Below are 56949 nucleotides of genomic sequence, written 5' to 3'. Positions count from 1 at the left end.
CTGGAACCGGGCCCTGTATTCCTCGTAGGTCGGCCCCATTATCGCGACATCGCCGTCAAACAGGAACGGCAGCAACTGGATCACGCTTTGCGTTCCGGCGACGGGCAGTGGCCGGATCCCGTCCGCGGCGCCGTAAAAGGCCGCCGCCGCGTCACTGGCCCTTTCGAACAGGTCCTCATCGGGCAGCCGCGACCAGACCTTTGCCGGCAGGTCCGGCAACGGCGCCGGGTTTGGGTTGATGCCGGTGGAAAGGTCGATCCAGTCGGCGGGTTCCCCGCCATATTCGGCGACGGCCCGCGCCAGGGCGCCGCCGTGTTCGACCGCGGCCGCCATCAGCCCCTCTCCCCGAGGTCGATGACATGCAGGAACGAACCGGCCACCGATCCGCGCCGCAACCCGGCATGGCCGAGGTCGTTGCCGCCGGCGTCGCGAACCGCGAACAGCGGGTCGGCCTCGCCCTCCTCGACGATCGTGGCGTAGTGGAATTCGTGCGCCGTCAGCGGCCTATCCCAGATGAACGGCCGCACCGGTTCGACGCGCCGATAGCCAAGATGCAGCTTTCTCTCAGCAAAGCTCGTGGTGAGCGGCAAAAGGCCGAGCATGGTGTGGCTTTCGCCGTCACCGTCAACCAGCGCATCGCCGAGCACCATATAGCCGCCGCACTCGCCGTAGATCGCCGTGCCGCGTTCCGCCGCCAATGTCATTGCCTTGCGGAAGTTTCCGGCGGCGGCGAGCCTGCCTGCGTGCAGCTCCGGGTAGCCGCCCGGCAGGAAAACCGCGTCGCAGTCGGCATCGGGCGCCGCGTCGGCGAGCGGAGAAAAAAAGGATATTTCAGCACCCCGCCGCCGCCAGCCATCGAGCATGTGCTCATAGGCGAAGGCGAAGGCGACATCGCGCGCCACGGCGACGCGCTGACCGGGCGGCGTCAGCCGTTCGATGTTCGAAACGGTATCGGCGGCGCCGAGGGCCGTCGACGCCGCAACGATGGCGTCGAGATCGCATCCCGTTTCGACGCAAGCGGCTGCCTTCTCGATGAAGGCCTCGAGCGCAGAATGTTCCCCCGCCTGCACGAGACCGAGATGCCGCTCTGGCAGCGAAAGGGCATCGTTGCGGCGAACGACACCGAAGACGTCCATCCCGATGCCGTCGAGTGCCGCGCGCAGCATGGCCTCATGCCGGTCGCTCGCGACATTGTTGAGGATGACGCCGGCGATCATCACGTTCGGCCTGAAGCGGCTGTAACCCTGCACGAGTGCTGCGACCGAGTGGGACATTTTCGCGCAATTGACGACGAAGACAACCGGCAGTTTCAGCAGTTCGGCCAGATCCGCCGCGGCGCCGGTTCCGTCGGATGCGCCGTCGAAGAGCCCCATCATCGCCTCGACGACCAGCAGCCGGCCGCCGCCCGCGGCAAGGCCCGCATTGGCGATCAAAAGGTCCCGCCGCATGGCCCAGGGATCGAAATTCAGGCATGCGCTGCCGCTTGCCGCAGCATGGAAAGCCGGATCGATATAGTCGGGGCCGGCCTTTCCGGGTGCTATCTCGACGCCGCGGCGGCGGAGTGCGCGCAATAGTCCGAGCGTGATTGTCGTCTTGCCGGAACCCGACATGGGCGAAGCGATCAGAAGCCCGCTCATTGTTCGCCGCCCCGTTGGAGCCAGTCGAGCGTCCGGCGCATCGGCACCACGCCGCCCACGACGACGACGGCCGGCGGTGAAAGCCCGGCCACCACCAGATCCTGCTCGGCGTTTTCAAGCGTCGTCTCGAGTACCTGCTGCTGGTCAGTCGTCGCGTTGCAGACAACCGCCACCGGCTCGTCCGGTTCGCGGCCCGCCTTGATGAGGCGATCCGTTATCGTCGCAATATGCCGCATTGCCATATACATGACGATCACGGGCGAACCCTTCGCGACACTGTCCCAGTCGATCCGGTCCGGCACGATGCCGCTGGAATCGTGGCCCGTCAGGAACGTGACGCTGTGATTGACGTCGCGATGGGTGACAGGAATGCCCGCATAGGCGAGACCGCCGATCCCGGCGGTAATGCCCGGCACGATGCGGAACGGCACATTGTGTTCGATCAGCGTGAGGGCTTCCTCGCCGCCGCGCCCGAAGACGAACGGATCGCCGCCCTTGAGACGCAGCACCTTCTTGCCCTCGCGCGCGAGTTCCACCAGCCGCAGCGAGATGCCACGCTGTTTCGCGGAGGGCTTGCCGCCGCGCTTGCCGGCATATTCGAGCACCGCATCGTCGCGCGCCAGCTCAAGACAGGCCGCGTTGACCAGCGCGTCATGGACGATGACGTCCGCCGTGCGGATGGCACTGGCGGCGAGCAGCGTCAGAAGTCCGGGGTCGCCCGGCCCCGCGCCGACCAGCCAGACGCAGCCGGGTTCCATCGTCGGAAATTGCCCGAAAAGCGCATCGGTCATGACCGCGCTCCGTTGCCTGCATGCGACCGCGAGGCGGCGCTCAAATGATTCGCCACGGCCGGCAAACCGTCTATAACCGCTGCATGAGTGAGACGCCCGCCGAATCCGAAACTCAATCCGCACCTTTGCGCCGCGGCTGGACGACGGGCGCCTGCGCGACGGCGGCCACGAAGGCGGCGCTCACCGCGCTGATCACCGGCGAGTTTCCCGATCCGGTTTCCATCGTGCTGCCGAAGGGCCAGGAGCCCGCCTTTCCTCTGGCCTTCGAGTCTCTCGGCGACGGCTACGCATCCGCCGGCATCGTCAAGGACGCCGGCGACGACCCGGATGTGACCCACGGCGCCACCGTCATTTCCAGCGTCCGCCCGCTGCCGCCCGGTTCCGGCATCCGTTTCGCGGCCGGCGGCGGTGTCGGCACCGTCACCCTGCCGGGCCTCCCGCTTGAAGTCGGCGAGCCGGCGATCAACCCGGTCCCGCGACAGATGATGCAGGATGTCGCCTATGAAATATGCGCCGCCCATGACCTGCCAGCCGATCTCCAGATCACCATCTCGGTTCCCGGCGGAGAGGACCTTGCCGAGAAGACGTGGAACCCGCGGCTCGGCATTCTCGGCGGACTTTCCATCCTGGGCACAACCGGGATTGTCCAGCCCTTCTCCTGCTCCGCCTGGATCCACTCCATCCACCGCGGGATCGACGTCGCGCGGGCCGCCGGTCTCACCCATGTTCTCGGCGCCACCGGATCGACATCCGAGGCCGCCGCGCAGAAGATCTACGATTTGCCTGAAATCGCCCTGCTCGACATGGGCGACTTCGCCGGCGGGCTTTTGAAATATCTGCGCCGGCACCCGGTCGAGCGGCTGACGATTGCCGGCGGCTTCGCAAAACTCACCAAGCTCGCGCAGGGAGCCATGGACCTGCATTCCAGCCGCAGCCAGGTCGACATGGAGTTCCTCGCCAACCTGGTGCCCGAAGATCACGACGGCCTCAGGAAGCGGATTCTTTCTGCAAACACGGCGCTCGAAGCCCTTGAAATAACGCGTGAAAATAAGATTGACCTTGCACAGCCCGTCGCGCGTTTTGCTTGCGAGAAGGCCACCGAAGTGCTGCGCGGCGCCGAAATTGCCGTTGACGTCATCGTCACCGACAGGAAGGGAAACATCCTTGCTCGGTATCCCTGAAACGGTCCTGATCCTCGGCGGAACGCGGGAGGCTGCGGCGCTCGCCGCCCGGCTGACGGAGCTGGGCGTATCGCGCGTCGTCACATCCCTTGCCGGGCGGACCGCGGCGCCCGAAAGGCCATCCGGGGAACTGCGGATCGGCGGTTTCGGCGGCGTCGCGGGGCTGGCTGATTTTCTGGACCGGGAGGGCTTCGACCTGCTCGTCGATGCCACGCACCCCTTCGCGGCTGTCATTTCGCACAACGCCGTCGCGGCAGCGGCAAAAGCCAATGTCCCGGTCGTCGCCCTGCAGCGCCCGTCCTGGAAAGCGGCCGATGGCGATAACTGGCGCCCGGTCGCCTCGCTTGACGAGGCATGTGATGCCATCCCTGCCGCGGCGCGCGCCTTCCTGGCGCTGGGTCGCCAGCACATAGACGGATTCGCTGTCCGCTCGGACGTCCATTTCATCCTGCGCATGGTCGACCGGCCGGAAACGGCGTTGCCCTTCCGGTCATACGATCTGGTGATCGGCAAACCCCACCTCGATCCGGCGAAAGAAGCCGCGCTGCTGCGCGAACATGGCGTCACCCACATCGTTTGCCGCAATTCCGGCGGCGACGGCGCATACGCAAAGCTGCTGGCCGCCCGTGATCTGGCCCTTCCGGTCATCATGATCGAGCGCCCCGTCCCGCCCGGGAGCCGGTCCTTCGCCACCGTCGATGCGCTCGTGGCTGCCATCACCTAGGCCTCCGCGCGGTTCTTCTTCTTGCCGGCATTGCGCAGCACATGGGCAAATCCGGCATCGTAGAGGGCCGAATCCCGGTACTGCACATCGCCGAGCACCGGCCCGACCATGATCAGTGCCGTGCGTGTCAATTTGGCCTTGCGGACCACCGTTTTCATCTCGGTCAGCGTCGTCCGCAGGTAAAGCTCGTCCGGCCAGGTGGCGCGATAGGCGACCACCACCGGGCAGTCCTCGCCGTAATGCGGAACCAGCGCGTCCCGCACATAGTCGAGATTGCGGATCGACAGGTGGATGGCCAGCGTCGCGCCGGACCGGCCGAGGATTTCGAGCTGCTCGCCCTCGGGCATGGACGACGCCTTCATGCCGGTGCGGGTCAGGATCACCGTCTGGGCGATCTCCGGCAGCGTCAGTTCCGTCTTGAGTTTCGCGGCAACGCCGGCGAACGCGGGAACGCCCGGCACGACCTCGTAGTCGATCCCGAGGGCGTCGAGGCGTCGCATCTGCTCTGCGATAGCGCCATAGATGGAAGGATCGCCCGAGTGCACCCGCGCGACGTCCTTGCCTTCGCGGTGGGCTTTCTCGATCTTCGCGATGATCATGTCCAGATGCATCGGCGCGGTGTCCACAACCTGCGCATCCTTCGGCGCCGCGGCAACGATTTCCGGGGGCACCAGCGATCCGGCGTAGAGGCAGACCGGACAGCGCTCGACAAGCCGCAGGCCACGAACCGTTATGAGGTCGGGGGCACCCGGCCCCGCGCCGATGAAATAAACCGTCATTCCGCCGCCTCCTTGCCGCCAATGACACTTCCGGCCTTTGCCGCGTAGCCGCGCGGCGTATAGACCCAGGTGCTTCCGTCCCCGGTCCGAACAGTCCGGCTTTGCGATGAGCCGACGATGACGACCGTCAGCATGTCGACATCATCGACCTGCAGTTCACCGAGCGGAACGATGCGCACCGCCTCACCCTCCCGGCCGAGATTGGTTGCCAGCACCACCGGCGTGTCGGAGGGGCGCTGCTCCAGGAGCGCGTCGCGCGCATAGGCAAGCTGTTTGCGGCGGCGTTTCGACACCGGGTTGTAGAAGGCGATGACGAAGTCGCCCTCGCCCGCCGCCCGGATGCGGCGCTGGATATCAGGCCAGGGCGTCAGAAGGTCCGACAGCGAGATCGTGCAGAAATCATGCCCCAGCGGCGCGCCGGCACGGGCGGCGGCGGCCTGCAGCGCAGAAATACCCGGCGAAACGGCCAGTTCGATGCGCCGTGCAGCGTCACTGAGCCCCCCCTCATCGTCGTCGGTGGCCCCGCCCTTGTCGAGCAGTTCGAAGGCCAGTGTCGCCATGGCGTAAATGCCGGCGTCGCCAGAACACACCAGCGAGACCGTCCGGCCTTCGCCGGCGAGTTCCATGGCATGGCGCACCCGCGCCTCTTCCCTGCCGAGATCGAAATCGTGGCGGGTCTTGCCGCGCGCCAGGGGCCCGAGCAGATCGAGATAGAGCGAATAGCCGACGAGATCCGTCGACCGCGCTACCAGTTCCGAGACCTCCGGCGAGCGCCAGGCGTCACTGCCCGGCCCGATGCCGACGACGAAGAGCGTGCCGCGCGCCCTGCCGGTCCGCTGCGCATCGACGGGACCCTCAGCACGTGCGATGGCGCAGGTGGCGCGGCGCGTCTTGCGCTTTGCAACCGCGAGACGGCCCTGGCGGCCGGCCGCTGCCAGCGCGGCGCCTTCCGCCACCCCGTGACATCCGACCTCGGCGAACACCACCTCGGACGGGTTTTCCAGCCGATCGGCCTCGGCTTCCAGCGTCGCGGCTTCGAAAAACCGCGCCGGCACACCGAAATGGCGGGCAACCGCGTGGACCGCCGCTTCGTCGGCCTTCAGGTCGATGGAGAACACGCCGGCAATCGCCTGCGAAGCGAGACCGGCTTCGCAAAGCACGGATTCGGTAAGGTCGATGGCTTCATTTGGGTCCGTCCCCCGTTCGCAGCCGATCCCGAGACACAGCGTCTTCGGGGCATAGACCAGTTCACCGTCACCCGGCGCGCGCGTCCGGTCGGTGACCGTCAAGGTCACGGCGCCGTCACCGGCCAGCGGGATGCCGGAGCGTTCTATCCAGGCGGCTGTGCCGTTGAGCCTGGCCGCTTCACCGGCGACAAGGGCAGCCATGACCGGTTTTGCCGTCTCGGGATTGACGAGCGTGTAGCCGTCGGGCGGGGCATCGAGTGCCACGCCGAAGCGCAGATCACCCGCCGTCGTGATCGCGGCGTGCCCGCCGAGAACCCCGGCGATGCGCCTCGCCAATTCGTTGGCACCGTGATGCCCGCCCAGCAGCGGCACAACGCTTAGCCCGTCCTCGGAGACCGCAAGCACCGGCGGCTCCGCATGCTTGTCGGCAAGATACGGCGCGAGAAGGCGGATCAAAGCGCCGCTCGCCATCAGGCCGACGATCGGCCGCCCGGCCCCGAAAAGTGCCGCGATGTGCTCCGGAGCGCTTTCGAACCGGATGTCGGCATTTTCGACACGCATCCGGGCGCCGTGGATCTTGCCGTCGATCGCGTCGGCCACTTTTCGGGCGGTCGGCAGCGCGGCTTCATTCAGAAGGACGATGGCCGGCTTCATCGCGCACCCTCCTCCGCTGCAAAACGGCTGGCTTCGACCGGCAGGCTGGAGACCCAGTTTTCCGCGCCCTTGTAGACGAGGATCATCGAAAAATAGGGCGCAGAGCCCTCCGCCTCGTCCAGAGGCAGGATGCGCTCCTGCGCCAGCGAGATGCGTTCCAGGTAGCCGGCGTTCCCGCTCAGCCCCTCCCGTTCGAGCAGAGCCTTGATGCGCCCGAAATGCCGCCCGATCTTGATAATGGCAACGGCATCGGCCGACCCCAGTCGCTCCGAAATCTGCGCATCGGGCAAGGGACCCGGGATCACGGTCAGGACATCGTTGCGGGCCGCGAGCGGCCGTCCCAGCGCCGCGGCGCCAGCCATGACGGAGGAGACGCCCGGCACGATCTCGCAGTCGAACCGCCCGGCGAGCCGCTCGTAGAGATACATGAAGGAGCCGTAGAAGAACGGGTCGCCCTCGCAAAGGACGGCCACGTCCCGCCCCTCTTCGAGAATGCGGGACAGATCGCGCGCCGCCGTGTCGTAGATGTCCCGTGCCGGGAAACGCTCGATGCGCATCGGCACGACGATCGGATACTCCTTCTGGCCGGCACGCAAGTACCGGGCCGCGATCGACCGGGCGAAGCTCTGGCCGGTGTCGGGCGCCGGATAGGCGACCACCGGGCAGTCGCGCAATATGCGGTGCGCCTTCAGCGTCAACAGCTCCGGATCGCCGGGCCCGACCCCGAGCCCGTAGAGCGTGCCCGTCATGCCTGCCCCCAAGGTTTGCGGACCGCCCACTGGGTCACCGGCATGAACGGCTTCCAGCCGCGGTAGCTGCCGATCTCCTGTGCCCGCGAGACCGCGATGCGCGTGAGGCTGCCGCCGAATTCGGCGTGCAGCGCCGTCAGACGCGCTTCGTTTTCGAGGGTCACCGTATTGGCGACCAGGCGCCCGCCCGGCTTCAGCGCCTGCCAGCAGGCTTCGAACACGCCCTTGTCCGCCAGCCCGCCGCCGATGAAGACGGCATCCGGCGCATCGAGATCGGCGATTTCCGCTGGCGCGCGTCCCCAGACGATCTTCAGCCTTGGCGTTCCGAGCCGGGTCGCGTTCTCGGCGATCATCGCGCGGCGCTCCGACTCGGCCTCGATGGCCACAGCCCTGGCACCCTGGGCGGCACGCATCCATTCGATAGAGACGGAACCGCAGCCGGCACCAATGTCCCACAGGACCGCCTGTGGGCACGGTTGCAGCGCCGAGAGCGTGACGGCGCGCACCTCGCGTTTCGTCAGCTGGCCGTCATGCACGAACGCATCGTCAGGCAGGCCCGGCACGGGCGGCAGCACCGCCGCGCCTTCACTGGCGACGCATTCGATCGCCAGCACGTTGAAATCGGCGAAGCGCTCTGTTTCGGAGTCAAATGCACCGACCTCGTCGGCAGTCGTCACGACCGTCCGCTCAGTCTCCCCGCCCATGTGTTCGAGAACGGTCAGGACGGAGCCGCCATAGCCGCGCGACACCAGCAGTTCCGCGGCCTCGTGGACCGTCCGGCCGACGGATGTCAGGGACAGGACGCGGTTGCCGGGCAGGATGTGCGGCTGCAGGCCTGCAACGGCCCGCCCGTGCAGCGAAATGCAGGCGACATCAGAGAGGCCCCAGCCCATGCGCGCCGCCGCGAGGGAAAAGCCGGAAGGCGACGGGATGACCAGCATCTCGTCCGCACCGACCCTTCGCCGCATCGTCGCGCCGATACCGAAAAACATCGGATCGCCGGTCGCCAGGATCGTCACCGGTGTTCCGCGCCGCTCCTCCAGGAAATCCAGTGTCGGTCCGACCCCCATCGTCCAGGGCACGATTTCACAATTGTCCAGGCCAAGCCGCGGCAGGTCGAGGTGGTCCAGCACCCGCTGCGGTGCCACCAGCGTCCTGGCTGACTTCATCAAGGCGAGTGCCGGAGGCGTCAGCGAGTTCACACCGTCGTCGCCGATCCCGAGAATGGTCAGCCAGGCCCGTTCCGTTCCGCTGCTCATGCGCCAAGTCCTCCTGCGATCGCGTTGACCACCGCCGCCGCCATGGCGCTGCCGCCGCGCCGGCCGCGCACCGTGACAAAGGGAATACCGAGATTGTTGTCCATCAGCGCGTCCTTCGACTCCTCGGCACCGACGAAACCGACGGGAATGCCGACGATCAGCGCCGGCGGCGCGGCACCCTGTTCCAGCATCTCAAGCAGGTGAAACAGCGCCGTGGGCGCATTGCCGACCGCAACGATGCCGCCGGCCATGTCCTGCTTCAGTGTCTCGAACGCCGCTGCCGAGCGCGTTGTCCCAAGCTCTTTCGCAAGGCCCTCCGTCCTTGCGTCGGCAAGGCCGCACAGCACAGGCAAACCGTCAGGCAACAGGCGCCGGATGATGCCGTTGCGCACCATTTCGACGTCGCAGACGATCGGCCGTCCCCGGCGCAAAGCCGCCTTCCCGGCCTCGGACGCGTCAGCGCTCATGACAAGGTCGTTGACAATATCGACCATGCCGCAGGCATGAATCAGCCTCACAGCAACCTCTTCCAATCCATTGGAATAACGCGATAAATCCACCTCGCGCCGGATTGCCTCGAAACTCAGGCGATAGATCTCCGCCGGATCGCGGATATAGTCTGGAGCCGCTGCCATCTCATTGCGGCTTCTTCATCGACACCGGTCCGTGCGGATGATCCGCATGCGGATACGGGTGATGATGATGATCATGGTGGTGGTGATCATCGCCATGATGATGGTGATGATCGTGGCTGTGATCGTGCAGCGGCGTCCACGGCAGACCGTGTTCCCGGCAGAACGCCTCGTTGCGGCAGGAGGCATCGCAGTCGCCTTCGCAGGGGCAGTTCTCCAGCCCGCCGCCGATGCCTTCGACGTGGTGGTGGTGGCTTTCCTGGGCGAGACCGACCTCGGCCTCGAAACCAAGCACCTGCTCGCGGTACTTGCACATCTGGCAGTTCATCAGCGCCTGGCCGGCACGGGTCTCCTCGACCCGGTCCTGGAACGTATCGAGCACCAGGTCGTGGTCGTTCAGATAACCGGCCTTGACGAACTGGGTATCCGGGAAATCGGCCGCGACCTGGTCCGTGTAGCTGTAGATGCGTTTGACGAGCACGCCGGTGAACAGGAAATAGGGAAAAACGACAATGCGGCGGTATCCGAGCCTGACCGCATGGCGCAGACCCGGCTCGACCAGCGGGAACGTAACGCCCGAATAGCAGGTCTCGGCCCAGCCGAAACCCATGCCCTCCCAGAGCATGCGGGTGACCTTCGAGACATTCGAGTTGGCATCCGGGTCGGACGCACCGCGGCCGACCACCATAAGCAGCGTTTCGTGCGGCGGCACGTCGCCATTTTCCGCATTCGCGGCATCGATCGCTTCCTGGATGCGGGCGCCCGCAGCGCGGATCATCTTCAGGTCAACGCCCAGTTCGCGGCCGTACTCGATGCGCATGCCGGAATTCTGTGCCTGATAGGTGTTGAGGACCGACGGGATATCGTTCTTGGCGTGTCCAGCGGCGAAAAGCATGCCCGGCACCGCGAGCACGCGGGTCACGCCCTGGTCGCGCAGCCGGTCGAGGCCGGAATGGATTACCGGATTGCAGAATTCCAGATAGCCGTATTCGACGGGCGTCTCCGGATAGCGTTTCTTCAGCCCCTCCGCGACCTTGGCGAATTCGCGCGCCGCGTTCTGGTTGCGGCTGCCGTGGCCGCAGACCATGATGCCGAGCTTTTCGCGCGCGCTCATGCCTGTGTGCTCTCGGGCTCGCCGCTCGCTTCCTCGGCGTCCGGCTGCTCTTCCTCGGGTTCTTTCTTGCCGGCTTTTGCCGCCAGTGCCGCGAGCGCGGCGGCGCCCAGCGCCGCGGCAATGCCCACCCAGTGGGCGTGGCCGGCCAGTTCGCCGACATGGCCTATATGCGCGTGGACCGCGCCGGCCGAAGAAAGGAAAACTGCTGAAGCACACAATAGTCGTGTCATCCGGATCACCCCGCTGGCATTTGTCGTGCACGAAACGCCGCGGAGGGCCGAAACCCGCCGGTCCGGTCTGGACAGCTCCGGAATTGACCCCCTGTTTGGGTCGGCCGCACCGGAATTTCTCTCAGCCCGCTGGAATCGGGCGCCGTCACACGCAGGACTGTTTGTAGGCAAAGCGGTTTGTGGCGTCAAACACAATCGCGGCGGATCGCGCGCCATTCGCGACATGGTGTCGACAGGACATGCAATGGCTTGCCGGATCGGGCGGGAAATACCGAGTGATTGTACTTCGCTTCCACCGATAACTGATCATTATCGAACCCGGTAAATTCGATGATGCGACTGCACGTTTTTTGACGGAAGGAGAAAACCGTGGGCATGAAAGAATTTCTGGAAGACTCTGACGCCGCCTACAACGAAGCGTTCAACCGGGGCGATGCAGCGGGATGTGCTGCCTTCTTTACCGAAGACGTGACACTGTTGCCTCCCGACCAGCCGATGGTCCGCGGAAGAGAGGCCTTCGTCGAAACCTACCGGGACCGGATGAGGCAGAACACCGGCGGCACACACACGAATGAGTTGGTGGGCTACGGTGTCGAGGGTGATCTGGCTTACCAAATCGGAACCTACGCGATTGCCGACGCCGACCCGCCCGAGCAGGGTAAATTCGTGAACATCCTGAAACGGCAGCCGGACGGCTCCTGGAAGGTCAGCGTCTCCATTTTCAACAGCGACGTGCCCTGATGCAAGGCTAGGGCGCGGACCGCCGAGGAAATCGCGGACAGTATCTCGTCGGTCCCGGCCAGACCCAACCAAGGCTCTGAACAACAATGGCACCTCACGCGGTTGCGGGAGCGGATTTGAGCCACAGCGCCAGGAAGACCAGCATCACCGTTACTGCATGAAAGACAAGAAGGCCGTTCAGAGAACCGTCAGCGCCGGCCTTCAGGAAATGCGCGGGCACGTCGAGGATCCAACCGCGTAAAGCTGTGTAGAGAAGAAGCTGGGTTGTTGCGGCGGCAAAAAAGGCAATGAGGCCGGCACGCCAACCCATCAGCAAGCCGATCACCACGGTCAGGTTGAGGATCAGGTAGAAAACGTCCAGCACCTGCCATTTCAGCGGTGCGTCGAGCCAGGCATAGCCGGAAAATCCGAGAATATTCGCGGCGTGGATTATTGCACCATTGAGATAGCATATCGCTATCAGCCAGAAAATGATTGCGGGGATGAATGCGATCATTGCGTTCTCCATCGGTTCGAGATCGATGAAGTCAATTTAGGAACGTCAGTCGCCCCGATCATTGACCGGAGCCGTCAGATCATTGACAGCTCCCGCCAAAAGCACTGCCGAGTGTTTCGCCCGGTAGGCTGCCGGGGTTTGGCCGGTCCAGCGCTTGAACGCCCGATGAAAAGCGCTCGGTTCGGAAAATCCGAGTAGAAATGCCGTTTCGCCAAGCGAGATGTCGGGATCAGAGAGCGTCGCCTCGGCAATATCACGCCGCACTTCGGTAAACACTGTCCGAAACGTCGTTCCTTCCAGGTTGAGGCGGCGCTGCAATGTGCGTTCGCTCATGCCGAGTTCCGAAGCCACACCGGCATGAGTAGTCCGTCCTTCGGCAAGACGTTTGGCCAGAAGGCCGCGAAGAACAGACGCCGTGCTCCGGGCCGCGGGCATGTGAGCGATCATGTCGCCGACATGCCGATCAAGGACATCCAGCAAGGTTGCATCAGCGCCCGGGATTTCGAACTCGAGAATCTCTGCCGGGAGTGCCATTGCCGCGGAATCTGCACCAAATGTCACCGGCGCTGCGAACCATTTGCGATAGGCTGCAGCCGCACCAAAGTCGGTGTGTTTCAGCCAGAGCGCCTTTGGTCGCCAGTCCCGTCCCGTGAGCCGCCTTCCTAGCGTCAGCCATTGACCAACCGTCCAATCTTCGCCAAGCGCGGGCAGCGCATGGGGCGTCGCCGGCTCACAGACAAGCATCGGCGTGTCAGCATCCCGCACCAAACGAATTTCAGCGGCGCCTGATATCAGACGGTAAAAGCGGCTCCAGCGTTCATAAGCCACCGAGAGTGTCGGGCTGTTAGACAACAGGTGCCTGAATACGGGATATCCCGCCTCGACATTTGCTGCGGTCTTCAGACCAATCAGCGGATCCCCTGTCATGTCCTCAACCGCACACCAGAAGCGAAAAACGGTTGTGATGGGCAACCGAGTGTCGGGATCGCTCAGCACGACTTTATCTATACCCGCGGAGTGCAGCGCCGGAGTGGCATCAATACCCAGCATTTTCAGCGTCGCGACAAGATGCGCCACGAGATAGCTGGATGCGGTTGGAGTGGTCATAACCCACCATAGCGACTGTGAGCCAAACAGAATGGATTTTATTGCTCCTGTACCAGGTGCAAAAGGCACTTGGCCGGCGATGATGCTAGCGAACACCGTCGATTGGACAAGTCCCCAAACCAGTGACAGTCCAAGATTGTCGGACGGCAAAGCCCCAACGATTGACGGCCAAAGAGTTCCCGGCCGGGACTCCCCGTTTGCCCTTCCCTCTCCACCCGCTAGTTTAACTGCCAAACAGGAGGATGCTTCATGACCCACCCCGCGTTCAATTCCGAATCGGTCGCCGTCGTTACCGGCGGGGCGTCGGGGATCGGCCTGGCTTCGGCGACGAACTTCGCCGGCATGGGCATGAGGCTGGTGATCGTTGACCGCGCCGAGGACAAGCTCGCTGAAGCGGAAAGCGCCCTGCGTTCCGCCGGTGCCGCAGACGTCATGACGGCCGCAACCGACATCTCCGACAGGGCAGAGGTCGAAGCGCTCGAAAGCGAGGTTGCGACCCGCTTCGGCGGCACGGACATCCTGATGAACAATGCCGGCATCGGCATGCGCTCGTCCTGCCTCGGCCCGCTCGATGCCTGGCAATCGACGCTGGATGTCAACCTTTGGGGCGCCGTTCACGGCACGCAGGTTTTCGCGCCGCGCATGATCGCGCGCGGCAGGCCGGGCGCCATCGTCAATACAGGCTCCAAGCAGGGCATCACCACGCCGCCCGGCAACCCGGCCTACAACGTTTCAAAGGCGGCGCTGAAGGCCTTTACCGAGGCGCTCGCGCACGAACTTCGCAACACCGATGACTGCCGGATCAGCGCCCACCTCTTGATCCCCGGTTTCGTCCATACCGGCATGATCGGGCTTGCCGAGAAGCCGCCGGCCGCCTGGACCGCCGGGCAGACCGCCGATTTCTTCGTCGAGAGCATGGCCCGCGGCGATTTCTACATCATTTGCCCCGACAATGACGTCCCCCGCGCGCTCGACGAAAAGCGCATCGCCTGGGCCATGGGCGACATGATCGAGAACCGCCCGGCGCTGAGCCGCTGGCATCCGGACTACGCGGAGGCCTACGCGGCCTTCATCGACGGCGATCGGTAGACGAACGGAAATTGCCGACTGTTTGCCAACACGTGCCCACACGGCTCAACTTCTGATCGCACTTCGCCTCAATTACGTCATCAACCCATAGCATCCAAGGATTATCTACGATAGACCCGAGCCAACCGCTCGACCTTTATATAGACCTAACGGATAACGAAAAATGATATTCACGCAAGACCAGTTCGAAGCATACGAAAACGAGTTCAACAACGCCCCCGACAAGAGTGCGTTCTTTGACAGGTTCTACGATCCAGACGCTGTGTTCATTCATCCTTTCAAGGGCACCTTCAGAGGAAAGGACCAGCTGGTCGGTTTCTGGAATTCGGGGAAGAATTCCGGCCACGACGGCATCCACGAGCTCTTGCACCTGAAGAATTTCCTCTCCGTCGAAGACAAGGTTGCCGTCCAGCTCGACATTGAGTGGCGGTGTTTCAAAGACACCGACTATCTCGGACACCGCAAGGCGGGGGACGTTTTCTGGGGCCACTGTGCAGCATTCTACACCCTCAAGAACGGAAAATTCGTCGAGGTATTCATTTACCTCAATCTGGTGAGGGCCGACGAAGATGCTCATTGAAGAAAAACTGTCCCAATTCGCCGTCGACACATTCAAGGCGCAGGTCGACACCGATACCGCCCACATCCTGAAACGCAACATTCTGGATTCCTACGCAGGCATTTGCGGATCATTGTATGACACCGAGATGGTCGGCAAGTTCGACCGCATGATCGACATCGCCCCGGTCACCAGCGGTGTGGATGTCTGGGGAACCGGTAAGACGGGAACCCATGCCGACGCGATCTTCCTGAACGCAATCCTCGGCCGGCGCAGCGATCTGCTCAACACCTATTTTTCGCCGAACAACATGGGTGTCGCCCACCCTTCGGACAATGTGTCCCTGATCCTGTCGCTCGCCGACTGGCTGGGCAAATCCGGCCGCGATGTGCTTGGGCTGACCCACTTGGCATATATGCTGGCGGGTCTCTTCTCCGACTACTATTTCCCGGAATCGGTCGAGTACGATCACGACGCCGCGGCGATCTTCTATACGACGCTCATCATCGGCTGCGCGCTCGATCTCGAACCCGAGCAACTGACCAACGCCCAGCGCATAGCCGGCGGCCTGGGGCTCGATACCAACCAGTCGGCCCGTGACCGGGTGACGGACTGGAAGCACTGCACCTACGCGTCCTGCGCCCTGCGCGGACTGTTTGCGGCCAAGATGGCAAAGGCCGGCATTGAAGGGCCCTACGAGATTTACCAGGGAACGGCCGGCGTGAACCGCTTCTTCCCCCATTCGGAAAAGATGTTCGATCTGACGCCCGACCTCGGTTCGGTCGTGTTTAAACGCTGGCCCGCTCTGGTGTTCTGCCAGACCCCGATCGACGTCGCCCTCGAGCTTGCGCCGAAGATCGGCGATCCGGCATCGATCGAAAAGATCGACGTCGGCACCTATGAGATGTGTGTCAATATCGCCGCCGGCGAAACCGCATGGAAGCCGGACAGTCGCGCCGGGCGGACCCATTCGCTGCCCTACTGCGTGGCGGCCGTATTGGCCAAGGGTTCGATCGCCTATCAGGATTTCGACCCGCCCTATTCCGGCGATCCGACCCTGAACGATCTCATGGCCAAGGTCACCGTCGCCGAGGATGCGTCCATGACCGCCGCGTTTCCGGCCAAATCGGCCTGCAGCATCACCGTCACGCGCGCCGACGGAACAAAGGAAACAGCCTCCCGCGACTGCCCGCGCGGCGATCCGGCCGATCCGCTAAGCGATGCGGAAATCGAGGACAAGCTCCGCACGTATTTCTTCTTCGCAAAGGACGACGAGGCATCAAACGTCATCGACCGGATCACGCGGCTCGAAGAGTTGCCGGACATAAACGATCTCGTTTCGCCATTGAAACGGCGCCGGATCTGACGCCGACCAGGGATAGGGCCGGGAGCGAAACCGGCCCCTGAACGCGATTCCCGCGGCGCGCGACGAAGACTGCACAGCTTCTGCACAACAATCCTGATGGCCTGCACAGGCGCGTCCGGTTGCCTGCACGGTGTTTTCCTAGCCTCGGCAGTTCCGATTAACCGCCATGGGGATGACCATGTCAGCAGAGATCATCCGTTTTCCCGGATCGCACCCGGTTCGCCAAACCAACCCGCCCCTTCACGTTGTGACCAACACGGCTCCTTTGCCCGATCGCCTGCGGCGGGACGGCTGGTGGCTCATTTCGGAACGTTCGACGCCGGTCGCTGGTCCATCGATTCAACGGCAGCGGGACTCGTCAAAAAAATGACAGACCATCCTTCCGTTTCAAGCCGAATGGATGTCCCGCATCAGGGGACGGCACGGCGCAAACCGAGGCCTGTCGACGCCCGGACCGGCGTCTGGCTCCTGCAACTGGTCGGCCTTCTGGCCATTGCGCAACTCACCGTGTTTCATCAGGAAATCGGTGCCGGTCTGGCTGTTTTCATGACGGCCCTTTCCGTCGTGGTCGCGGTGAAATACAGGAACCGGAACGCGCTTCTGTGGGGCTGCGCAGCGCTGGCGGGCATTCTGCTCATCGTGGAATCCGCCGATTTCCTGACGATATTACTGGCAATCGTTTTCCTTGGCCTGTTCGCCCTGGGCCGCGCCGACAGGTTGCTGGATGAGGACTGGCGGAAGGCCGGTGTTTTCCTCTACCGCTACCTGGCGGGGCCGATCCTTGCCGTTCGCGAGATCGCATCCGGCCTTTTCCTCGCCGGAACCTGGTTCGGCGGCCTGAAAACCCGCAGACACGGCATCCGGCAATGGATCATGCCGGTTCTGCTCGTGGCTGTCTTCCTGTGGCTGTTCCTGCCGGCCAACCCGTGGCTTGCGGTCTCGCTTGCCTATCTCGATCCCTTGAGGTGGATCGCGCTGCCGGACATTTCGACCGTGCTCTTGTGGCTGGCGACCGGGCTTCTCCTCTGGCCGTTGCTGACGATAGAGATGAAACGTCAGGATGGGCGGTGGCGCGCCGTCAAAAGCCGCACCCGGCAAGCGAGACCGGTTTTCGCAAACAACCGGGCCGCGGTGCTGATCCTCTTCAACGCGGTCTTTTTCCTGCAGACCCTGAACGACATGACGAACCTTTGGCCGGGCTTCCTTCTGGGCGCCGGCTCCGGCACATTGCTTCCCGAAGGCAAGACCTATGCCGAATTCGCCAAGGCCGGCGCCTTCCCGCTGCTGGCGGCCACCCTGCTCGCCGCGGCCATCATCCTCGCCCTCCTGAAGGACGACGCCAGAAAATCGTCCGGCGACCTCGTCGTCCCGCTGATCGTTCTTTGGGTGCTCCAGACCATTTTATTGCTGGCGTCGGCGGCCGCGAGGCTCGATCTTTACGTCGATGTCTACGGCCTCACACGGCTGCGGCTCTACACCTTCATCGGCATGGGTCTCATCGGATCCGGGCTGGTGCTGGTGATCCTGCGCATCGCCCGAAATAAGTCCAATCGTTGGCTGACGCGCCGGTGCCTTCTCGTCCTGACCGCCGTCGCATTTGCGTGCGGCGCGCTCAATCTTGACGGTTACATCGCCCGCAAGAATGTGGAACGCGCCAAATTCGCATCCGAAGATGCGCGCTCGCTCGATGCCCTGCTATCATCGGTGGATATTGACTATCTGTGCCAACTGGGCGACGGCGCCCTGATCGCCATCGCAACCTTCATCGATGACAACAAACATGTTGATCTGTGGACAACCCGTCTGGGAGACTGTTTTCGATGCCGGTACAAAGCTCTGGAACGCAGCCAGTCCGATTGGCATTCGTGGAGTTGGCGAGGAGCGCGCATATTGAGAAAGGTGACGCCACTATTGCCGGTTGCCGATGCGGACGGCAACGCCGGCGCTGTTTTGAACGACACGGTGGAACATGGCCCTCATTCTGGTCGTCGATGACGATCCCCACATAATCGATGTCGTGGCCTTCGCGCTGGAACGTGCGGGGCACCTAGTGTCCCGCGCCGGCGACGGCGACGAGGCGCTCATGATGGCGCGCAGCGGCAATCCCGATCTGATCGTCCTCGATGTCGGCCTGCCGAAGCGGGACGGGCTGGAAGTGTGCCGCCTGCTGCGCTCAGAGGACCGTTTCAGCGACCTGCCCATCTTGTTTCTTTCGGCGCTCGACGAGGAGGTCGACCGTATCGTCGGCCTCGAAATGGGCGCCGACGACTACGTGACGAAGCCCTTCAGCCCGCGCGAACTGACGGCGCGCGTCTCGACCATCCTGCGAAGGAGCGGGCCGAAGCAGGAGGCACGCGGGAGCGCCCTGTCCCACGGCGTCGTTTGCCTTGACTCCGACCGGGCCGAGGCGACCTGCAACGGGGACCGGCTTTCCCTGACGGCGCTGGAAATGTCGATCCTGCAGGTATTGCTGAAACGTCCCGGCACGGTGTTCAGCCGTGGTCGGATCATCGAATTCGCCTATGACGGCAACATCCATGTGTCGGACCGGACGATCGACAGCCACATCCGCAATCTGCGATCGAAATTTGCCGCCGCCGGCTGCAGCGATGTCATCGAAACCGTGCCGCGGCTGGGTTTCCGTCTCGGCGCCTGCACCATTGCATCGCCGCAAGAGGACCCATGAGCGTCCGGCAGAAATGGCGCCCGCCGCTTGCCCTCATCGTCACGGGCTTCGTCGCGTTGCTCTTTGTGATGCCGACCTTTGCGATGGCTGTTGTCGTCGCCGTGATGAAACAGCCGGACGAACTGATCGCCAGTCTCGTCGCGAACTGGGGCAAGATCGCCTTGGCGCTGATTGTTGTCGCCGTCGCGACGGCGGCGGCCACCTATGTTTTCTGGCGCGGTCTTTCCCGTCCGTTGAAGATCCTTGCCCAGGCCACCGATTCCGTCGCCAGGGGCCACAGCACCTTCGACACGGACGCGCCCTACGGCACCCGCGAGGTTGCGCAGCTTGCGGAAGACTTTTCTGTTCTCGTCAGGCGTCTCCAGAAACGCTCGCGGTATCTTGAAACGCTCTCCGCGCACTTTGCGCATGAGTTGAAGTCTCCCCTCACCTCCGTACGCGGAGCGGCCGAACTGATGCGGGACGATGCCGCCGCAATGGAGGCGCCGAAACGGCAACAGTTCCTCGAAAACATCATCAGCGATGCCGAACAACTGTCGGCACTCGCCAACCGGATGCGCGATCTCGCCCGGGCGGATCTTGCGACCGGCGATGGGCGTGCGGAGTTGGCGGCGCTTGCCGAAAAGCTGTCTTCGGATTTCGCCAAGCTCGCGGTGTCGGTCGAAGCGCCTGAAGGCGCGGCCATTCCGCTTTCGCCCGAAAGCGCGGCGATCGTCATGCACCACATTGCCGACAATGCGCTGCGGCACGGAGCGACAGCACTGACAATGCGCATGCCGCAAGACGACGTGCTGGACCTTGTCAACAATGGCGAGCCGGTGTCAGAGGAAGCGCGGGAGAAGCTCTTCACGCCGTTCTTCTCGACGCGGCGGCAGGAGGGCGGAACCGGCCTCGGACTGGCAATCGCCATTGCCCTGCTCGCCTCGGCCAACAGCACGATCACGCTGCATTCGCCGGATCCGGTCACGTTCCGGATACGGTTTTCGGACAGCGCATAGGCTCTAAAATTCGATCCCCACCAGTGCCTTGACGCCGGAGCGAAACGGATGCTTGACCATCTCGGTCGCCAGGTCGGCGAAATGACGCGGAAGTTCATACAAAGAGCAGGCTTTCGCTGCGCCGCAGCGAGTGTCCGCCACTGCGTTGCGGCAAAGCTCGACTTTGCGAGATTGATGAGCGTTCCAGAATGCCATCGATTGTAAACTACAGTGCACGCTTCAAAGAGAGCAGTTCCTCTGCCAGAAAGTCGACAAATCTGCGAACCCGTACTGTCTTTTGAAGATCAGAATGCAGCAAGATCCATAGCCATGGACCTTTTGACAAATCTGTACCCGGCACGCGGCGAAGGTTTGGAAATGAACTCTCGAATATGGTTGGCATAGGCGACATCCCGCAATGCTGGTTCAACAGGCAAGCACGCATATAACCGTCGCTCACCCTGTGCCGCATTTGGGCCATCTGGAACATCGGCGGTGGGCGCCAGTTTTCGTCAGCTAATCCAATCCAACTCAACCCTTCGCCCTGACGGCCTGAGTTCGGGAATACGTTTTGAACGTAGGTCTCACTCGCATAGACACCCAAAATCAGCCTGAAGAGCTTTCGTGCAACAACATCATCTACGACGCTCTCAGCAGCGCGAAGCGAGACGTCGGTTTCGTCGTTGGTGATGGATTCAACTTCCGACGTTAGGTGAAATTCGATGTCGATCTTCGGGTACTTTTCATGAAAGCGCCCTATAATTGGCGCGACAAAGTCATAGGCGAGTGTCGGAGAAAGCGAGAAGCGGATTGTACCCGACTCGCTCCTGTCCAGCCCTTCCACCTTTTTGCGCGCGGCCAGAATAGTTTGTTCGGCATCCTCAACAACAGGCAGCAAAGCCTCTCCGAACTCGGTGAGAGCGAACCCGCGTTTGGAGCGGTGAAACAGGCGGACGCCGTAGCTGGCTTCTAGCGCCTGGATGTTTCGGTTTACGGTTCCATAGCTTGCGTTGATCGTGCTTGCCGCGGCGCGCAAGCTGCCCGTCCGGGCGACAGCAAGAAAATATGGCAGTAGCTCCCAATCAAATGATCTCATATCGTTGCCATGTGTTCCACATTTGTAACAGCACATTCTATTTTGTTATATTCTTGACCGAATGGCCATCTGTTAAATCGCATCGAAATAGACCGCGGACAAAGGGAGCGTTGCTCGCGTGTCGGCTTCACAAGGAAACGTTCGATGAACAGATATCACCCTTTGCTTGTAGTGCTTCATTGGCTTGTCGCGATCATGATCCTCATTTCGTTGATTGTTGGCGGACCGATGCTCGCGGACATGAAGAACTCTGATCCGCAAAAGATCACCGCGCTCACCGGGCACATGATATGGGGCCTGTGCATTGGCGGGCTGATGTTGGCTCGTCTTGCGATCCGTGTGTTTACACGCAAGCCGCCTCTTGCGGACACCGGACATCCCACGCTCAACTTTGGAACGCAGGTTGCGCATGCGGCACTGTATGTGCTGGTTTTTGCGATGGTAGCCAGCGGCCTGGGGATTGCCTTTTCTGCGGATGTTTTCGCCATCGCATTCGGTGGTTCAGACGCGGCTTTGCCTGCCAGTTTCAATGACATAGCTGCGCGTACAGCGCACGGGATTGTAGCCACGCTTTTGTTGCTATTGATCGCTCTACACGTGTTGGGGTGGGCCTACCACCAGTTCGTGCGCCAGGACCGCTTGATGGGCCGTATGTGGTTTGGGCGAAAGGTTGAATGAGCGCAAGCTATCCGAGAGATTCCAACCGGAGTCTTCGAACTCGCCTGTTTTCCGTCTTTCTTGCTTCGCAACATCTGAGTCCAAAATGGCTTTCACTGCGCAGAGATGAACGGCAGCTTCGTCCGCATTCCTGCCAATTGCCGTTCGTGCAATCTAGTTGCCTCGATCAACGAGCCCAGCCCTAAAACTCGATCCCCACCTGGGCCTTGACCCCCGACCGGAACGGGTGCTTGACCATCTCCATCTCGGTCACCAGGTCGGCGAAACCGATCAGTTCCTCCTTGGCGTTCCGGCCGGTTATGATGACATGCTTCATCTCGGGCTTCTGCTTCAGGGTCTCGATGATCTCCTCGACCGGCAGGTAGTCGTAGCGAAGCACGATATTGAGCTCGTCGCACAGCACCATGTCGTGCTTATCGTCGAGGATCATCTCCTTGGCCTTCTCCCAGGCCTGACGGGCCGCCGCGATGTCGCGTTGCCGATCCTGCGTCTCCCAAGTGAAGCCCTCGCCCATCGTCGCCAGCGTCACCTGCTCGGGAAACGCCTCCAGCACCTTGCGCTCGCCGGTGCCCCACTTGCCCTTGACGAACTGCACGACACCGACCTTCATGCCGTTGCCGATGGCCCGGAAGATCATCCCGAAGGCGGCGGTCGACTTGCCCTTGCCCTTGCCGCTGTGGATGATCGTCAGGCCCTTCTCGATGGTCTTGGTGGCGATGATCTTGTCGCGCGCCGCTTTCTTCTTCTTCATCTTTTCGGCGTGCCGCGCGTTCAGTTCCTCTTCCGAGAGGTTCTTGAGTTTGTCCGATTTTTCAGCCATGTCCCGACAGCCTTTCCTCCGTTTTGCCGGCCAGCGCCTTGAGACCGAACCGCGCCGAATTGGAGCGCGGTGTCCAAAGACCCCTGTCGATCGCCTCTTCAAGCCGCTCGGCGATTTCGCGCAGGGCCGGCAGATTGTGCTCCTCGATGAACTCGCGCACGGCGTCGTCCATGACGAAAGCCTTGTAGACGGCCTCGAAGTGATGGTCGCGCACCGCGCCCGTCGTCGCCGCGAAGGCGAACAGGTAGTCGACCGTGGCGGCGATCTCGAATGCGCCCTTGTAGCCGTGACGCATGACGCCGGCAATCCATTTGGGATTGACCGCCCGGCCGCGCACGACCCGGGCGATTTCCTCATCGAGCGTCCGGATCACCGGTTTCTCGGGCCGCGAATGATCGTTGTGATAGATGGCGGGGCGTGCGCCCGACAGCGTCTCGACCGCCGCCGTCATGCCGCCCTCGAACTGGTAGTAGTCGTCGCTGTCGAGAAGGTCGTGTTCGCGGTTGTCCTGGTTCTGTACCACCGCCTCGACACCCCGCAGACGCCTTTCGAACTGCTGCCGTTCGGCCTTGCCTTCAGCCTGGGCGCCGTAGGCATAGCCGCCCCATACGAGATAGGCCTCGGCAAGATCCGCCTGTGTTTGCCAGCCCCTCTCGTCGATCAGCGCCTGCAGTCCGGCGCCATAGGCTCCGGGCTTCGAGCCGAAAACGCGATAGCCGGCCCGTTCCGAAGCGGATTGTTCATCCGCGCCCGCTGCAATGAGCGATTTCCTGTCGCTTTGCATGCGTGCCGCGACGGGATTGTCCGCTTCGTCCTCTTCCAGCGCGCCGACGGCACGCACTGCCTTGTCGAACAGCGCGATCTGGTCGGGAAACGCATCGCGGAAGAAGCCGGAGATGCGCAGGGTCACATCGACGCGTGGGCGGCCGAGGACCGCAAGCGGGATGACCTCGTATCCGGTCACCCGGCGCGATGCGTGGTCCCATACCGGTTTGACGCCGATCAGGGCCAACGCCTGGGCGATATCGTCGCCGCCGGTGCGCATATTGGACGTGCCCCAGGCGGTCAGGCCGAAGGAGGTCGGCCACTCGCCATTGTCCTGCGTGTAGCGGGCAACCAGCATCTCGGCGGATTTCCTGCCGAGTTCCCAGGCCGCCGGCGTCGGCACGCTGCGGCTGTCGACCGAATAGAAATTGCGCCCCGTCGGAAGCACGTCCGGGCGCCCGCGCGTCGGCGCCCCCGACGGGCCGGGTTCGACAAATCGCCCGGAAAGGCCCGCCATCAGCCCATCGATCTCGGCGCGGCCGGACCGCTGCACCGCGGGCCGCAGGTTCTCGTCGATTTCGGCGAGCACGGACGCCGCAGCCTTCCAGTCCTTTGGACATGCAACAGAGCCCGAAACGAGGGCTTGCGCGAGGAGTTCCACCCGCTCCACGGTGTCGCCGGCCGTGCGCCACGATTCGTCACTCACCCCGGTCAAAAGGTCCGGCCGCGGTCCCTTCCAGGGCGCCGCCATTTCGCAGTCGAGCGGATCGAACGAAAGGCCGAGATCGTCGGCAATGGCGCGCTGCAGGCTGGCGTCGCCCGCCTCGCCGAGGCCGCGCGGCACCCGCGCCAGGGCGCAGACCAGGTCGTCGAGCAGCCTGCCTTCCGGGGCCTTGCCGAAAATGTGCAGGCCGTCGCGGATCTGCATTTCCTTCAAGTCGCACAGATAAGCATCGAGCTTTGCAAGCGCGGTATCGTCGCCGTCGCTCTCGGCAATGCCGGCATCCATATCGAGGCCGATATCGCGGACGAGGTCGAGGATCTGCCCTTTCAGGAGCCGCAGGCGGCGCGGATCGCCGCCCGCCGCCTCGTAATATTCGTCGACCAGCGCCTCGAGATCCTTCAGCGGCCCGTAGCTTTCAGCGCGGGTCAGCGGCGGTGTGAGGTGATCGATGATGACGGCGGCCGTGCGCCGCTTCGCCTGCGTCCCCTCGCCCGGATCGTTGACGATGAACGGATAAAGATGCGGCACCGCGCTGAGCAGGGCCTCGGGATAACAGGCCTCGGAAAGCGCCAGCGCCTTGCCGGGCAGCCATTCGAGATTGCCGTGCTTTCCCATGTGCACAATGGCGTCGGCGCCGAACTGCGCGCGCAGGAAGGCGTAGAAGGCGAAATAGCCGTGCGGCGGCACGAGATCCGGGCAGTGGTAGCTTTCCTTCGGATCGATGTTGTAGCCGCGCGCCGGCTGGATACCGACCACGACGTGGCCGAAGCGGGCGAGCGGCAGGGCGAAGGCAGCGCGACCAGCGAGGAAATAGGGATCGTCCTCCGGCTCTCCCCAGCGCGCCTGGACCGCCTCGCGAATGATCTGTGGAAGGCTTTCGAAATAACTCTGGTAGGCCGCGAGATCGAGAGTTTCGCGGATGTCCCGCGCATCGACGGCGGCATTGGTGGGGCCGGCCATGAGGTGGCGCATCAGCGCGTCGCCGTCGCCGGGCACCTCGTCGAGCGCATAGCCAGAGGCCGCCAGAGCGCGCAGCACCTCGATCGTCCCGGCGGGCGTATCGAGCCCGACGCCGTTGCCGAGCCGCCCGTCCCGATTCGGGTAATTGGCCATAATGAGCGCGACGCGCCGCTCGCTTTCGGTACGCCGCCGCAGCCGGGCCCAGCCGGCGGCCAGCCGGGCGACAAAGGCGACACGGTCGGCAAGCGGCTCGTGGGTGACGATGTTGGCTTCCACCGCCTCATCGTAGAAGGTCGCCGATTTGAACGAGACCGCGCGGCTGAGCACCCGCCCGTCGACCTCGGGCAGCGCCACGTTCATCGCAAGGTCACGCGCCGTCAGGCCCTGCGCCGATTCTTGCCAGGCGTCCCGTGTCGAACCGGAGAAGATCGCCTGCAGCACCACCGCCCCGGTCGATTCCAGAACCGTCGGCTTGCGCGACCCGCCCGGAGACGAGACCGCAAAGCCGGTGGCATTGACGACGACATCGGGGGGACATCCTGCGAACAGCGTTTCGACGGTTGCGACCGAGACCGGATCCTTCAGGCTGGAGATGAAGATCGGCACCGGCTGCATGCCTTCGGCCTGCAGCGCCCGGATCAGTGCTTCGACCGGCTGCGTCTGGCCGCTCTGAACCAGCGCTCGGTAAAAACAGATCGGCACCACTGGGCGCCTGTCATCCCGGGAAACCACGTCGTCGATCGACGGATTGTCCGCGCCCGGCCACCACAGGCCTGATTTCAGCAGCGGCACCGCCGCCGGTGGCCGCTCCGAACCGTCGAGCAGCGCCGAGCAATAGTTCAGGAAGGAGACCGTATTGGGCGCGCCGCCCTCAACGAGATAACGCCACAACGCGTCGACATCTTCTGCGGCCATCGTGCTGAATTGGGCGAGGCCCGGATCCGGCTTGTCGTCGCCCGGCAGGGCCGCCATCAATATTCCCTGCTGGGTAGCGGCCGCATGCAGGGCTTCCAGCACGTAGGAGAAATAACTGGCGCCGCCGAGCGCCCGCACGATGATCAGCCTGGCGTGCCGGGCCGTCCGTTCGACATAGGTGTCGACGGACATGGGATGGCGCAGTTCCATCAGATTGGCCAGCCGGACCTGCGGCGCCGCCGCTTTCAGCGCCTGACACGCCTTGGCGAGACTCGCAAGTTCCGTGTCCGCCGCCGTCAGGAAGACGATCTCGCCCGGCGTCTGGCCAAGATCGACCGCCTCGTTGCCGTCAGAAATCGAACCTTTCTGGGCGAGCAGCAGGTGCATGGTCTTGTCAGCCCCGTGCAGCGCGGCGGATCGCGTTTGCGATCGCGGCCCGGTCGATGTCGTGCAACCCGATGACCACCAGCCGTGTCGACCTGTCCTCGGCCGTTCCCCAGGGGCGGTCGTAATAGCTGTCGATCCGCGCTCCGACGGCTTGGACGACCAGGCGCATGGGCTTGTCCGGCACATGCGCAAAGCCCTTCAGGCGAAGGATGTCGTGCTTTGCAACGACGCCATTTAGCGTGGCGATGAAAGCATCCTGATCGGTTATCGCGCCGGCATCGACAACGAAGCTCTCGAACGCGTCATGGTCGTGATCGTGGTCCTCGCCCGCCTCGTGCGCGGCCTCGTGCTCCAGCTCGTGATGCGATTTGCGGTTATCGATATCGCTCTCGCTTTCCATGCCGAGACCGAGCAGCACGCTCGACGGCACCTGGCCCTGGCGCGCGGTGACCATTGCCGGATTGCGGCGCGAGCGGCCGGCGATGTCGTGCCGCACCGTTTCCAGCCCGGACGCGTCGACAAGGTCGGCCTTGTTGAGGATGATGAGGTCGGCCGCCGTCAACTGGTCTTCGAAGAGTTCTTCCAGCGGGCTTTCATGGTCGAGCGCATCGTCGGCCCGTCGTTGCGCGTCGAGCCTGTCGTGATCATCGGCGAACCGGCCGCCGGCGACGGCCGCGCTGTCCACCACGGTGATAACGCCGTCGACGGTGACCTGCGTCTTGATGCCCGGCCAGTTGAAGGCCGCGACCAGCGGCTGCGGCAGCGCCAGGCCCGATGTTTCGATAACGATATGATCAGGCCTTTCCTCGCGCTCCAGCAGCTTTTCCATCGTCGGGATGAAATCGTCGGCGACCGTGCAGCAGATGCAGCCATTGGTCAGCTCGACGATGTCGTCCTCCGTGCAGTTCTCGGCGCCGCAGCCCTTCAGCACCTCGCCGTCGACACCCAGATCGCCGAATTCATTGACGATCAGCGCGATCTTCCGTCCGCCGGCATCGCCGAGCAGATTGCGGATCATGGTGGTTTTGCCGGCGCCGAGGAACCCGGTGATCACTGTGGCTGGGATTTTCTGACCCTGCATGTTGATTCAACCCTTCATCTTCAAAGGCAGCCCGGCCGCCAGGAAATAAACTTCATCGCATTGCGCGGCGATTTGCTGATGCAGCCGCCCGGCGTGGTCGCGGAACGCCCGCGCCATGGCGTTTTCCGGCACGATGCCGAGGCCCACCTCGTTGGAGACAAGCACCACGGCTCCCTGACAACGGCCCAGGCACACAGCCAGCGCCGATCCCTCGCGCTCCACGTCCCGGTCTGCCATCATCAGGTTCGTCACCCACAGGGTCAGGCAGTCGACGAGCACGGCCCGGCCTTCCCGGCAATATTCGTCGAGAGCGCCGACAAGCGCCAACGGCTCCTCGACGGTTCGCCAACCCTCGCCCCGACGCGCCTTGTGATGGCGTATCCGCTCATCCATCTCCTGATCGAAGGAGCGGCCGGTCGCGACATAGACCGGTTCGAGCCCGGAGCGTTCGACATAATCCTCCGCAAAGGCCGACTTGCCGGACCGTGCGCCGCCCAGGACAAGAACCCTGCCCGGTTTCTCCGGGTTCATTGTGCGGCACGTCCGAAACGGTCCATCGCACCGCCGAGCAACAGGCCGAGCACCACCCAGAAAAAGGCGGTCGTCGCCAGTGCCGCAACGGCGAATTCCGCACCGAGCAGCGCCGGAACATTGCTTTCGATGTCAGTCGGCTGCGGTGCGCCGTAAAGATGCGGAGCGGCAAGCAGCAAAACGCCGAGCGCCTTTGCCCAGGCCGCCTCCCGCAACACGAGGCAATAAAGGCCGAGCGCCGATAGCACCACGGTTGCGATCCACCATGTCTGCCGCTCGACAAGGTCCGCGGCCGGAAAGCCCGGCAGTTCCGGCGGCAGCCCGATTGCCGGCAGGAACTGGAAGCTCAGCCATCCGGCGGCGCCCCACAGGACACCGTTTTTCAGCGTGATCCCGGTGCCGGTAAGAAGGCTGACGGCCAGCAGGATCAGTCCGAATCCGGCACCCGTGACGAGATTTGCCATAAGCGTGCCGCCGAACCGATTGAGGCCGAACAGAATACCGCCCGCCGCCTCGGCATCGCCGTGTGCGTGGGCAGCCGTTACAGGCGACACGAACTGCGCCAGCCGCGACAGGCCGGGCAGCGGCGTTACGTTGCCATGGTGGGTGTCCTCGCCGCCCTCATACTGCTCCGCATGCAGGATAAGCGGCGTGACCTTGAGCTCCTGGGCACCGGTCATCAGTACACCCGAGAGCAATCCTGCCACGATCGCGGCAAGCAAAAGTCTGATCAACATGTCGGTTCATCCCCTAGTGGCAGGGAAAACCGTAGGAGTGGCGGGTGTCGTGCGCGGTGTCGTGCAGGACGGCCGAATTCGCCAGCCCGGCTCCATAGACGAGAAAAACACCCAGCAACAGCGCCGAGAGCGCGACCGTGAACCGCTGAGCCCCGCTCAGCGACAAAGTGGTGGAAACCGTTTGTGCAGCCATAGCAACCTCCGTGTCTGGCCCGGGAACATCCCATTTACGTGCGGGCCTGTCGGCCCTAGCGAATGGCAGGTCTCCTGGCTCACGGATCGACCGGCTCTCGCCGGTCAGGCGCACCCTCGCCTTCCCAAAGTGTTGCGGCGCAAAGGCGGACGATTCGCAGATTCCTAGAGGCGTCCAACCCGGTTCATTGCGCCGCCACTTCAGTGGCTTACCGCCGGACCATGAATCAATTCGTGAAATCGAATATCACGTGGACCGGGGTCGGGATTGCCCATCCGCTCTACAGTCGCGGGGTCGGCTGCGATTGAGGCGCCCGGTTTGGGTCCACCCGTCACATTCCCTTTTGATCCCTCTGGCTTCGCCGTACGGGACCATTCGCAATTCAAAGTGATAGGCTTGATTGGCGACGGCTGTCAATCGCGTTTGCGCCATGCACCGTGTTTACAGCGAAACCTCGGCACCTGCTGCAAGTGTCAGGCAGCCGTGGGCAGATCGAATTGCCCCTCACCGCAGCTGATGCGGTTGCGGCCGTCTTTCTTGGACTTGTACGTCAGAAGGTCCGCCTGGCGCAGTGCGGTCTCGAAGTATTCGCCGCCCTCGTAGCGCACCAGCCCGATGCTGACCGTCAGCCGGATTTCCTGTCTGTCATAAAGGAAGACATTGCGTTCGACCGCGTGTCGGAGCCGCTGAGCGACCTGCAGGGCCTCATGTTCCGTTCCGCGGCTGAGCGCAACGGCAAATTCCTCGCCGCCCATGCGCGCCACCGCGTCCTCGGGCCTCAGGTTCACCCGGAAGAGGTCCGCCAGCTGGATCAGGATCGCATCGCCCGCGTCATGCCCGAACCTGTCGTTGACCTGCTTGAAATGGTCAAGATCGATAACGAGCAGGGCCCTGCTGTTTATCGCCTGATCCGACTCGTCCACATCCACCGCCGTGTGCAGATCGACAAAGGCCCGCCGGTTGAGAAGGCCGGTCAGCGCATCGGTCCGTGAAAGCAGGCGAAAATACTCGGCGGCAAGATCCGCGCGGGCCTGAAGAAGGACGACGTAGATCACGAAGGGAACGGCGACGATGACGGTGATTTTCAGGCAAAGAAGCACATTGGCGATCCGCTCGGCACCGGAAAGCTCGGGGTAGAAATAACCGTTGACGCCCTGGGCGAAAAACACGATCGCCACAAGCAGCAGCAGGGACCGGACAACGATCGAGCGAGTCCGCTTCCTGACAACGCTGAGAAATGACAAATCCGGGTATGCCACCCCGTTCCCCCAAACAAGCGTTACACATACCGACGGCGCAATGCGCCGACCCGGCCACTGGTTTGGTCCATATGCGCGAACGCCTGCGTTGCGGCGAGTGCCGGCCCAGGGGCACGGCACCTTTCATTCGCCGGCCGGAGGCAAACTTGCATCCGGCAGTTTCCCGCCCTGAAAAAGGCGCGAATGCGGTCAGCGTCATATTGACCGTTTCAACCAACAGCACACTAGAACGAATTCGCAAATATGCCTTTAGGAAACGCGGTTAGCGGTGCGTTAAAGAAGATCTTCAAATCCGGGCAGTTGCGGGCTGACAAGCTCCGCCAGTTTCCCGGCAATGCTGTCCAGCGCGCTGTCCACCTCGGCGCGGTAGTTTGTTCCGCTGTTTTCGATGCCGAGGCCTGCCAGGTAACCGCGGCGAAAAGCATCGCCCGCAAAAAGGCCGTGGAGGTAGGTCCCCGCAACGCGACCGTCCGACGAAATCGCGCCGTCGTCACGCCCGTCGACCACGGCAAAGGGCCGCAGGCAGTCGGGACCCTCCGTCCTGCCGAGATGGATCTCGTATCCGGACAGTGGAACACCGAGTTCGGCGCTCGTCGCGGTGACATTTCGAACCGTCTTTTCCGGCTCCATTACAGTCTCCACATCGAGCAGCCCGAGACCGTCGGCCTCGGTTTCGGCGCCTTCGATTCCATCCGGGTCGTAGACCGTGCGGCCGAGCATCTGGAAGCCGCCGCAAATACCCAGCACATGACCGCCGCGCCGCACGTGCCGGTCGAGTTGCCGATGCCAGCCGTTGCGGCGAAAGGCTGCAAGGTCGGAGATCGTCGACTTGGATCCCGGAATGACGACCAGCCCGGCGTCGGCCGGAATGTCATCTCCCGGCCGCACCATGACGACTTCGACATCGGGCTCCGCTGCAAGCGGATCGAAATCGTCAAAGTTGGCGATGCGGTCGAGCACCGGAACCGCCACTTTGAGCGCCCGGCCCGCGCCGCGCGCCATGCGTTCAAGCACGACGGAATCCTCCGCCGGCAGCCGGCCCGCCTCCGCGAGCCACGGGATCACGCCGAGACAGGGCCATCCCGTAAAGTCTCCGATACGGGCGATCCCGTCGTCGAACAGCGACACGTCACCGCGGAACTTGTTGATGAGATAGCCGCGGATCTGCTGCAGGTCCTCTTCCGGCAGGATGCGGTGCGTGCCCACCAGCGAGGCGATCACCCCGCCGCGATCGATATCGCCCACCAGCACGACCGGCACATCGGCGCGTGTTGCAAAGCCCATATTGGCGATGTCGTTCGCACGCAGGTTGATTTCGGCCGGCGATCCGGCGCCTTCTGCGATCACAAGGTCGGCGCCGTCGCACATCTCCTCCCAGCTTTCCATGACGGCACCGAGCAACTCGCCCTTCAAGGTCTGGTAATCCCGCCCTCCCGCCGTTCCCCGCACCTGCCCGTGCACGACGATCTGGGATCCGGTGGTCGACTGGGGTTTGAGCAGGACCGGGTTCATGTGGACGGAGGCCGGCACCCGGCAGGCAAGCGCCTGCAGCCACTGCGCCCGCCCGATCTCGCCGCCATCGTCGGCGACCGCGGCATTGTTGGACATGTTCTGCGGCTTGAACGGGCGCACCTTCAGGCCCTTGTTGGCGGCAAGGCGGCACAGGCCGGCGACGAGCACCGTCTTGCCGACATCGGAGCCTGTTCCCTGAAGCATGATGGCCTTGGTCATAGTCGTTGATCTAGCATTGCGGCACACATGTGCCTAGCCACCAAATGCCTGATGCACATGCATGAATCCCGGTTGCGGAGCAGCATCACCGGATTGTGCGCAGAAACGATAGCCGACGACGTTTTCAGGTCTTTTTCCGCATCTGCGGCGCAACTATATGGGCAATAAGGGCACGGATGTGCCATGAGAGCCAGTCAAGGAACGAAGCGATGCTTTATATCTTCAACAAAAACGACGGCGTGCACATTGCATGGAACGGCGAGACAGGCAGCACTCAAAAGAAAGAGCCTCGGAGCCGCAGACCCGTGGCAAGGACCGCCGCCTGGATCAGGACCCAATCCGCCGGGTAACCGGCGCCTTTGCGACAAGCCGAATGCCGCAGCCTCGTTGCGAAGCTGCGGCATTCTCTGACTAATCGTTTGTCGGAAAGTGCACGACGTTTTCGGCGAACCGGGTACCGGTATCCGCCGCCTCAGCCTCGGGGTAGTCGCTGCGGTCCTGCCCGAGCATCGCCAGATTGAGACCCTCGTCCTGGATGATCCTGATCAGTGTCGGCGAACTGGCATAGACACCGTGCCTTGTCAGGCCGCCATCTTTCACACCGGACAGGTCGACAACGGTTATGCCGAGCGACTGCCACGTCGCGATCTCCTTGCCCTCGCCGACCCTCGGTGTTCCGCGCCGGATGAACTGTGACGCCCTGAGTGCCTGGTCTTTGGACGACACGAACATCACGAACGGCTCTGGCAGCGGGTCGATCTTGCCGACCTGTTCCTTGAACACATCGTTGTCGATATCGGGCGCCGCAAGGACCAGCGCACCGACGGACCGCAGGAGCGGCTTGTCGCCGCTGATGCTCACCTGCCGCAGGGTTTCCATCGTCAGCAGTGTGCCCATTGAATGGGCGACAAGAAACGTGCTGCGCGCCTTCGAGCGCTGCAACAACTTCAGGGTCTTGATGAGTCCGTCCCTGGCGTACTGGACGCTGTCCCGGTCGTAGAGGTATCCCTCAAGCTTTCCGGCGGACGGCCAGGAATAGGTGACCGGCACCGCGCGGACATTGTAGTCCCGCCGCAATTGTGCGTGCCGGTAAACCGCCTCCCCGAATTTGGTGTTGTATCCATGCACGAAAACGAAGGCGACGCGTTCCTGCGGCGGGCGTTTGAGCATTTCCTTGTCGACCGCCGCGACGAAGGCCGCATCGCTGTCAAAACTTTCGATGCGCACCGCGCCGAACTGTTTCGCCGGATCCGGCGCATCGCTCGGACCGACAAGTTTGCCGACCTTGCGTTCCTTCGGCACCGACACCTCGATATCGACGAAATGAAGCCGATCGTCCCGCTCGGCGGAAAAACGCATCTCGTTCCTGCGTGTCGGCGCGCGCACGGTCGCTACGAAGACACGTTCGATATCGGCGACGTCCGTATCGACGGCCACCACCGGGACATTCCATTTCGAGGTTGTACAGGCCGCTCCGCCCAACGGAACAATGACAATACAGATCAGGCGGAACAAATAGCATAAACAAAATATGTCTTTGACTGAGAATAGCGCTGGCACGTGATCCCCCGCGTCAGAATATTCTCGCCCCCAGGTTGACAGGCTAAAGCAGGCGACCGGCAACCGACAACAAATTTCTGTAAAGAGGTGTCGAATAAATTGACCCGTGCCACATGCGCAACGGACCGGAAACCGGAACGTTCCGCCGGACGACCGGTTTGCCCTGTGCTGCATTGTGGAGATTACCGGGCTATCGGATACGCGATCACCGCGCTTCGGGAAGGCCCGGGCGCGGTTTGGTCACCAACTACGTGACCCTTCGCAAGTGACGCACGAAGATCGCTGGCACCCCGGTACGCAGTACCTGATCCGGAGCGGTCGGCGGTTTGCCCGCCGCAGAACTGTTCTACGGGAATAACGTTACCGGACGGTTATTGAGACCTTAATCAAACCTAAATTCGGCGATTTTGGGTCATTTTTTTTCCTGGCCGCGCAGGAAGTTTATGATGCCCGAGAAGTCCGTTCCGCCTTCACCGGCCGCGTTGAACAGCGCATAGAGCTGCATGGCGCTGGCGCCGAGCGGGGTTGCCACGCCGGCGCTCTGCGCGGCCTCCTGCGAAAGCTTGAGATCCTTGAGCATCAGTGCCGCGGCAAAACCGGGCTTGTAGTCGTTGTTCGCCGGGGAAGTCGGCACCGGGCCGGGCACCGGGCAATAGGTGTTTATCGACCAGCACTGGCCGGAGGACGTCGAGGCGACATCGAAAAGTGCCTGGTGGGAAAGGCCGAGTTTCTCGGCCAGCACAAACGCCTCGCCGACGCCGATCATCGAAATGCCGAGGATCATGTTGTTGCAGATCTTCGCTGCCTGGCCTGCGCCGCCGTCGCCGCAATGCACGATCCGGCCTGCCATGGGGTCGAGGATCGGTTCGGCCAGCCTGAACGCCTCGTCCGAGCCGCCCGCCATGAATGTGAGCGTTCCGGCCTCGGCGCCGCCGACACCGCCGGAAACGGGGGCGTCGACAGTCAGCATGCCCTTGTCCCTGGCGAGCTTGTGGGCTTGCCGGGCACTGTCGACATCGATGGTGGAGGAATCGATGAACAAGGTCTGCGCCCGCGCTTTTTCGAGCACATCCCGATAGACGGAAAGAACGTGCTGGCCTGCCGGCAGCATGGTGATCACCACATCGGCGCCCTCAACCGCGCCGGGCGCCGATTCGGCAATGGAGAGCCCGTGCGCCCTTGCCAGCTCGAGATTGTCCGCGACCAGGTCGAAACCGGTCACACTGAGCCCCGCCTTGACCAGGTTGGCGGCCATGGGGTTTCCCATGTTGCCGAGGCCGATAAACGCGATATTCGTCATGTCCGCTCTTGCCCTTTTCCGATTGCCGATCTAGCGGGTCAGATGGCGCGCGATGATAACCCGCATGATTTCGTTGGTGCCTTCCAGGATCTGGTGGACGCGCAGATCGCGCACGATTTTCTCGACGCCGTAGTCTGCCAGATAGCCATAGCCGCCGAAAAGCTGCAGCGCGTCATTGGCGACATTGAATCCGGTATCGGTCACATAGCGCTTCGCCATCGCCGACCAGGTTCCGGCATCGAAAGCCTTCTCGTCCAGCCGGTTCGCCGCCGCGTAAAGCAGCAGGCGCGCGGCCTCCAGTTCCGTCGCCATATCAGCCATCTTGAACTGAAGGCCCTGGAACTGGTTGATCGTCTTGCCGAAGGCCTTGCGTTCGGAGGTGTATTCCAGCGCCTTTTCGAGCGCCGACTGCGCGCCGCCCAGGGAACAGGCAGCGATGTTCAGCCGTCCGCCGTCCAGTCCCGCCATGGCGATCTTGAAGCCCATGCCTTCATGGTTGATGCAGTTTTCCGCCGGCACCCGGCAATTGTCGAAATTAACCTGGGCGGTGGGCTGGATATGCCAGCCCATCTTGGATTCCGGCGCACCGAAGGAAAGGCCCGGCGCGTCCTTGGGCACGACGAGGGCCGAAACGCCGGACGAGCCTTCGTCGCCGGTCCTGACCATGACGACGTATATGTCGTTCACCCCGGCGCCGGAAATGAACTGCTTCGATCCATTGATCACGTAGCTGTCGCCGTCCCTGACGGCACGCGTCTTGAGCGCGGCGGCGTCGGAACCGGAACCCGGCTCCGTCAGGCAGTAGCTGGCGACCTGCTCCATCGAGGTCAGTCCGGGAAGAAACCGCTCGCGCAATTCCTGGGAGCCGAACTCGTCGATCATCCAGGCGGCCATGTTGTGGATCGATATAAAGCTCGAAAACGCCGGACAGGCCTTCGCCAGGGCCTCGAAGATCACCACGGCGTCCAGGCGGCCGAGACCCGAGCCGCCGACATCGTCGCCGACATAGATCCCGCCGAGACCGAGCGGCGCCGTTTCCCGGATAACGTCGAGCGGAAAATGCTTGCCCTGGTCCCATTCGATTGCATTGGGCGCCACGCGGTCGGCCGCGAAGGCGGCGACCATTTCCTGGATGGCGCGTTGTTCATCGGTCAGACCGAAACGCTCCTCGCGAGATTCGACCACTGCGTCCATCGTCTGCCTCCCTGATGCCTGCCGCCGGGAGCTCCGGGAGGAGCTCCAGCGCATTTGTCGTCGGTGTCAATCGGCCGATCCCGCAAAAACAAACAAACGACCGTTCATTTCCATCAAGCATGTTTGTGCAGCCCGGTAAAGCCTGCACCGTGCTTTTTTGGTCACACAAACCTCTGGACCGGCATTATTGTTCCGACCATATTGTACCCGACACGATTTTTCCGCAAACTTGACGCAAAGCTCGGCAGGTACAGAGTGGGAGAGCGAAAAGTTCATGCGCCAAAACCTTGAGCACAATCCCGGCACGCGTTCCCTTGGAATGGGAAAAACAGCGCTGTTTGCACTGTGCCTTGCGGGTCTGTCGGCCTGCACCAGCACGAGTTCGGGCCTGACAACCGTCTATTACAAGGTCCCCGGCACCACGGTTGAGCAGATCAACGAGCAGATCGCCCGCCGCGGCCCGCAAGACGGCCACGCCATCGGCACCACCGAGACGCGCATGACGCCGCGGGTCAAGACTGTCCGCAATGGCGAGACCTGCCGTATCGAATCCGCCGAAATCGACCTTGACCTGCTTGTCACGCTTCCCGAATGGTCCGAACTCAACCGGGCTGACGGAAGGACACGCTCTGCATTCGAAGCCCTCAGCAGGCACGTCGAATGGCACGAGCAGCAGCATGTCGACATATCGAAAAAGCACAAGACGCTGATCGAGAAAGCCCTGGTCGCCATTCCGCCGCAGAAGACCTGCCGTCAGTTGATGACGAAGGCGCGATCAAAGTTCAGAGCGATGTTCGAGGCGCACAACCGCGAGCAGCGCGCCTTCGACGCGTCCGAGCGCGAGGCCATCGAGCGACGCCTGCGTTCGCTCGGCTACGCAAGCTGACGGCCGGCTGCCGGGCAGCCCCTATTCCGCGGCGTCGGCCGCTGAAACCGCCGCAATCTTCGCGGCGCAATACTTGAACTCGGGGATTTTGCCGAACGGATCGAGCTTCGGATTGGTCAGCCGGTTGGCCGGGCTTTCGTTGAAGCAGAACGGCATGAAGATCATCCCGTCGGCGACTTCCCGGTCGGAACGCAGAACGGCCTCGACAACGCCCCTGCGGGTTTCGACGGTAACCAACTGCCCCTGTTCCAGTCCCTGGCGCTCAATTTCATAAGGGTTCATGACCGCGATGCCCTGCGGCTCGATCTCGTCCAGAACCCCGGAGCGGCGGGTCATGGCGCCGGTGTGCCAGTGCTCAAGCAGCCGGCCCGTCGTCAGCACCAGCGGGAACTGCTCGTCCGGCACTTCGTCCGGCGGCAGCAGGTCGGCGGGAACGATTTTTCCGCGTCCGTCGGCCGTCGGGAAACCTTCCCGGAAGATCACCTCGTTGCCGGGTTGGTCGACCGCGTCGGCCGGGTAGGTCACCGCGTCTTCCCGTTCGATCCGCTCCCACGGGATATTGTCGAGGGACGGCATGACCGACGCCATCTCGTCGTAGACATCGGAGATATCGCCGTAGTCCCAGCCAAGCCCGATGCCCCTGGCGAGAGCGGCAATCAGTTCCCAGTCCTGACGCGCTTCGCCGGGCGGATCGATCGCCGGCCGGCCGATCTGCACCTGGCGGTTGGTATTCGTATAGGTGCCGAGCTTTTCAGCATGCGCCGACGCCGGCAGAACGACATCGGCGTGCCATGCCGTTTCCGTGAGGAATATGTCCTGCACCACCAGGTGATCGAGGGCGGCGAGCGCTGCGCGCGCGTGCTGCTGGTCCGGGTCGGACATCGCCGGGTTCTCGCCCATGATGTACATGCCCTTGATTTTGCCTTCGAGGATCGCATCGACGATCTCGACCACGGTCAGGCCTTTGACGGGATCCAGTGAGCGTCCCCAAAGATCCTCGAATCCGCCCCGGATATCGGCGTTTTCGACCGACTTGTAGTCCGGATAGAACATCGGGATGAGACCGGCATCGGAGGCACCCTGGACATTGTTCTGACCGCGCAGCGGGTGCAGTCCGGTGCCCGGCCGCCCGACATGGCCGGTCGTCAGTGCCAACGCGATGAGACAGCGCGAATTGTCCGTGCCGTGGGTGTGTTGGGAAATCCCCATGCCCCAGAAGATGATGGAGCGCTCCGAAGTCGCGTAGACCCGCGCAACGGTCCGCAGCGTTTCGGCATCGATGCCGCAGACCTCGGCCATGGCCTCGGGCGTGAAATCCTTGACCTTCTCCTTCAGCGCTTCGAAGCCGGAGACATTGGCCTGGATATATTGCTCGTCGTAGAGCTGCTCCGTGACGATCACGTTGAGCATGGCGTTCAGCATGGCGACGTCACTGCCGGGCTTGAACTGTACCGGGTGCGTCGCGTGGCGCATCAGGCCCTGCCGCCGCGGATCCATGACGATGAGCTGCTTGCCCTGCTTGACCGCCTGCTTGAAATAGGTCGCGGCCACCGGGTGGTTGGTCGCCGGCCGGGCACCGATAACGACGATGCAATCGGACTTCATCGCGTCGGTGAACGGCGCGGAGACGGCGCCGGAGCCGACGCCTTCCAGAAGCGCGGCGACGGAGGACGCGTGGCACAGGCGCGTGCAATGGTCGACATTGTTGGTCCCGAAACCCTCGCGAATGAGCTTCTGGAAGAGATAAGCCTCCTCGTTCGAACCCTTGGCGGAACCGAAGCCGGCGAGCGCGCTGCCGCCATCGCTCTCGAGGATGGTCTTGAGGCCGGTGGCGGCCCTCTCAAGAGCCTCGTCCCAGCTCGCCTCACGGAAAACCGTCATCGGATCGGCGCCGCGCAGGTCCATATCGCCAGCCTTCGGCGCATCGTCTCGGCGTATCAGCGGTTTTGTGAGCCGGTCGGGCGAATGCACATAATCGAAGCCGAAGCGTCCCTTGACGCAAAGCCGGTTCTCGTTCGCCGGGCCGTTGCGGCCGTCGACCTGGACGATGCGATTGTCCTTGACGGCAACGCTCGTCTGGCAACCGACCCCGCAGAAGGGACACACGCTGTCGACCACCCGGTCGAACGACTGGACGTCCCGCCGGGTGTGGCTCTCGTCCATCAGCGACTTCTCGTAGAGCGCTCCGGTGGGACAGGCCTGCACGCATTCGCCGCAGCTCACGCACGTCGACAACCCCATCGGATCGTGGATGTCGAATACCGGCACGGAGTGGTTTCCCCGTCCGGCCATGCCGATAACGTCGTTGACCTGGACTTCCCGGCAAGCGCGCACGCAGGCGCCGCAGGTGATGCACGCATCGAGATTAACAGCAATCGCCGGATTGGAGACATCAAATCCGCGGTCCATACCGTCGTCGGCAAACTTCGAGGGGAAGCGCTGCGACCCGTTGATGCCCATGGACGATGCCCATTCCCAGAACGCCGACTGGTTGTCCGGGCTTTCCTCCTGTGGCCGCATATCACTGGCCAGCAGTTCGAACACCATTTGACGGGACTTTTCCGCCCGCTCCGTATCGGTGCGTACGACCATCCCTTCGGTCGGCTTGCGGATGCAGGACGCGGCGAGCGTGCGTTCACCCTCGATATCGACCATGCAGGCGCGGCAATTTCCGTCGGGTCGGTAACCGGGCTGATCCAGATGGCACAGATGCGGGATGCGGGTTCCTTCCCGCTTCGCCACGTCCCAGATACTCTCTTCTTTGGACGCCGCTACGGTCTTACCGTCGAGGCTGAACTTTATGTCCGTCATCTGCGCGCTTCCTCACCAAATAGCGAACCTTCGGGTTCTTATCTATATCGTACGCAATATCACTGACCACTGTTCCGGATATGAACAAACACTGCCCGGCAGTGGCACTAAAGCTCGTCCCGGAAATGGACCAGCAAATGGTTGACCGGATTGGGCGCCGCCTGACCGAGCCCGCAAATCGACGCGTCACGCATGACGGCTTCGAGATCGCGGATTGCCTCTTCGTCGAGCGGTCCGTCGCCCTCCAGCAGCGAGACCATCTTTTCCGTACCGCCGCGGCAGGGCGTGCACTGCCCGCAGCTTTCATGTTTGAAAAACTTCAGAAGGTTGAGCGTCGCTTCCTTCACGCTGTCCTTGTCGGACAGGACGACCACCGCATGGGAACCGACAAAGGCATCGGCATCGGCCAGTTCGCCGCCGAAATCGAGCGGAATGCCGTCCATGCTGGCGGGCAGGATTCCGCCCGAGGCACCACCCGGCAGATAGGCCTTGAAGGTGTGCCCTTCAGCCATTCCGCCGCAATAATCGTCGATCAGTTCCCGGACCGTGACGCCGGCCGGGGCCAGTTTAACACCCGGCTCCTTGACGCGCCCGGAGACCGACCACGAGCGCGGTCCCGGATGGCCCGGCTTGCCCTGATCGGCGAACCACTTGGCGCCTTTTTCCACGATATCGCGGATCCACCACAGCGTTTCGACATTGTGGTTTAGTGTCGGCCGGCCGAACAGGCCCACCTCGGCAATGTATGGCGGGCGGTGGCGCGGCAGGCCGCGCTTGCCTTCGATGCTCTCGATCATCGCGCTTTCTTCGCCGCAGATATAGGCGCCGGCGCCGCGGCGCAGCTCGATGAACCCGGCATCGATGATACCGGCCGCCTCCAGCGCCTCGATCTCCGCCCGCAGGATTGCAAGCACCGCCGGGTATTCGTCGCGCATATAGAAATAGATGCGCTCGGCGGCGACCGCGTGGGCCGCGATCAGCGCCCCTTCCAGCGCCCGGTGCGGATCGCTTTCGAGCAGATATCGGTCCTTGAAGGTGCCCGGCTCGCCCTCGTCGCCATTCACCGTCATCAGGCGCGGCCCCTCATAGGAGCGGACGAAACCCCATTTCTTCCCGGCCGGGAAGCCGGCGCCGCCGAGACCGCGCAGTCCGGCATCGGAAAGCGCCTCGATGAGCGCCTCCGCGCCGATCTTCCCGGAGCGGACCTTCTCGTAGAGCGCGTAGCCGCCGTACTCCTGATAGGCAAAGAGGTTGATATATTCGGGAACCAGCGCGTCAAAGCCGCCTTCGCTGGCCAGCCGTAGAAGGTCGTCGGGCGTCGCGTGGTCCACTTCCCGGTCGCCGACTCGCGCCGCCGGAGCCGTGTCGCAGCGCCCCATGCACGGCGCGCGCGCGATCCTTATGAGCGACGGGTCTGCGCCGTTTTCGAGCGCCGAAATCACCGTCTCGGAGCCGGCCATCATGCAGGACAGGGAATCGCACACGCGGATGGTCAGGGGCGCGGGCGCGTCCTCCCCTTCCCGGACCACGTCAAAATGGTCGTAGAACGATGCCACCTCGTAAATTTCCGCCTGCGGCAACCGCATGAGCTCGGACAGCGCTCTGATGTGGGCCGCCGACAGACAGCCATAGGTGTCCTGGATGTTGTGCAGGAATTCGATCAGCAGGTCACGGCGCAGCTCCAGCCCCTCGAAAAGGCCGCGCATTTCCTCAAGCGCCGCATCGTCCAGCGGACGTCCCTTGGGTCCGCGGTCGCGTCGCTTGATGTTGACATGCTTGTTCATTTCGCCATCCCTTTCCGGCTGCAGGACCCTGTCGCGCCTGCAATTTGGAATGGGTATAGACTGCCCATTGCATGAAAAGCCAGCCCGAATGCGTCAGTCGGGCGTCGCAAGGCCGGTTCAATCCCCAGATCGCCCGACTACGGTCATGTCGTTTTCAAGATATCGAAATATTTATGCCTGGATTAAATCGTGTAGAGCCTAGTCGGCAAAAATTTGTAATTTCGGGCAAAATTTGTCCGTTCGGTTAATTTCAATTGGTGCTTTTCTCACCCAGTGAAACGCCATATGGTCAATTTATGTCGCAAAAAGACCATTGTGCTGCACTCTGTTGCCGTTTTATGGGTCGCAAGCGGCCGGGGAGCCGATACAGGGGAATGGCAATCGCCGGGATTATCATCCGCGTAGCGCCAATGGATACGACTTGTTGCTTGCAGTGAAGCAGTGAGGCGTTTTGATTAAGTCACTGCAAAACTGGGAGAATTTACGTCATGAAGAAGCTTATCGCTTCATCGTTGCTCGCCACAGGTCTCATGTTCTTTGCCAACACCGCATCCGCCGAAGACTGCGGGAAGGTCACGGTTGCCCAGATGAACTGGCAGTCGGCCGAGGTGCTGGCCAATATCGATCAGATCATCCTTTCCGAAGGCTACGGTTGCGATGTGGAACTTGTCGCCGGCGACACGATGCCGACATTCGCGTCCATGAACGAAAAGGGTCAGCCGGACGTCGCTCCGGAACTGTGGATCAACGCTTTCCGTGACGCGGTCGATGCCGCGGTCGCCGAGGGCCGCCTTCACATTGCCGCCGAGTCGCTCGCCGATGGCGGCGTCGAGGGTTGGTGGATCCCGAACTACATTGCCGAGGCCTATCCGGACATCAAGACGATCGACGATGCGCTGAAGCACCCGGAACTGTTCCCGGATCCAGAGGATTCGTCCAAGGGCGGGGTCTACAACTGTCCGTCGGGTTGGAACTGCCAGATCTCGACCGGCAATCTTTTCAAGGCCTATGGCGGCGAAAAGGCCGGCTTCAGCCTGATCGACTCTGGCTCCGCGGCCGGATTGGACGGCTCGATCGCCAAGGCGTTTGAGCGCAACGAAGGCTGGCTCGGCTACTATTGGGCACCAACGGCCATTCTCGGCAAATACGAGATGGTTCGCCTCGGCTTCGGCGTGCCGCACGACAAAGAGCAATGGGACACCTGTACGTCCCAGGCCGAGTGCGAGAACCCGCAGAAGAACGCCTGGCCGAAATCCGAGGTCTACACGGTCGTGACCGACGAGTTCCAGAAGCGCGGCGGCATTGCCTACGACTATCTTGCCACCCGCAAATGGGGCAACAAGACGGTGAACAGCCTGCTTGCCTGGATGGTCGACAACCAGGCCACCGGTGAAGACGGTGCCCGCTACTTCCTTGAAAACCACGAGGACATCTGGACCACGTGGGTTACCCCGGACGTTGCCGACAAGGTCAAGAACTACCTGGCAAACTCCTAATCTTTGAAAACCCGGCGGGTCGCCCCGCCGGGTTTTTGCCGGACGCAATAACCACAAGAACAAGTCCACACACGGGGTCGGAAGGGACAATAAAATGGAATGGCTGTACGAGTTTCCGAGTATGAACGGAGCGAGCCTGCGCGCGCTTAAGAAAGCGATCGACGAGGGTTTCCGGTCCTTCACTCGGGCCTATGGGGAATATTTCGAACTGTTTTTCGAGCCGCTGAAGCATTTTCTGATTGCGTCTGAAGACTTCATGACGGAAACGCCGTGGCCGGTAATACTGATAATCATCGCCTTTATCGCCTGGCTGGCCAGCCGCGACCTGCGCATTGTTATCGGCTCTGTCGTCACGCTGCTGCTGATCGGCTATTTCGACATGTGGGAAGACACGATGAAGACCATATCGATGATCTTCGTGTGTACGGTTCTGGCCATTTTCATCGGCATCCCTATCGGAATCATCATGTCTCGGTCCGACCGCGTCCAGGCGGTGGTCAATCCGATTCTGGACATCATGCAGACCATGCCGAGCTTCGTTTACCTGATCCCGGTCGTCATGCTTCTGGGTATCGGCAAGGTTCCCGGCCTGATCGCCGTCGTGATCTATGCCATCCCGCCGATTATCCGGCTGACCAATCTCGGCATCCGCCTCGTCGACAAGGATGTGCTGGAGGCGGCGGACGCCTTCGGCTCGTCCAATTGGCAGCGGCTGAAGAACGTCCAGATGCCGCTGGCGCTGCCGACCATCATGGCCGGCATCAACCAGACCATCATGATGGCTCTGGCCATGGTTGTGGTGGCCTCCATGATCGGCGTCCAGGGCCTTGGCCAGCCCGTTTTGAGGGCAATCACCAACCAGTACTTCACCCTCGGCGTGTTCAACGGCCTTGCCATTGTCGGCATCGCCATCATCTTCGACCGCACAAGCCAGGCCTTCGGCAAGCGTCTGCAGAAGCACCAGGAGGTCATCCATGGTTGATTCGAAGACGAGCCCCGGCATTTCGGTCCGAAATCTCTACAAGATCTTCGGCAAGAACCCCGAACAATATGTCGACATGGTCAAGGAGGGCATGACCAAGACCGAGCTGAACGAGCAGTACGGTCATGTCCTCGGTCTGAAGGACATCAACATCGAGATGCCCGCCGGCGGCATCCAAGTGGTCATGGGTCTGTCCGGATCGGGCAAGTCCACCCTGATCCGCCACATCAACCGGCTAATCGATCCGACCGCCGGCGAGGTCATCGTCGGCGACGCCGACGTGTGCAAGATGAGTGCCGGCCAACTGCGGGAATTCCGCCGCCACGAAACAGCGATGGTATTCCAGAAATTCGCCCTATTGCCGCATCGTACGGTTCTCGACAACGCCGTTTACGGGCTTGAGGTGCAGGGTGTCTCGCGCGCCGAGCAGATCGAGCGGGCGCAGCGCTGGATCGACCGGGTCGGACTGACCGGCTTCGAAAGGAGCTATCCCAATCAGCTTTCAGGCGGCATGCAGCAGCGTGTCGGCCTGGCGCGGGCCCTGACCAACGACGCGCCGATCCTGCTCATGGACGAGGCCTTCTCGGCGCTCGATCCGCTGATCCGGATGGACATGCAGTCGGTGCTGCTTGACCTGCAGAAGGAAATCCGCAAGACCGTGGTTTTCATCACCCACGATCTCGACGAGGCGCTGCGCCTCGGCGACAAGATCGCGATCCTGCGCGACGGCGAGATCGTTCAGCAGGGGACCGGCCAGGACATCGTACTCAACCCGGCCGACGACTACATCTCCAATTTCGTCAAGGAGGTCAATCGCGGGCGCGTGATCCTGGTCGAGACGATCATGAAGCCGCTGTCCGGCGATCCCGAGGGGATGGGCATCGTCACCGGAACGACCCTGGAGGAAGCGGCAAAGACCATGACCGACGCCAACACCGCCATGGCCCACGTCACCGACGCCGGCGGCAAACCGGTTGGATCGCTGGACATCCATGATGTCATCGCGGCGATGGTGACCCCGGTCGCCCATGAGGAGGCAATTGCCGCCGAATAGCGCTCGACCGAAGCGGAATCGGGAATTGGCGGCCCTTCGGCCGCCTTTTCTTTGCCCACCCATGGCCATTGAAATCCGTCCGATGAGCGCTTTTCGGCATTGCCATGATATAAAGACATGTTTATATCGTTACACAATTTGGCACCATTTGGAAAAGTACAATGTCCCCTCCCGCCGCATCGACCAATCCGCTGTCCGATCTCATTGCCGAGAAGGGCGTTCTTCTCGCCGACGGCGCAACCGGCACGAACCTCTTTGCCATGGGCCTGGAATCCGGCGAAGCGCCCGAGCTCTGGAACGAGGACGCGCCGGAAAAGATCGTCAAGCTGCATCAGGATTTCGTTGACGCGGGCTCCGACATCATCCTGACAAACAGCTTCGGCGGCACCCGTCAAAGACTGAAGCTTCACCACGCGCAAGACCGGGTGTTTGAGCTGAACAAAAAGGCCGCCGAGATCGCCAGGCGGGTCGCGGACGGCGCCGGACGCCGTGTGATCGTCGCGGGCTCCGTAGGCCCCACCGGCGAATTGCTCGTGCCGCTCGGCGCCCTCACCTATGAGGAAGCGGTCGAAGCATTCGAGGAACAGATCAACGGCCTCAAGGCCGGCGGCGCGGAAATCGCCTGGATCGAGACCATGTCGGCGCCGGACGAAATCCGCGCGGCAGCCGAGGCGGCCGTCAGATGCGGGATGCCCTATACCTATACCGGTTCCTTCGACACCGCCGGCAAGACCATGATGGGACTGCACCCGAAGGACATTCACAACGTCGCGAACGACGTGGAACAGCCGCCGCTGGCGGTCGGTGCCAATTGCGGCGTCGGCGCATCGGACATACTCTCATCGCTTCTCGACATGAAGGAAGCCAATCCGGACGGCACCATCATCGTCAAGGGCAATTGCGGCATCCCCGAATTCGTCGGCTCCGAGATCCACTATTCGGGCACGCCGCCGCTGATGGCCGAATACGCGCGCCTGGCGATCGATGCGGGCGCGACGATCATCGGCGGCTGCTGTGGCACGTCCTGCGATCACCTGCGCGCCATGCGCGCGGCAATCGACACCCATGAGCGGGCGAAAAAACCCAGCCTCGAGGACATCGTCGAGAAGATCGGGCCGTTGCGCAACAAGACCGCGGCGGACGCAGCCGATGCGCCGAAACGCGAGCGCCGCGGCCGCAGGCGCGCCTGAAGCATCACCGGTTCACCAGGGGCTCCAGCGCGTCCATGTGGAAGCGCAGCTGCGCCTCGACATACTGATATTGCCGCCCCACCGGGCAGGCGTTGCGCGCCAGGCACCCCGACACCATGCAGCCCGAGCGGCCCGCGTTGCTGTCCAGATGCGTCCGGCAGGCCTTGATGGCGAAGTCATGTGCCGCCACCGCTTCAGCCGGGCAAGTCGAGATACACGGCTTTTCGGCGCAACTGTCGCACGCATGGGCGAGCGAAACCGGTGCCGGAACGGCAATCTCGCCTGCAAAGGCGAAAGCGGCCCGGTATCCGTGCCAGAGCCCGAACTCCGGATGGATCAATATGGCCAGCGGCGACGGCTCCAGCCCCTCGGTCCGCTTGATCCAGCTCTGAAACGGCCACCAGGGTTTTTCGAACGGATACAAAGCTTTACAGCCGAATTCCGATTCGATTTCGGAACCGACAGAACGGGACCATGCATCGAGCGGATGCGTCCCGTCATAGCCCGAGCGGAACGTCTCGAAATCGGGCCAGAACGATGAGCCCGCATGGCCGGCGAGCACAACGGTGGTAAAGCCGTATTCGCGCGCGGCAAGATCCGCGTCCTCGGTCAGGTGAAGCCCGCCGCGGGCCATCAGGCCGTGTCGTTTCAGCGCCGTATCAAGACGGTTGTAGAGATCGCCGTCGCGCATCACTCGTCATCCCTGAACGCCGAGCGCCAGACATCCCTGTGAATGAGGTTGGCCACTTTAGCCCGGCCGTCCTCGGGCTTCTTTCATGTGAAGGCGTCCGGCATCGCCTCCTTCTTGTGGCGGATGAAGTCCCGCAGCCCGTCATTGATGCCCTCGTCCAGGGGCGGCGCCTGGTATGATTCGAGCCAGCTTCTGCACAACTCGTTGGCGCGGTTCTCGATGCGTTTTTCACCTTCCAGCTGCCACTGCTCGAAGGAATTGTTGTCGGCCAGCGGCGAACGGTAGAACGCCGTCTGGAAATTCGCCTGCGTGTGCGCGCAGCCGAGATAATGACTGCCCGGCCCGACTTCGCGGATCGCGTCCATGGCCTGCGCGTCTTCGGAAAGATCGACGCCCTCGGCGAATTTCTGCATCATGCCGAGCTGGTCCACGTCGATCATGAACTTCTCGTAGCAGGACACCAGCCCGCCCTCCAGCCAGCCGGCCGAGTGCAATGCGAAATTGGTGCCGGCAAGCAGCGTCATGTTCAAGGTGGCGCCGCTTTCATGCGCGGCCTGGGCATCCGGCACCTTCGAGCCGCACAGCGACCCGCCAGTCCGGAACGGCAGACCGAGCCGCCGCGCCAGTTGCGCCGCGCCGTAGGAGACCAGCGACGGCTCCGGCGTCCCGAAGGTCGGCGCGCCGGACTGCATGGAAATCGACGCGGCGAAGGTGCCGAACAACACCGGCGCGCCCGGACGGATCAACTGTGTGAAGGATGCGCCAGCAAGCACTTCTGCGAGGATCTGCGTCAGCGTGCCGACCACCGTCACCGGGCTCATCGCGCCCGACAGGATGAACGGCGACACGATGCATGCCTGGTTGTTGCGCGCGTAGACCTTTGCAGCGCCCAGCATGGTCTCGTCGAAGACCATGGGCGAGTTGGCGTTGATCAGGTTCACAACGACGCAGTTCTGATCGACATAGTCTTCGCCGAACAGGATCTTGCACATGTCCACCGTGTCCTGTGCCCGCTCCGGCGCGGTCACCGAGCCCATGAACGGCTTGTCGGACAGGCGCATATGGGCATAGACCATGTCGAGATGCCGTTTGTTGACCGGAATATCCACCGGTTCGCACACGGTCCCGCCCGAATGGTGCATCGAGGGCGCCATATAGGCGAGTTTCACGAAGTTCTCGAAGTCCTGGATCGTCGCATAGCGCCGCTCGCCGTTGAGATCGCGAACGAATGGCGGGCCGTAGACCGGCGCGAACACGATCGCCTTGCCGCCGATCTCGACGGAGCGCTCCGGGTTGCGCGCATTCTGCGTGAACACCTGCGGCGCCGTCTTCAGCAGCGACCGGCAAAGCCCCTTCGGGAAATGGACGCGCTCGCCCTTCACATCGGCACCGGCCTCGCGCCACAGCGCCAGTGCTTCCGCATCGTCGCGGAATTCGATGCCGATCTCCTCGAGCACGGTCTCGGCGTTGGCCTCGATCAGCGCCAGGGCTTCTTCGTCGAGAACCTCGTACGCGCGGACCTTGCGCCTGATATAGAATTGCTGTTCGCCCGGACCGCCGCCGCTGCGCGAGGCCCGTCTTGCGGCCGCACCGCCGGCACCGCCGCGCCCCCGTCGGCCTCCGCCGCGGCCGGAACTTGATTTTTCAGCTTCCATCTCGGTTACCTTTCCTGCCGCATTGCGCGCCCTGTGCCTTATCATTGGTTTACGGCATCAGTGCGCCGGCCGGCAGCCCTTTGAACTTCTGCGTAACTCGCGCGTTTGTCGTTATCGTTTAGCCTAGTGCCCAGCCCGGCCGCCGCCTTTCTCTATGCGCCAAGCCGTGACGCTATGGCGACAGGTTCCCGCCATCTGCGGGAACGGCGGTGATCGCTGAAATAAACGGGTCGCTTTTCAGATTGGAGCGCGTCGTTTTTGAGAACTCTCTTTTCGGTTCTTTCCCGCATAAGACTTTCACGATAAACACTTACGTGATTCAAAAGCGCGACAATCGCCAGCATCGAGGGAACGCCGATGTCCGATGACGAAATCATTCTAGCAGAACTGTCTGACGATGAACTCGTGCAGCAGATGCATGACGACCTTTACGACGGCCTGAAGGAAGAGATCGAGGAAGGCACGACCATTCTGCTCGACCGCGGCTGGGCGCCCTACGATGTGCTGACAAAGGCACTCGTTGAGGGCATGCGCATCGTCGGCGAGGACTTCCGCGACGGCATTCTTTTCGTGCCCGAGGTGCTTTTGTCGGCCAACGCCATGAAGGCCGGGATGGCCATCCTGCGGCCGCTGCTCGCCGAAACGGGCGCTCCGAAGCTCGGAAAGATGGTGATCGGCACCGTCAAGGGCGACATTCACGATATCGGCAAGAACCTCGTCGGCATGATGATGGAAGGCGCCGGTTTCGACGTGATCGATATCGGCATCAACAACCCGGTCGAGAACTATCTCGAGGCCATCGACGAGCACGAGCCCGATATCATCGGCATGTCGGCGCTGCTGACCACGACAATGCCCTATATGAAGGTCGTGATTGACACGATGAAGGAAAAGGGCATCCGTGACGATTATGTCGTGCTGGTCGGCGGAGCGCCGCTGAACGAGGAATTCGGCATGGCCGTCGGTGCCGACGCCTATTGCCGCGACGCGGCCGTTGCCGTCGAGACGGCCAAGGAATTCATGAAGCGCAAGCACAACAAGATGGCCAGCGCCGGATAACGCCGCCTGAACCAAAACGGATTTGCGGATGGCGGCCGGGTTGGCCGCCATTTTGTTTTAGCAGTATAAGTAACGCCATGATCGAACAGGGTCACACATCTTCGCAGGAAAAGCCGGTGCGCGTCATCGGCTGCGGTGCGATCGCGCGGGAAATCCTCGCCGTGTGCGAGGCCAACGGCCTTTCGCACATCGATCTCGCCTGCCTTCCGGCGCAGTGGCATCTATATCCGGACCGCATCGCGCCTGGTGTCCGGGAAGCGGTCAAGAAGGCGCGCGAAGAGGGTTTCGAGCGCATCTATGTCGCCTATGCCGATTGCGGCACCGGCGGCCTGCTCGACCGTGTCTGCGAGGAGGAGGGCGTGGAGCGCATTGCCGGGCCGCACTGCTATTCCTTCTTTGCCGGCAATGACCTCTTCGAGGAATGGAACGACGACATCGACGCCTTCTTCCTGACCGATTTCCTCGCCCGGCAGTTCGAGAGCTTCATCGTCGAGCCTCTCGGCCTCGACCGGCACCCGGAACTGCGCGACATGTATTTCGGCAATTACCGCAAGCTGGTTTACCTGTCCCAGAAGGAAGACCCGGAGCTGCAGGAAAAAGCGCGCCTCGCCGCCGAGCGCCTCGGCCTTGAATATGAGTACCGCTTTACCGGCTATGGCGACCTCACGTCATCGCTGCAGTCGGCCTGACCGCCCACCGCGGCACGCGATCCCCTTGCCTATTTGCACAAAAAGTCCCACATGTGTTGCCCGCATCCCGATGAATGCGGTTGACGTATTGCCTTAGTGATCGGCTGATACGTGTTTCGACGGATTAAACACAGATTGTACGACAGCCGAAGAGAGACAATATTGAGCGATACGCCCGCAGAAGGTTCTGTTCCCGGTATTTCGGCAAAACGGCAAAAACGCCCGGAGAGCCTGTCCGACCTGCTGAAGGAAATCTCGGAAAACATGGGGCCGCGCATTACGCTGCGGGAAATCGCCGAAGCTCTGGACGAGCGCTCGTTCGGCGCTTTTCTGATCGTGTTCTCGATTCCGAACCTCATCCCGCTGCCGCCGGGCGCGACCCTGATCCTGGGCCTTCCGCTGATATTCATTTCCTGGCAGATCGTCGCCGGACGAAACAAGATCTGGCTGCCCGAACGCCTCGCCAACTACACCCTCGACAAGAAGACGCTTCAGAAGATCGTCCGGCGCTCTGAGCCGTGGCTGAAATGGATGGAAGCCTGGGTGCGCCCGCGCAACTGGCCGCTCACGACCCCGCTGTCGGAACGCCTGTTCGGCATCTACATCTTGTTCATGTCGATCATCGTTGTCGTTCCGATACCTTTCGGCAACTGGCTTCCGGCCTTTGCCATCGCCACGATCGGCCTTGCCCACACGGAAAACGACGGCAACTGCCTTGTGATCGGATCGATCATCGGCATTGTCGCGACGCTTATTTTCGCGCTCGTTCTCTTCCTGACGACGGCGCTGTTCAGCTCGGTCGTGTAGGGTGCGTTGACGGCCGGTAACCAACAGCGGATACAAGGCTTTTTTCCTGTCGGGCCAACCGTATATAATGCTGCGGCGCACACGTCGTTTTTGAGCGCATTGCGCGTCGTCGCGCAGCAAGCCAGACCGGCGGATTTTACTTATGTACGCGCCAAGGAGACCACCCATGGCTGATCTGATTACCGTTTACTGGCGGGACATACCCGCGCAGGTTATTGTCAAGAAAGGCCGCAAGAGCGCGAAACGCGAATTATCGCTGCGTTTCACCGAAGCCATCGACATGTGCGCGATGCGCTCCGGAGCTCATGAAACGGACGAGTATCTCGCCGAGTGGCGGCGCGGTACACCGGAACCGGTCTCCGACGATCTGGAGGCGGAAGCCGACAAGGCGGCCGCGCGTCTGGAAGAGGATTACACCAAAGAGCGCCTGATTGACCTTGTCAATTCGGGAGGGAGAGCCGGCAACAATGACGACAGTGGTGGAAATGAAGCCGCAACGGCCTGAGAAAATCGCAGCATCGATCGAAGTGGCCCCGCGCCAGGCGGTCGAATCGGCTGACCTGCCCAACCTGTTTCCGAAGGGAACGCACGTCTACGTCACCGATATCGGGACGGACACCACCGACACGCTGGTGAACGCGGTTCGCCGCCTGCGCGATCTGGGCTTCGAGCCGGTCCCGCATTTCGCGTCGCGTCGCCTTTCCACCCGCGGCGCGCTCGAGGAGCGCGTCAAGCGCATGAGCGAGGAAGCCGGCGTCAGCAACGTGCTGGTCATCGGCGGCGGCCTGGAGCGCCAGGCCGGCGAGTTCTCCTCGACAATGGAAGTGCTTGAAACCGGATTTTTCGACAAATACGGCGTCGAGGCCATCGGTATCGCCGGCCATCCCGAGGGCAGCCCGGATTTCTCAGAGGAAGTGGCCGTCCAGGCGCTGCGGCTGAAAAAGTCCTTCGCCGAGCGCAGCGACGCAAAGCTGCGCATCGTCACCCAATTCGGTTTCGACGCGCAGAAATTCATCGCCTGGGCCGACGGTCTCAAGGAACACGGCATCGACCTGCCCGTTCATCTCGGTGTCGCCGGTCCCGCCAAGGTCACCACGCTGATCAAGTTCGCGGCCATGTGCGGCGTCGGCAATTCGATTTCCTTCCTCAAGAAGAACGCGCTCTCGCTGACCACCCTTGCGACCTCCCATTCGCCCGAAAATGTCGTCGGCCCGATCGAGGAGCACGTGCTCGCCAGCAACGACACCCCCATACGGCAGATTCACGTATTTGCCTTCGGCGGACTGAAAAAAACGTCCGAGTGGCTTGAAGAACGCGGCACATGGGATATAAAGACATCTTTATATCCTTCTACGACCGTAGCACAGAATTGAGGACTGCCTAATGGCCCGCACGATCGTTGCATCAGCAACCAAGGAAATTGTCATCGGATTCGATCAGCCGTTCTGCGTGATCGGCGAACGCATCAACCCGACCGGACGCAAGCGGCTGGCCGCCGAGATGCAGGAAGGCAATTTCGAGACCGTCAAGTCCGACGCCCTGGCGCAGGTCGCAGCCGGCGCCACCATGCTCGACGTCAATGCCGGCGTCACCGCGGTGGATCCCAACGCAACCGAACCGGCACTGCTGGTCAAGACCCTGGAGATCGTCCAGGGCCTGGTCGACGTGCCGCTTTCGATCGATTCCTCGGTCACCGGCGCCATCGAGGCCGGACTTGAAGTGGCCAAGGGCCGTCCGCTGGTCAATTCCGTGACCGGCGAGACCGAGAAGCTCGAGGCGATCCTGCCGCTGATCAAGAAATACGACGTTCCTGTCGTTGCGATCTCGAACGACGAGACCGGCATTTCCGAGGATCCGGACGTGCGTTTCGCCGTCGCCAAGAAGATCGTCGAGCATGCGGCCGACTACGGCATCAAGGCCGAGGACATTGTCGTCGATCCGCTGGTCATGCCGATCGGCGCCATGGGAACGGCCGGACAGCAGGTGTTCAGGCTGGTGCGCCGCCTGCGCGACGAGCTCGGCGTCAACACCACCTGCGGCCTGTCCAACATCTCCTTCGGCCTGCCGCACCGCCACGCCATCAACGCCGCGTTCATTCCCATGGTGATCGCGTCGGGCATGACCTCGGCGATCATGAATCCCTGCCGTCCGCAGGAAATGGAGATGGTCCACGGCGCCAACGTCCTGAATGCCACCGACCCGAACTGCCAGAACTGGATCATGACCTATCGTGATCACGCACCGGCCAACGGAGCGGCTCCGGTCGCGGCCGACGGCGCGGTAGCCGCGGCGGCAACTGGCGGCCGCCGGCGGGGCGGACGCCGCGCCCGCGCCTAGGGCCGCGCGTGCCGGGCTTGCCCCGGCACGGATCCTGCCGCAACGTTGCTTGCGTTGATTCGCGCAGATCTGAAAGGACACCAGATGGACCAGAAGGCGAGCGAAAAAGACCCGCTGGTCCTTTTCATGCCCTCCGGTCGTCGCGGCCGTTTCGAAAAAGGCACCAACATCCTGGAGGCGGCGCGCCAGCTCGGCGTCTATGTCGAAAGCGTCTGCGGCGGGCGCGGGATCTGCGGCCGCTGCCAGATCGAAATCCAGGAAGGCAATTTCGCCAAGCACGGCATTACCTCCGCCGACGCGCATGTTTCCGCGTTTGGCGCCAAGGAAAAACGCTACGCTGAAAAACGGGAATTGAAGGACGGCCGGCGCCTGTCCTGTTCGGCGACGATCGAGGGCGATCTCGTCATCGACGTACCCCAGGATGTCCAGGTCAACGCGCAGATCGTCCGCAAGGCGGCCGACACGCGGCTGATCGAGCGCAATCCGGCGATCCAGATGTGCTATGTCGAGGTCGAGGAACCCGACATGCACAAGCCGCTCGGCGATCTCGACCGGCTGAAACTGGCGCTCGAGCGCGATTGGGGCTTTACCGACATCATCGTCGACCAGCATCTGCTGCCGAAGGTCCAGAAGGTCCTGCGCGAAGGCAAGTGGGCCGTCACCGCCGCCATTCACAGGGACATGGAGACCGCCCGCCCTGCCCTGATCGCGCTCTATCCGGGGCTGAAGAACGAAGCCTACGGGATCGCCTGCGACATCGGCTCGACCACCATCGCGATGCACCTGTCGTCGCTGCTCTCAGGCCTGACGATCGCCTCCGCCGGCGTGTCCAACCCGCAGATCCGCTTCGGCGAAGACCTGATGAGCCGCGTCTCCTACGTGATGATGAACCCGGACGGCCAGGAGGCGATGACCAATGCGGTCCACAACGCGCTGAACGGCCTGATCGAGGAGGTCTGCGCCGAATCCGGCGTCGATCCCGCCGATATCCTCGACGCTGTCTTCGTCGGCAACCCGATCATGCATCACCTGTTCCTCGGCATCGATCCGACGGAACTGGGCGGCGCGCCGTTCGCGCTGGCCGTATCGGGCGCGGTGCACAGCTGGGCGGCCGACCTGAACCTGGCGCTGAATCACGGCACGCGCGTCTACATGCTGCCGTGCATTGCCGGCCATGTCGGTGCCGACGCGGCGGCCGCTACCCTTTGCGAAGGCCCGCACCGCCAGGACGAGATCATGCTGCTTGTCGATGTCGGCACCAACGCCGAAATCGTGCTCGGGAACAAGGACCGGGTCGTCGCGGCTTCGTCGCCCACCGGCCCGGCCTTCGAGGGCGCCGAGATTTCCTGCGGCCAGCGCGCCGCCAGCGGCGCTATCGAGCGGGTCCGCATCGATCCGCAAACCCTCGAGCCGCGGGTGCGCGTCATCGGCGTCGAATCCTGGTCGGACGAGTCCGGCTTCGCCGCCCAGGCCGCGAAAACCGGCGTCACCGGCGTCTGCGGGTCCGGCATCATCGAGGTGATTGCCGAGATGTTCCTGGCCGGCATCATCTCCGAGGACGGCGTCATTGACGGATCGCTCGCGAGCCGCACCGACCGCATCGTCCAGGACGGGCGCACCTTCTCCTACGTCCTGTGGGAGGGCGACACGCGCCTGACCATCACGCAGAACGACGTGCGCGCCATCCAGCTCGCCAAGGCGGCGCTCTATGCCGGCATCAAGCTGCTCATGGACAAGCAGGGCATCGCCCATGTCGACCGGATCGGTCTCGCCGGCGCCTTCGGCTCCTTCATCGATCCCAAATACGCCATGGTCCTCGGCCTGGTTCCCGATTGCGACCTGGACAAGGTCAAGGCCGTCGGCAACGCCGCTGGAACCGGCGCGCGCATGGCGCTGCTCAACCGCGGCTATCGCCGCGAGATCGAAGAGACCGTGACGGCGATCGAGAAGATCGAGACCGCGCTCGAACCGAAGTTCCAGGAGCATTTCGTCAACGCCATGGCCCTGCCGAACAAGATCGACGCGTTCCCGGAACTCGCCAGGGCCGTCACGCTTCCCGCCCGGGCCGAGCCGGCTGCCTCCGACAACGGCGGTGGACGGCGCCGCCGCGAAGGACGCAGGCGGCGCGGTTAGAGCAAGATGACGCCATGGTGCATGGCGGCAACAGCCTGTCACCGAATATCCATGCCCTTTTGCCGGCGGCTTTGACCGCCTCTCGCGATTGCCTAAGATTGCCCCTGACGTCAACATTGCAGCGGGGCGCAAGAATGGATACTTCCTTTAGAAGCGTTGGTCGTGCAGTCGCATCGGCGGCTGTCGCGGCAATCCTGTCGACCGTCGCACATGCCGAGGACATTGCCGGCAGCGCCGATCATCCGCTGGTCGGTCGCTTCGACGGCTCGTTCATCAACGCCTACGACCATCGCGAATTCGACGAATACGCGTTCGCCACCGAACCGGCCACCAAGCGCGATCCGGACAATCTGAAGCCGATCGAGGGCACCGTCACCCGCATCGCCTACACGCTCGACGGTGACCAATCGCTGGCCGAGGTGGCGCGCAATTTCGAACTGGGCCTGACGGGCAACGGCTTCGAGATCGTTTTCGAGTGCGACACCAAGGCGTGCGGCGGCGGCAACCTGGCATACGCGCTCGACACGTTTCCGCTGCCGAAGATGGTGGTCGATCCGTTCAATTACCGCTACCTCGGCGCCAAGCGCTCCGGCGCCGAGGGCGAGGTCTACGCATCCGTCGTCATCAGCGCCGATACGCACAAAAAGATCCGCACCCAGGTGACGGTCGTCGAAATCGACAAGCTCGCCTTCCAGATGGTCGACGCCAAAGCGATGCAGGATGCCTTCGCCGAAAAGGGAAGCGTCGCCCTTTACGGCATCTATTTCGACACCGACAAGGCGAATATCAAACCGGAATCGGCGCCGACACTGGAGGAGATGGCCAAATTCCTGAACGGCGCGCCGGAGCTTTCAGTGGTCATTGTCGGCCACACCGACAACCAGGGCAGCATGGACTACAATCTCGGGCTGTCGCACCGGCGGGCGCAGTCGGTTGTCGATGCGCTGTCCAGCGCGCACGGTATCAGCAAGGAGCGGATGGTCGCCGCCGGCGCCGGCTTCCTCGCGCCGGTGGCCCGCAACGATACGGAGGACGGCCGTGCCAAAAACCGCCGGGTGGAAATGATTCCCCGCTGACGCTCCGGTCAGCTCGCCTCCGCGAATTCTCCCGTATCGGCGAGCATCGCAAACGTCGCACGGATGTGGTCGGCGGCCGCGCAGACCGGCGCCTCGGCATCCGGCCGGACGATCATGCCGAGCGAATAGGTGCCGATCGGCGGCAATCCGTCTTCCTCGCCGAGCACCACCAGATCCTCGCCGACGAACGATTTCGGCAGCGGCGCCACGGCCAGGTCGGACATGATCGCAGCCCGCTGGCCGGCGGTGTGGGCGCTCATATAGGCGATGCGGTAGGATATGCCGCGCTCGTTCAGGCCTTCCACGGCGCCGGCGCGCCAGGCACAGCCCTCTTCCCACATGGAGACGGGCAACGGCGAACACAGATGCGCGCTTCCACCCTTAGCACCGGCCCAGACAAGCTGCTCGGT

Annotated in this window: 52 protein-coding genes and 1 riboswitch (2 of these 53 cut by a window edge); of the genes, 23 read left to right on the top strand and 29 right to left on the bottom strand. The window is 62.8% G+C overall.

What is annotated here, in order from left to right:
* The 3 genes in view from cobD to cobA are tightly spaced (each overlapping or abutting the next) and all read right to left on the bottom strand, a layout consistent with a single transcriptional unit that may run on beyond the window.
* Positions 1 to 333: the 5' portion of a threonine-phosphate decarboxylase CobD gene (cobD, locus tag E4M07_RS01275; RefSeq protein ID WP_136656474.1), read on the bottom strand. 678 nt of this gene lie to the left of the window's left edge; the window shows 333 of its 1011 coding nt (coding positions 1-333); the start codon lies at positions 331 to 333; the stop codon falls past the left edge of the window.
* Positions 333 to 1637 (bottom strand): cobyrinate a,c-diamide synthase, encoded by a 1305-nt coding sequence (locus E4M07_RS01270; protein ID WP_136656473.1) that lies wholly within the window; start codon positions 1635 to 1637, stop codon positions 333 to 335. The genes cobD and E4M07_RS01270 overlap by 1 nt, the downstream gene beginning before the upstream one ends.
* Positions 1634 to 2428, bottom strand: a complete 795-nt coding sequence (cobA, locus tag E4M07_RS01265; protein ID WP_136656472.1) for a uroporphyrinogen-III C-methyltransferase — start codon at positions 2426 to 2428, stop codon at positions 1634 to 1636. Before cobA ends, E4M07_RS01270 begins: the two co-directional genes overlap by 4 nt.
* Before the next feature lie 83 nt (positions 2429 to 2511).
* Between cobA and E4M07_RS01260 the strand changes: the two genes are divergently transcribed.
* Both E4M07_RS01260 and E4M07_RS01255 read left to right on the top strand, forming a co-directional pair.
* Positions 2512 to 3609, top strand: coding sequence for a cobalt-precorrin-5B (C(1))-methyltransferase (locus E4M07_RS01260; RefSeq protein WP_136656471.1), 1098 nt, complete (start codon positions 2512 to 2514; stop codon positions 3607 to 3609).
* Entirely contained in the window at positions 3593 to 4333 is a 741-nt protein-coding gene (locus E4M07_RS01255; RefSeq protein WP_136656470.1) for a cobalt-precorrin-6A reductase, read from the top strand. The genes E4M07_RS01260 and E4M07_RS01255 overlap by 17 nt, the downstream gene beginning before the upstream one ends.
* Here E4M07_RS01255 and cobM read toward each other — a convergent pair.
* Genes cobM through E4M07_RS01220 form a run of 7 tightly spaced genes read right to left on the bottom strand, consistent with a single transcriptional unit; the run spans position 4330 to position 10937 of the window.
* A complete protein-coding gene (cobM, locus tag E4M07_RS01250) occupies positions 4330 to 5112 on the bottom strand; it encodes a precorrin-4 C(11)-methyltransferase (protein ID WP_136656469.1) in 783 nt (260 codons plus the stop codon). The two genes, E4M07_RS01255 and cobM, sit on opposite strands and share 4 nt — an antisense overlap.
* The gene (cobJ, locus tag E4M07_RS01245; protein ID WP_136656468.1) at positions 5109 to 6953 is read right to left on the bottom strand and encodes a precorrin-3B C(17)-methyltransferase; all 1845 of its coding nucleotides are present in this window, start codon (positions 6951 to 6953) and stop codon (positions 5109 to 5111) included. The genes cobM and cobJ overlap by 4 nt, the downstream gene beginning before the upstream one ends.
* On the bottom strand, positions 6950 to 7702 hold the full coding sequence (gene cobI, locus E4M07_RS01240; protein ID WP_136656467.1) for a precorrin-2 C(20)-methyltransferase: 753 nt from the start codon (positions 7700 to 7702) through the stop codon (positions 6950 to 6952). The genes cobJ and cobI overlap by 4 nt, the downstream gene beginning before the upstream one ends.
* Complete coding sequence (gene cbiE, locus E4M07_RS01235; RefSeq protein ID WP_136656466.1) at positions 7699 to 8961, bottom strand: precorrin-6y C5,15-methyltransferase (decarboxylating) subunit CbiE; 1263 nt, start codon at positions 8959 to 8961, stop codon at positions 7699 to 7701. The genes cobI and cbiE overlap by 4 nt, the downstream gene beginning before the upstream one ends.
* Positions 8958 to 9596 (bottom strand): precorrin-8X methylmutase, encoded by a 639-nt coding sequence (locus E4M07_RS01230; protein WP_136656465.1) that lies wholly within the window; start codon positions 9594 to 9596, stop codon positions 8958 to 8960. Before E4M07_RS01230 ends, cbiE begins: the two co-directional genes overlap by 4 nt.
* Position 9597: 1 nt before the next feature.
* Entirely contained in the window at positions 9598 to 10707 is a 1110-nt protein-coding gene (locus tag E4M07_RS01225; protein WP_136656464.1) for a sirohydrochlorin chelatase, read from the bottom strand.
* Positions 10704 to 10937, bottom strand: a complete 234-nt coding sequence (locus E4M07_RS01220) for a DUF6732 family protein (RefSeq protein WP_136656463.1) — start codon at positions 10935 to 10937, stop codon at positions 10704 to 10706. Before E4M07_RS01220 ends, E4M07_RS01225 begins: the two co-directional genes overlap by 4 nt.
* 375 nt (positions 10938 to 11312) lie before the next feature.
* Here E4M07_RS01220 and E4M07_RS01215 point away from each other — a divergent pair, with 375 nt between their 5' ends.
* Positions 11313 to 11678 (top strand): DUF4440 domain-containing protein, encoded by a 366-nt coding sequence (locus E4M07_RS01215; protein WP_136656462.1) that lies wholly within the window; start codon positions 11313 to 11315, stop codon positions 11676 to 11678.
* 94 nt (positions 11679 to 11772) lie between these two features.
* Here E4M07_RS01215 and E4M07_RS01210 read toward each other — a convergent pair whose 3' ends face one another.
* A complete protein-coding gene (locus tag E4M07_RS01210) occupies positions 11773 to 12174 on the bottom strand; it encodes a hypothetical protein (RefSeq protein ID WP_136656461.1) in 402 nt (133 codons plus the stop codon).
* A 45-nt stretch (positions 12175 to 12219) separates the two neighbouring features.
* On the bottom strand, positions 12220 to 13281 hold the full coding sequence (locus tag E4M07_RS01205; protein WP_136656460.1) for an AraC family transcriptional regulator: 1062 nt from the start codon (positions 13279 to 13281) through the stop codon (positions 12220 to 12222).
* A 249-nt stretch (positions 13282 to 13530) separates the two neighbouring features.
* Between E4M07_RS01205 and E4M07_RS01200 the strand changes: the two genes are divergently transcribed.
* The 6 genes from E4M07_RS01200 to E4M07_RS01175 all read left to right on the top strand — a co-directional run bounded on the left by E4M07_RS01200 (position 13531) and on the right by E4M07_RS01175 (position 19979).
* A complete protein-coding gene (locus E4M07_RS01200) occupies positions 13531 to 14370 on the top strand; it encodes an SDR family NAD(P)-dependent oxidoreductase (RefSeq protein ID WP_136656459.1) in 840 nt (279 codons plus the stop codon).
* Positions 14371 to 14533: 163 nt separating this feature from the next.
* The gene (locus E4M07_RS01195) at positions 14534 to 14950 is read left to right on the top strand and encodes a nuclear transport factor 2 family protein (protein ID WP_206057149.1); all 417 of its coding nucleotides are present in this window, start codon (positions 14534 to 14536) and stop codon (positions 14948 to 14950) included.
* Positions 14940 to 16295 (top strand): MmgE/PrpD family protein, encoded by a 1356-nt coding sequence (locus tag E4M07_RS01190; RefSeq protein ID WP_136656458.1) that lies wholly within the window; start codon positions 14940 to 14942, stop codon positions 16293 to 16295. The genes E4M07_RS01195 and E4M07_RS01190 overlap by 11 nt, the downstream gene beginning before the upstream one ends.
* Before the next feature lie 366 nt (positions 16296 to 16661).
* On the top strand, positions 16662 to 18290 hold the full coding sequence (locus E4M07_RS01185; RefSeq protein WP_169054048.1) for a DUF4173 domain-containing protein: 1629 nt from the start codon (positions 16662 to 16664) through the stop codon (positions 18288 to 18290).
* Complete coding sequence (locus tag E4M07_RS01180) at positions 18265 to 18981, top strand: response regulator transcription factor (protein ID WP_136656456.1); 717 nt, start codon at positions 18265 to 18267, stop codon at positions 18979 to 18981. The genes E4M07_RS01185 and E4M07_RS01180 overlap by 26 nt, the downstream gene beginning before the upstream one ends.
* A complete protein-coding gene (locus E4M07_RS01175) occupies positions 18978 to 19979 on the top strand; it encodes a HAMP domain-containing sensor histidine kinase (RefSeq protein WP_136656455.1) in 1002 nt (333 codons plus the stop codon). Before E4M07_RS01180 ends, E4M07_RS01175 begins: the two co-directional genes overlap by 4 nt.
* 205 nt (positions 19980 to 20184) lie before the next feature.
* Here the strand turns inward: E4M07_RS01175 and E4M07_RS01165 are convergent, their stop codons facing one another.
* Positions 20185 to 21054: a LysR family transcriptional regulator gene (locus E4M07_RS01165; RefSeq protein ID WP_136656454.1), complete on the bottom strand. Its 870-nt coding sequence runs from the start codon at positions 21052 to 21054 to the stop codon at positions 20185 to 20187.
* A 144-nt stretch (positions 21055 to 21198) separates the two neighbouring features.
* On the opposite strand from E4M07_RS01165, the gene E4M07_RS01160 reads away from it, so the two are divergent.
* Positions 21199 to 21732, top strand: coding sequence for a cytochrome b/b6 domain-containing protein (locus E4M07_RS01160; protein ID WP_136656453.1), 534 nt, complete (start codon positions 21199 to 21201; stop codon positions 21730 to 21732).
* A gap of 181 nt (positions 21733 to 21913) precedes the next feature.
* Here E4M07_RS01160 and cobO read toward each other — a convergent pair whose 3' ends face one another.
* From cobO to E4M07_RS01105, 11 genes are all read right to left on the bottom strand, one after another.
* A complete protein-coding gene (gene cobO / locus E4M07_RS01155) occupies positions 21914 to 22552 on the bottom strand; it encodes a cob(I)yrinic acid a,c-diamide adenosyltransferase (protein ID WP_136656452.1) in 639 nt (212 codons plus the stop codon).
* Positions 22545 to 26303 carry a cobaltochelatase subunit CobN gene (gene cobN, locus E4M07_RS01150; RefSeq protein ID WP_136656451.1) on the bottom strand — a complete coding sequence of 1253 codons (3759 nt, stop codon included), beginning with the start codon at positions 26301 to 26303 and terminating at the stop codon, positions 22545 to 22547. The genes cobO and cobN overlap by 8 nt, the downstream gene beginning before the upstream one ends.
* A 7-nt stretch (positions 26304 to 26310) precedes the next feature.
* Positions 26311 to 27384, bottom strand: coding sequence for a cobalamin biosynthesis protein CobW (gene cobW / locus E4M07_RS01145; protein ID WP_136656450.1), 1074 nt, complete (start codon positions 27382 to 27384; stop codon positions 26311 to 26313).
* Positions 27385 to 27390: 6 nt separating this feature from the next.
* Entirely contained in the window at positions 27391 to 27915 is a 525-nt protein-coding gene (cobU, locus tag E4M07_RS01140) for a bifunctional adenosylcobinamide kinase/adenosylcobinamide-phosphate guanylyltransferase (protein WP_136656449.1), read from the bottom strand.
* A complete protein-coding gene (locus E4M07_RS01135) occupies positions 27912 to 28652 on the bottom strand; it encodes a CbtA family protein (RefSeq protein ID WP_136656448.1) in 741 nt (246 codons plus the stop codon). The genes cobU and E4M07_RS01135 overlap by 4 nt, the downstream gene beginning before the upstream one ends.
* 13 nt (positions 28653 to 28665) lie before the next feature.
* Positions 28666 to 28845 (bottom strand): CbtB-domain containing protein, encoded by a 180-nt coding sequence (locus tag E4M07_RS01130; RefSeq protein ID WP_136656447.1) that lies wholly within the window; start codon positions 28843 to 28845, stop codon positions 28666 to 28668.
* A gap of 46 nt (positions 28846 to 28891) precedes the next feature.
* A riboswitch (cobalamin riboswitch) is annotated at positions 28892 to 29236 on the bottom strand.
* Positions 29237 to 29318: 82 nt separating this feature from the next.
* Positions 29319 to 30104 (bottom strand): GGDEF domain-containing protein, encoded by a 786-nt coding sequence (locus E4M07_RS01125; protein ID WP_169054047.1) that lies wholly within the window; start codon positions 30102 to 30104, stop codon positions 29319 to 29321.
* Between the two features lie 273 nt (positions 30105 to 30377).
* A complete protein-coding gene (locus E4M07_RS01120) occupies positions 30378 to 31835 on the bottom strand; it encodes a cobyric acid synthase (protein WP_136656445.1) in 1458 nt (485 codons plus the stop codon).
* Between the two features lie 411 nt (positions 31836 to 32246).
* Positions 32247 to 33272: an alpha/beta fold hydrolase gene (locus tag E4M07_RS01115; RefSeq protein ID WP_169054046.1), complete on the bottom strand. Its 1026-nt coding sequence runs from the start codon at positions 33270 to 33272 to the stop codon at positions 32247 to 32249.
* A 535-nt stretch (positions 33273 to 33807) separates the two neighbouring features.
* Entirely contained in the window at positions 33808 to 34695 is an 888-nt protein-coding gene (gene mmsB / locus E4M07_RS01110) for a 3-hydroxyisobutyrate dehydrogenase (RefSeq protein WP_136656443.1), read from the bottom strand.
* Between the two features lie 30 nt (positions 34696 to 34725).
* On the bottom strand, positions 34726 to 35889 hold the full coding sequence (locus E4M07_RS01105; RefSeq protein ID WP_136656442.1) for an acyl-CoA dehydrogenase family protein: 1164 nt from the start codon (positions 35887 to 35889) through the stop codon (positions 34726 to 34728).
* Positions 35890 to 36163: 274 nt separating this feature from the next.
* On the opposite strand from E4M07_RS01105, the gene E4M07_RS01100 reads away from it, so the two are divergent.
* Entirely contained in the window at positions 36164 to 36775 is a 612-nt protein-coding gene (locus tag E4M07_RS01100) for a DUF922 domain-containing protein (protein ID WP_136656441.1), read from the top strand.
* A 21-nt stretch (positions 36776 to 36796) separates the two neighbouring features.
* Here the strand turns inward: E4M07_RS01100 and fdhF are convergent, their stop codons facing one another.
* Together fdhF and E4M07_RS01090 are read right to left on the bottom strand one after the other, a co-directional pair.
* Positions 36797 to 39586: a formate dehydrogenase subunit alpha gene (gene fdhF / locus E4M07_RS01095; protein ID WP_136656440.1), complete on the bottom strand. Its 2790-nt coding sequence runs from the start codon at positions 39584 to 39586 to the stop codon at positions 36797 to 36799.
* 107 nt (positions 39587 to 39693) lie between these two features.
* Positions 39694 to 41370 carry an NAD(P)H-dependent oxidoreductase subunit E gene (locus E4M07_RS01090; protein ID WP_136656439.1) on the bottom strand — a complete coding sequence of 559 codons (1677 nt, stop codon included), beginning with the start codon at positions 41368 to 41370 and terminating at the stop codon, positions 39694 to 39696.
* Positions 41371 to 41858: 488 nt separating this feature from the next.
* Here E4M07_RS01090 and E4M07_RS01085 point away from each other — a divergent pair, with 488 nt between their 5' ends.
* From E4M07_RS01085 to bmt, 4 genes are all read left to right on the top strand, one after another.
* Positions 41859 to 42866, top strand: a complete 1008-nt coding sequence (locus tag E4M07_RS01085; protein WP_136656438.1) for an ABC transporter substrate-binding protein — start codon at positions 41859 to 41861, stop codon at positions 42864 to 42866.
* Positions 42867 to 42960: 94 nt separating this feature from the next.
* Positions 42961 to 43848 (top strand): proline/glycine betaine ABC transporter permease, encoded by an 888-nt coding sequence (locus E4M07_RS01080; protein ID WP_136656437.1) that lies wholly within the window; start codon positions 42961 to 42963, stop codon positions 43846 to 43848.
* Positions 43841 to 44902 carry a glycine betaine/L-proline ABC transporter ATP-binding protein gene (locus E4M07_RS01075; RefSeq protein ID WP_136656436.1) on the top strand — a complete coding sequence of 354 codons (1062 nt, stop codon included), beginning with the start codon at positions 43841 to 43843 and terminating at the stop codon, positions 44900 to 44902. The genes E4M07_RS01080 and E4M07_RS01075 overlap by 8 nt, the downstream gene beginning before the upstream one ends.
* A 161-nt stretch (positions 44903 to 45063) precedes the next feature.
* On the top strand, positions 45064 to 46092 hold the full coding sequence (gene bmt / locus E4M07_RS01070) for a betaine--homocysteine S-methyltransferase (protein ID WP_136656435.1): 1029 nt from the start codon (positions 45064 to 45066) through the stop codon (positions 46090 to 46092).
* 4 nt (positions 46093 to 46096) lie between these two features.
* On the opposite strand, the gene E4M07_RS01065 is transcribed toward bmt, so the two are convergent.
* Together E4M07_RS01065 and E4M07_RS01060 are read right to left on the bottom strand one after the other, a co-directional pair.
* Complete coding sequence (locus E4M07_RS01065; protein WP_136656434.1) at positions 46097 to 46783, bottom strand: 4Fe-4S dicluster domain-containing protein; 687 nt, start codon at positions 46781 to 46783, stop codon at positions 46097 to 46099.
* An 83-nt stretch (positions 46784 to 46866) separates the two neighbouring features.
* Positions 46867 to 48438, bottom strand: a complete 1572-nt coding sequence (locus E4M07_RS01060) for a trimethylamine methyltransferase family protein (RefSeq protein ID WP_136656433.1) — start codon at positions 48436 to 48438, stop codon at positions 46867 to 46869.
* Positions 48439 to 48795: 357 nt separating this feature from the next.
* Here E4M07_RS01060 and E4M07_RS01055 point away from each other — a divergent pair, with 357 nt between their 5' ends.
* From E4M07_RS01055 to E4M07_RS01020, 8 genes are all read left to right on the top strand, one after another.
* Entirely contained in the window at positions 48796 to 49497 is a 702-nt protein-coding gene (locus E4M07_RS01055) for a B12-binding domain-containing protein (RefSeq protein ID WP_136656432.1), read from the top strand.
* Positions 49498 to 49574: 77 nt separating this feature from the next.
* Positions 49575 to 50186, top strand: coding sequence for a DUF1638 domain-containing protein (locus E4M07_RS01050; protein ID WP_136656431.1), 612 nt, complete (start codon positions 49575 to 49577; stop codon positions 50184 to 50186).
* A 162-nt stretch (positions 50187 to 50348) separates the two neighbouring features.
* Positions 50349 to 50993, top strand: a complete 645-nt coding sequence (locus E4M07_RS01045; protein WP_246660332.1) for an exopolysaccharide biosynthesis protein — start codon at positions 50349 to 50351, stop codon at positions 50991 to 50993.
* A gap of 166 nt (positions 50994 to 51159) precedes the next feature.
* Positions 51160 to 51498 (top strand): virulence factor, encoded by a 339-nt coding sequence (locus E4M07_RS01040; protein ID WP_136656430.1) that lies wholly within the window; start codon positions 51160 to 51162, stop codon positions 51496 to 51498.
* Complete coding sequence (locus tag E4M07_RS01035) at positions 51461 to 52366, top strand: methylenetetrahydrofolate reductase (RefSeq protein WP_136656429.1); 906 nt, start codon at positions 51461 to 51463, stop codon at positions 52364 to 52366. The genes E4M07_RS01040 and E4M07_RS01035 overlap by 38 nt, the downstream gene beginning before the upstream one ends.
* A gap of 10 nt (positions 52367 to 52376) precedes the next feature.
* Positions 52377 to 53330 carry a methyltetrahydrofolate cobalamin methyltransferase gene (locus tag E4M07_RS01030; RefSeq protein ID WP_136656428.1) on the top strand — a complete coding sequence of 318 codons (954 nt, stop codon included), beginning with the start codon at positions 52377 to 52379 and terminating at the stop codon, positions 53328 to 53330.
* Positions 53331 to 53414: 84 nt separating this feature from the next.
* Positions 53415 to 55463: an ASKHA domain-containing protein gene (locus tag E4M07_RS01025; RefSeq protein ID WP_136656427.1), complete on the top strand. Its 2049-nt coding sequence runs from the start codon at positions 53415 to 53417 to the stop codon at positions 55461 to 55463.
* Between the two features lie 134 nt (positions 55464 to 55597).
* Positions 55598 to 56539 (top strand): OmpA family protein, encoded by a 942-nt coding sequence (locus tag E4M07_RS01020; protein ID WP_169054045.1) that lies wholly within the window; start codon positions 55598 to 55600, stop codon positions 56537 to 56539.
* An 8-nt stretch (positions 56540 to 56547) separates the two neighbouring features.
* Here the strand turns inward: E4M07_RS01020 and E4M07_RS01015 are convergent, their stop codons facing one another.
* Positions 56548 to 56949 carry the 3' end of a LysR family transcriptional regulator gene (locus E4M07_RS01015; RefSeq protein ID WP_136656425.1) on the bottom strand. It continues 510 nt past the right edge of the window, so only the last 402 of its 912 coding nucleotides appear in the window; its start codon lies beyond the right edge, outside the window — the gene reads right to left on this strand; the stop codon is at positions 56548 to 56550.

Origin of the sequence: Nitratireductor sp. XY-223, assembly GCF_004959855.1 — a bacterium.
GTDB lineage: Bacteria > Pseudomonadota > Alphaproteobacteria > Rhizobiales > Rhizobiaceae > Hoeflea_A.
This window is presented reverse-complemented; position numbering and strand designations above follow the sequence as displayed.

What these genes read in the sequence shown, in the direction of transcription:
- E4M07_RS01135 (WP_136656448.1), bottom strand. Translation starts at nt 28,652, where the DNA reads ATGTTGATCAGACTTTTGCTTGCCGCGATCGTGGCAGGATTGCTCTCG.
- cobW (WP_136656450.1), bottom strand. Translation starts at nt 27,384, where the DNA reads ATGCAGGGTCAGAAAATCCCAGCCACAGTGATCACCGGGTTCCTCGGC.
- cobM (WP_136656469.1), bottom strand. Translation starts at nt 5,112, where the DNA reads ATGACGGTTTATTTCATCGGCGCGGGGCCGGGTGCCCCCGACCTCATA.
- E4M07_RS01030 (WP_136656428.1), top strand. Translation starts at nt 52,377, where the DNA reads ATGGCCCGCACGATCGTTGCATCAGCAACCAAGGAAATTGTCATCGGA.
- E4M07_RS01230 (WP_136656465.1), bottom strand. Translation starts at nt 9,596, where the DNA reads ATGGCAGCGGCTCCAGACTATATCCGCGATCCGGCGGAGATCTATCGC.
- E4M07_RS01215 (WP_136656462.1), top strand. Translation starts at nt 11,313, where the DNA reads ATGAAAGAATTTCTGGAAGACTCTGACGCCGCCTACAACGAAGCGTTC.
- E4M07_RS01185 (WP_169054048.1), top strand. Translation starts at nt 16,662, where the DNA reads ATGACAGACCATCCTTCCGTTTCAAGCCGAATGGATGTCCCGCATCAG.
- mmsB (WP_136656443.1), bottom strand. Translation starts at nt 34,695, where the DNA reads ATGACGAATATCGCGTTTATCGGCCTCGGCAACATGGGAAACCCCATG.
- E4M07_RS01055 (WP_136656432.1), top strand. Translation starts at nt 48,796, where the DNA reads ATGTCCGATGACGAAATCATTCTAGCAGAACTGTCTGACGATGAACTC.
- E4M07_RS01085 (WP_136656438.1), top strand. Translation starts at nt 41,859, where the DNA reads ATGAAGAAGCTTATCGCTTCATCGTTGCTCGCCACAGGTCTCATGTTC.
- fdhF (WP_136656440.1), bottom strand. Translation starts at nt 39,586, where the DNA reads ATGACGGACATAAAGTTCAGCCTCGACGGTAAGACCGTAGCGGCGTCC.
- E4M07_RS01025 (WP_136656427.1), top strand. Translation starts at nt 53,415, where the DNA reads ATGGACCAGAAGGCGAGCGAAAAAGACCCGCTGGTCCTTTTCATGCCC.
- E4M07_RS01200 (WP_136656459.1), top strand. Translation starts at nt 13,531, where the DNA reads ATGACCCACCCCGCGTTCAATTCCGAATCGGTCGCCGTCGTTACCGGC.
- E4M07_RS01060 (WP_136656433.1), bottom strand. Translation starts at nt 48,438, where the DNA reads ATGGAAGCTGAAAAATCAAGTTCCGGCCGCGGCGGAGGCCGACGGGGG.
- E4M07_RS01175 (WP_136656455.1), top strand. Translation starts at nt 18,978, where the DNA reads ATGAGCGTCCGGCAGAAATGGCGCCCGCCGCTTGCCCTCATCGTCACG.
- E4M07_RS01075 (WP_136656436.1), top strand. Translation starts at nt 43,841, where the DNA reads ATGGTTGATTCGAAGACGAGCCCCGGCATTTCGGTCCGAAATCTCTAC.
- E4M07_RS01190 (WP_136656458.1), top strand. Translation starts at nt 14,940, where the DNA reads ATGCTCATTGAAGAAAAACTGTCCCAATTCGCCGTCGACACATTCAAG.
- cbiE (WP_136656466.1), bottom strand. Translation starts at nt 8,961, where the DNA reads ATGAGCAGCGGAACGGAACGGGCCTGGCTGACCATTCTCGGGATCGGC.
- E4M07_RS01130 (WP_136656447.1), bottom strand. Translation starts at nt 28,845, where the DNA reads ATGGCTGCACAAACGGTTTCCACCACTTTGTCGCTGAGCGGGGCTCAG.
- cobI (WP_136656467.1), bottom strand. Translation starts at nt 7,702, where the DNA reads ATGACGGGCACGCTCTACGGGCTCGGGGTCGGGCCCGGCGATCCGGAG.
- E4M07_RS01160 (WP_136656453.1), top strand. Translation starts at nt 21,199, where the DNA reads ATGAACAGATATCACCCTTTGCTTGTAGTGCTTCATTGGCTTGTCGCG.
- E4M07_RS01120 (WP_136656445.1), bottom strand. Translation starts at nt 31,835, where the DNA reads ATGACCAAGGCCATCATGCTTCAGGGAACAGGCTCCGATGTCGGCAAG.
- E4M07_RS01205 (WP_136656460.1), bottom strand. Translation starts at nt 13,281, where the DNA reads ATGACCACTCCAACCGCATCCAGCTATCTCGTGGCGCATCTTGTCGCG.
- cobN (WP_136656451.1), bottom strand. Translation starts at nt 26,303, where the DNA reads ATGCACCTGCTGCTCGCCCAGAAAGGTTCGATTTCTGACGGCAACGAG.
- E4M07_RS01080 (WP_136656437.1), top strand. Translation starts at nt 42,961, where the DNA reads ATGGAATGGCTGTACGAGTTTCCGAGTATGAACGGAGCGAGCCTGCGC.
- E4M07_RS01195 (WP_206057149.1), top strand. Translation starts at nt 14,534, where the DNA reads ATGATATTCACGCAAGACCAGTTCGAAGCATACGAAAACGAGTTCAAC.
- E4M07_RS01260 (WP_136656471.1), top strand. Translation starts at nt 2,512, where the DNA reads ATGAGTGAGACGCCCGCCGAATCCGAAACTCAATCCGCACCTTTGCGC.
- E4M07_RS01100 (WP_136656441.1), top strand. Translation starts at nt 36,164, where the DNA reads ATGCGCCAAAACCTTGAGCACAATCCCGGCACGCGTTCCCTTGGAATG.
- E4M07_RS01180 (WP_136656456.1), top strand. Translation starts at nt 18,265, where the DNA reads ATGGCCCTCATTCTGGTCGTCGATGACGATCCCCACATAATCGATGTC.
- cobJ (WP_136656468.1), bottom strand. Translation starts at nt 6,953, where the DNA reads ATGAAGCCGGCCATCGTCCTTCTGAATGAAGCCGCGCTGCCGACCGCC.
- E4M07_RS01270 (WP_136656473.1), bottom strand. Translation starts at nt 1,637, where the DNA reads ATGAGCGGGCTTCTGATCGCTTCGCCCATGTCGGGTTCCGGCAAGACG.
- E4M07_RS01035 (WP_136656429.1), top strand. Translation starts at nt 51,461, where the DNA reads ATGACGACAGTGGTGGAAATGAAGCCGCAACGGCCTGAGAAAATCGCA.
- cobA (WP_136656472.1), bottom strand. Translation starts at nt 2,428, where the DNA reads ATGACCGATGCGCTTTTCGGGCAATTTCCGACGATGGAACCCGGCTGC.
- E4M07_RS01050 (WP_136656431.1), top strand. Translation starts at nt 49,575, where the DNA reads ATGATCGAACAGGGTCACACATCTTCGCAGGAAAAGCCGGTGCGCGTC.
- E4M07_RS01040 (WP_136656430.1), top strand. Translation starts at nt 51,160, where the DNA reads ATGGCTGATCTGATTACCGTTTACTGGCGGGACATACCCGCGCAGGTT.
- E4M07_RS01165 (WP_136656454.1), bottom strand. Translation starts at nt 21,054, where the DNA reads ATGAGATCATTTGATTGGGAGCTACTGCCATATTTTCTTGCTGTCGCC.
- E4M07_RS01210 (WP_136656461.1), bottom strand. Translation starts at nt 12,174, where the DNA reads ATGATCGCATTCATCCCCGCAATCATTTTCTGGCTGATAGCGATATGC.
- E4M07_RS01090 (WP_136656439.1), bottom strand. Translation starts at nt 41,370, where the DNA reads ATGAACAAGCATGTCAACATCAAGCGACGCGACCGCGGACCCAAGGGA.
- E4M07_RS01225 (WP_136656464.1), bottom strand. Translation starts at nt 10,707, where the DNA reads ATGAGCGCGCGCGAAAAGCTCGGCATCATGGTCTGCGGCCACGGCAGC.
- E4M07_RS01220 (WP_136656463.1), bottom strand. Translation starts at nt 10,937, where the DNA reads ATGACACGACTATTGTGTGCTTCAGCAGTTTTCCTTTCTTCGGCCGGC.
- E4M07_RS01065 (WP_136656434.1), bottom strand. Translation starts at nt 46,783, where the DNA reads ATGCGCGACGGCGATCTCTACAACCGTCTTGATACGGCGCTGAAACGA.
- cobO (WP_136656452.1), bottom strand. Translation starts at nt 22,552, where the DNA reads ATGGCTGAAAAATCGGACAAACTCAAGAACCTCTCGGAAGAGGAACTG.
- E4M07_RS01105 (WP_136656442.1), bottom strand. Translation starts at nt 35,889, where the DNA reads ATGGACGCAGTGGTCGAATCTCGCGAGGAGCGTTTCGGTCTGACCGAT.
- E4M07_RS01020 (WP_169054045.1), top strand. Translation starts at nt 55,598, where the DNA reads ATGGATACTTCCTTTAGAAGCGTTGGTCGTGCAGTCGCATCGGCGGCT.
- cobU (WP_136656449.1), bottom strand. Translation starts at nt 27,915, where the DNA reads ATGAACCCGGAGAAACCGGGCAGGGTTCTTGTCCTGGGCGGCGCACGG.
- bmt (WP_136656435.1), top strand. Translation starts at nt 45,064, where the DNA reads ATGTCCCCTCCCGCCGCATCGACCAATCCGCTGTCCGATCTCATTGCC.